Raw genomic sequence first — 55,982 nt, forward strand, 5'->3', positions numbered from 1 at the left:
GTCGAGGCGGGCCTGCGCTCGGGCAATATCCTGCATCCCTGGCCCGAGGAGGTGAACCGCAAGATCATTGGCGCCATGGCCAGCCTGCACTTCGCGCCGACCGAAACCGCGGCCGGCGCGTTGCTGGCCGAAAATGTCGATCCCGCCCGCGTCCACGTGACCGGCAACACCGTGATCGACGCGCTCAAATGGGTCACCGCCCGGATTGCCCGCGAGCCAGCCCTGGCCGGCGGCCTGGCCGAGGTGGAGCGCCGCTTCGCCGGTCGGCGGATCATCGGCGTCACCAGCCACCGGCGCGAGAATTTCGGTGACGGCATGGCCAGCATCGCCGGGGCCATACGCCGGATCGCCGCGCGGCCGGACGTGGCGGTGATCTTCCCGGTTCACCTCAATCCCAACGTGCGCCAGGTGATGAACGAAAAGCTCGCCGGGCTGGACAACGTGGCCCTGCTCGAACCGCTGGATTATCTGCACTTTGCCCGCCTGCTCGGCCTGGCCGAGATCATGCTCACCGATTCGGGCGGGGTGCAGGAGGAAGCTCCCGCGCTGGGCAAGCCGGTGCTGGTCATGCGCGAGACGACCGAGCGCCCCGAAGGCGTGGCCGCCGGCACCGCGCGCCTCGTCGGCACCGACGAGGACCGCATCGTTACCGAAATTTTCACCCTGCTCGACGATAAGGCCGCCTATGAGGCGATGGCCCGCGCGCACAATCCTTTCGGGGATGGCCGCTCCGCCGCCCGGATCGTGGAGCTGCTGGGTAATGAAATCGGACAAGCCTGAAGTCTGCGTTGTTGGCCTGGGTTACATCGGCCTGCCTACCGCCGCCATCGTCGCCCGTGCCGGGTGCCGGGTGCATGGGGTGGACGTGTCGGCCCGGGTGGTCGAAACGATCAATCGCGGCGAAATCCATATCGAGGAGGTCGACCTCGATGGCCTCGTGCAGGGCGTCGTCTCGCGCGGGCTGCTGACCGCGTCCACCCGGGTGGAGCCGGCCGACGTTTTCGTCATCGCCGTGCCGACCCCGTTCGACGAGGGCCATGCGCCTGATCTGTCCTATGTTATGGAAGCCGGCCGGGCCGTGGCCACGGTGCTCAAGCCCGGCGACACGGTGATCCTCGAATCGACCTCGCCCGTCGGCACGACCGAGCGCCTGCGCGACCTGGTGGCCGAGCTGCGGCCCGACCTGCGCCTGCCCGGCCTCACCGCCGAAACGCCCGATGTTGCCTTCTCCTATTGCCCCGAGCGCGTCCTGCCGGGGCGCATCCTGGAAGAGCTGACCAACAACGATCGCTCGATCGGCGGGGTCACCCCGCGTTGTGCGAGGAAGGCGCTGGCCTTCTACAAGCTGTTCGTGCGCGGCGCCTGCGTGACGACCGATGCCCGGTCGGCCGAGATGACCAAGCTGGTCGAGAACGCCTACCGCGACGTCAACATCGCGTTCGCCAACGAGCTTTCGGTCATCGCCGACCGGATGGATCTTGATGTGTGGGAGGTAATCCGGCTGGCCAACCGCCACCCGCGCGTGAACATCCTCTCGCCTGGCCCCGGCGTCGGCGGGCACTGCATCGCGGTCGATCCGTGGTTCATCGTCCACTCCGCGCCGCAGGACACGGCCCTCATCCGCACCGCGCGCGGCGTCAACGATGCCAAGATCCACCACGTGATCGAACGCGCCGATGCCTTGCTGGCGGAACACCCCGAGGCACGGGTTGCCTGCCTCGGCCTCGCCTTCAAGGCCAATATCGACGATTTCCGCGAAAGCCCGGCGCGGCTGGTCGCCTCGACCCTCACCCGCAAATATGCCGACCGGATCAGCGTGGTCGAACCCTTCATCACCGAACTGCCGCTGGAATACCGCGACACCCCGGTGGAGCTGATCGACATCGATACGGCGCTGGAAAGCTGCGAGATCCTGATCGTGCTGGTCGATCACGACCTGTTCAGGTCGATCCCCCTCACCGAACGCGCCAACAAGATCGTCTACGACACTCGCGGCATCTGGCCCGACCAGCCCCGCGCCGGCCGCAAGGCGGTGCCCAGGCTGCACGCGGTGGGCTAAGACGGTTCTCGCAGAGACGCAGAGGAAGCAAAGCGGCGCAGAGGCATGAGCCTGCCTACCGCGAAGCGGCCTCACCCCAGGGCGATGTCGGGCGCGTCTTCCTGCTTCATGCCCACGGTGTGGTAGCCGGCATCCACGTGGTGGATCTCGCCGGTCACGCCGCTCGACAGGTCGGACAGCAGGTAGAGCCCGGCCCCGCCCACGTCCTCGATCGTCACGTTGCGGCGTAGCGGGCTGTTCAGCTCGTTCCACTTCAGGATGTAGCGGAAATCGCCGATGCCGCTGGCGGCAAGCGTCTTGATCGGGCCGGCGGAAATGCCGTTGACCCGGATGCCCTGCGGCCCGCAATCGTTGGCGAGATAGCGCACGCTGGCTTCCAGCGCGGCCTTGGCCACGCCCATCACGTTGTAGTGGGGGACCACCTTTTCCGCGCCATAATAGGTCAGCGTGATGATCGAGCCGCCGGACTGCATCATCGGCATGGCCCGCTGGGTGACGGCGACCAGGCTGTAGGCCGAGATGTTCATCGTCATCAGGAAATTGTCGAGCGTGGTCTCGTAGAAGTGGCCGCGCAGCTGGGTCTTGTCGGAATAGCCGATGGCGTGGACGATGAAGTCGATCGTCGGCCAGCGTGCCGCCAGCGTTTCGAACGCCACGTCGAGCGCGGCCATGTCGGACACGTCGCAATCGATCAGGAAATCGCTGCCCAGGCTCGCCGCCAGCGGGCGTACACGCCTCTCCAGCGCCTCGCCCTGGTAGGAGAAGGCCAGTTCCGCGCCCTGTTCGTGCAGCTTCTGGGCGATGCCCCAGGCCAGCGACTTGTCATTCGCGAGGCCCATGATGAGCCCGCGCTTGCCGGCCATAAGTCCCGTCATTTCGATCTCCGCCGTTCCTCGTTGCGCGCCGGCCGGTGGCGGTTGTCCGCCTGGCCGACCATGTCGCGTTCTTCCGGTGTCTCGGCGAGAGCCGCATTGAGCTCCGCCCCGAAAACCATCCCTAAGCCCACCAGCCAGAAAAAGAAAAGCGTGATCATGATGCCGGCAAGGCTGCCGTAGGTCAGATCGTAGTTGAACAGGCCTCGCAGCACCCAGGGCAGGGCCATGGTCACCGCTACCCACCAGGCGGTCACGAACAGCGCGCCGGGCCACTTGGGATAGGCGCGGGCGCGATAGCGGCCGGGGGTGAGCGAGTAGAACAGCAGGTAGAGCGAGCCGAACAGGACCAGCGCCGGGATCAGCCGGGTCATCGCCAGTTCGCCGAGGGCGGGGTGGAGCCGCGGCACCCAGGCATGGATGGCCTGCTCGGCCGCGCCGATCGCCACCTGGGCCAGCAGCGAGAGCATCAGCAGGATCACGGCCGCGACGATGATCGCGGTGGAACTGAGGCGATAGCGCCAGAAGGCGTGGGTGGCCGTGGTGCCATAGGCGCGGCGCAGCACGTCGCGGATCGTCTCGATCAGGCTGCCGACGGTCCACAGGCCGACCAGCCCGCCGATCCACAGGAGATTGCCGGTGCGGGCATCGATCACGTCATGGGCGACCGGTTCGATCGCCCGGGCGACGGAGTGCGGCACGGCCAGCAGGACGGCGTTGATCGCGGCCTCGCGCTCGCCGCGTTCGCCCAGGGCCGAAAAGATGGCCGTGGCGGTGATGAAGAATGGGAACAGCGCGACCACCGCCATGTAGGCCAGGTTGCCGGCATGGATGAAGCCATCGTTCCACACGCCCGCAAGGGTGCGGCCCAGCACCTGGCGGGCGCGGGCGACGAGGTGGTGGTGGGCCTCGACCTCGCCCTCGGCCACGTCCTCGATGCCCTGGCGCCAGCGCAGGGCGTGCTGGCGCCGGGCCTCGGGCGAGAGGTCGGGAGCGGAGAGCGCCGGCCCGGTGTGGGGAGCGCCCGGCCCTTCGATCGGGCGCTCTTCCATGGCCTGGCCTAGACCCCGAATTTGGCGCGCGGGTTGCGCGCGTCGCGCCAGTCGCCGAGGCGCTCGAGAAGCTGGGCGCCGGCCTCGCTGTCGGCCGCCGGCAGGTCGACCTGGAGGGTGACGAGCTGATCGCCGCGGGTGCCGTCCTTGCGGGTCATGCCCTTGCCCTTGAGGCGCAGGGTCCGGCCCGAGCTGCTGCCCGGCGCCACGGCCAGCATGACCGCGCCTTCGGGCGTGGGCACCTTGACCCTGGCCCCGCCCAGCGCCTCGTCGAGAGTGATCGGCAGGTCGAGCCGCAGGTTGTCGCCGTCGCGGCGGAAATGGGGGTGGGGGGCGATGTCGATCACCACGATCGCGTCGCCGCGCCCGCCCGGGCCATGTTCGCCCTTGCCCGACAGGCGCATCTGCGTTCCATCCTCGACCCCGGCGGGAAGCTTGAGATCGATGGTCTTGCCGTCGGACAGGGTGATCCGCTGGGCGGCAAGGGTGGCCGCGTCGGTCAGCGAGACCTTGAGCCGGTATTGGACGTTGGCGCCCTTCTGGGCCGGGCGCCGGCCGCCCATCCCACCGAACCCGCCGCCGAAGGGACCACCGCCGCCCGGCGCCGCGCCGGCGCGCCCGCCGAACAGGCCTTCGAACAGGTCGGAAATGTCGACCCCTTCCTGCTGGCCGCCGAAATTCTCGAAGCCATCGTGGCGAAAGCCGCGCTGGCCCCCGCCGCCGAACCCGCCGCCGCCGAAGCCCGCGCCGAACGGGCTGGCCGGATTGCCCTCGGCATCGATCTCGCCGCGGTCGAAGCGGGCGCGCTTGTCCTTGTCGGACAGGAGGTCATAGGCCCGGGTCACCTCGCTGAAGCGCTCGGAGGCCTTGGGATTGTCCTTGTTCCGGTCGGGGTGAAGCTCTTTGGCGAGCTTGCGATAGGCGGACTTGATGTCCTTCTCGCTCGCGCCGCGAGCCACCCCCAGGGTCGCGTATGGATCTGCCATGCCCCCTAGCTAGTTGCCCCCCCGCCCCAGCACAAGGGACAGGTGGCCCTGGCCTGGGCCTGCGCGCCCTTTCCTCCCCGGCCCGGCGCCGCTATGGACGCAGGCAGGCCGCCGCCTCGCGGGTGGGGAGGGTTCCCTTGCCCTGGACTGTGTCAACCATGTCAACTTCGTCAGGAAACGGCTGTGCAAGCTGAACAGGCCGCCTCCACGCTCCCCGCCGGGGATCCCTTCGCCCTGTTCGACGCCTGGTATGCCGAAGCACGCGGAACCGAACCGAACGATTCCAACGCCATGGCGCTGGCCACGGCCACGCCCGATGGCGTGCCCTCGGTCCGCATGGTCCTGCTCAAGGGGCATGGGCCGGACGGCTTCGTGTTCTACACCAATTCCCGCAGCCGCAAGGGCGGCGAACTGCTGGCCAATCCCCGGGCCGCGCTGCTGTTCCACTGGAAAAGCCTGCGCCGCCAGATCCGCATCGAAGGCCCGGTCGAACAGGTGAGCGCGGCCGAGGCCGATGCCTATTTCGCCAGCCGCTCACGCGATAGCCAGATCGGTGCGGTCGCCTCCGACCAGTCGGCCCCGCTTGATCAGCGCGCGACCTTCCTCGCCCGCTACGAGGCGGCGAGCGCTCGTTTCGGCCATGGCCCGGTGGAACGCCCGGCCCACTGGTTCGGCTTTCGCCTGCGCCCGGTGGCGCTGGAATTCTGGCAGGACCGCGAACACCGCCTGCACGACCGCCGCCGCTTCGTGCGCGATGCCGCCGATCCCGGCGGCTGGTCCTCGACCCTGCTCTATCCCTGAGGCCGCGCCATGACCAATCCGCAGACCGGCAGCCTCAATCGCAGCGCTGCCCTTGCTTCCATCGCCGTCGCCACGCTGCTGCTTGCCCTCAAGGCCTTCGCCGCGCTGAGCACCGGCTCCACTGCCATGCTCGGCAGCCTTGCCGATACCGGACTTGATCTTGTCGCCAGCATCGCCACCCTGGCCGGCGTCTGGGTGGCGGCCCAGCCCGATGATGCCCAGCACCGCTTCGGCCACGGCAAGGCCGAGGCGCTGGCGGCCATGTTCCAGGTGGTGTTGATCTCGATCTCCGCGCTCGGCCTCGCGCTGCGCGCGGTCGGCCAGTTGATCGCCGGGGGCCGCACCGAGGCCGCGGGCGAGGGCATCGCGGTTTCGGCCATCGCCATGGCGGCGACCCTGGGCCTGCTGGCCTGGCAGCGCCACGTGATCCGCAAGACCGGCAGCCTCGCGATCTCCACCGATCACGTCCATTACCAGTCGGACCTGCTGCTCAACCTCGCGGTGATCGCGGCCCTGGCGCTGGACCAGTACCTGGGCGTGGCCGGGGCCGATCCGCTGTTCGGCCTGGCAATCGCGGCCTGGCTGGCCTGGGGCGCCTGGGGCGCCTCGCACCAGGCGATCGAGCAGTTGATGGACCGTGAGTGGCCGGCCGACAAGAAGCAGCGCTTCCTTGAGGTGCTGGCGCGCCATCCCGAGCTGCGCGGGGTCCACGACCTGCGGACGCGCACTTCGGGCAACCGCGATTTCGTCCAGTTCCACGTCTGGGTGGACCGGAACATGACCGTTTCGGCCGCGCACGACGTGATGGACCAGATCGAGGCCAAGATCCAGGCGGAGTTCCCTGGGGTCGAGATCCTGATCCATCCCGATCCCGAAGGCCATGTCGACGCCGGCCTTGCCGCGAATGCGGAACTGACCGCGGCCCAGATCACATCGGCGCGCGGCTAGATTCCTTTCCACTGACGCGGAATCGGCACCGGCCCCCTCCCCCTCCCGGCCACCCATCAAGTATACTTCTGTGGATGGCCGGGAGGGGGAGCGGGTTGGTGCCGCACCTGTTTCAGTGTAACTGAAACAGGCTCTAGTCGGCCTCGCGCTCGGGAAACAGCCGGAGGATTTCGGCCAGCCGGGCGCGCACAGTCCGGCGTTCCTCATCGGTGCTGTGGCCCAGCCGCACCAGCGTCACCCCCTGCCGGGGCGAGACGATCACGTACTGCCCCATGTGTCCGAGCGCGGCGAACACGCCCGGCGGGAGCGCGCCGGGCAGCAGCCGGTCGCCCCCGTCGCGGCGATCGTGATTGAGCCAGAGCTGCGCGCCGTAGCCGGGCTCGGCGGGCGAGGGGCGGGTCATGAACTCGACCCAGCCGTGCGGCAGGATCTGCGCGCCCTTCACCGCGCCGCCATTGCGGAGGAACTCGCCCAGCCGCCCCCAGTCGCGCGCCGTGGCATGGATCAGGCTCGAACCGGCCAGCGTGCCGGCATTGTCGAACTCGGCCACCGCCGAACCCATTCCGAGCGGCTGGAGCAGGCGGGTGTGCAGGTAGTCGCCCACCACCTGGCGGCGCACCAGCGGATCGGTGCTGTCGGTCAATACCCGCGCGGCAAGATCGCCCAGGATCACGCTGGTGGCGCTTGAATAGGCGAACCTGCGGCCCGGCTCGGCCACCAGCGGTTGCGCCTCGGCATAGGCGGCCATGTCGCTGCGTCCGTCGAGGAACAGCATCCGCACGGTGTCGGCCGCGTAGACCGGCGAGGCCTGCTCGACATGGCGCAGGCCCGAGCGCATCTGGAGGAGTTGGCGCAAGGTGATTTCCCCGCGCGGATCGCCGCTGCGCTGCCAGGCGGGAATCGGCACGCTCTCGTCGAGCCGCAGCCGGCCATCGGAGACCAGCAGCCCGATCATCAGCCCGGTCACGGTCTTGCTGAGCGACCAGCCTAGCTGCCGGGTGCCCTTGTCGAAGCCGGGTCCGTAGCGTTCGGCAACGACCCGTCCGTCGACCTCGACCAGCAGGGCGCGGGTCTCCCCGGCCGCGGCGTCAGTGAAGAGTGCGTCGATTGCCCGCGCCAGCTGCTCGCGCGGGACCCCGGGACGCGCGCTCACCACCGCCAGCGCCGAAGGATCGAGCGGGGCGGGGGTGCCGGCATCCCTGCCGCAGCCGGCGAGCAGGGCGAGCGAGGCCAGCGCAAGGCTGCGGATGAAGGGGCGGCGGCAGGTCGACATGGGCGGGCCGGTCATGCGAAGAACCGCGCGCGATGGCAACACCCCCTCCTGCTTCCTCCACCGCCGGTTCCCGCGCTACCCGCCGCGGCCTGCGCCGCCTCGGCTGGGCGATCGTGGCCGGCCTCGTCGCGCTGGCGCTGCTCTACGGTCCGGCCCTGGCGCGCTACGCACGCACCGGCACGAGCTATGGCGCGCGGATCGGCTGCTCGTGCCGCTTCGTGGAAGGTCGCCCGCTCGGTTCCTGCCGGGCCGACTTCGAGCCGGGCATGGCCCTCGTCACGCTCAGCGAGGATGCCGAGGCGCGCAGCGTCACCGCCCGCTTCGCGCTCGGCTTCGCCCAGACCGCCACCTTCCGTGAAGGCGCCGGCTGTCAAATGGACCCGTTGCCGAGGGATTAGGCGGCGGTTGCCGGCTCGGTGCCCTCGATCCAGCCGCCGCCAACCACGCGCTCGCCGGCATAGATTACCGCTGCCTGGCCTGGCGCCACGCCGTATTCGGGCGCGGCAAAGCGGATCCGGGTGGTCGCGCCATCGCCCAGCGGCCCTTCGAGCGTGACCGGCACCGGCCTCGCCAGCGAGCGGACCTTGGCCAGCAGCGGGCCCTGGGGCAGGGGGCCGATGCGGTTGGTCTCGACCATGGTGGCCGCGCCGACCGCCAGCAGTCGGCGCGGGCCGACCAGCACGCGCCGCGTGGCGGCGTCGATCGCGACGACGTAGAGCGGCTCGGGCTGGCCGCCGATCTCGAGGCCCCGGCGCTGGCCCACGGTATAGTGGATCACTCCGGGATGGGTCCCGAGCACGGTGCCGCTCTCGGCATGGACGATCTCGCCTGCCGCCACGCCTTCGGGCCGTACCGCTCGAACCACCCGGGCATAGTCGCCATCGGGGACGAAACAGATGTCCTGGCTGTCGGGCTTGGCCGCCACCTTCAGTCCGGCGGCGGCGGCAAGGTCGCGCACCGCGGTTTTGGGCAGGCTGCCCAGTGGGAAGCGCAGGAAGGCAAGCTGCTCCTCGGTGGTGGCATAGAGGAAATAGGACTGGTCGCGCGCGGGATCGGCGGCCCGGTGGAGTTCAGGCCCGGCCGGCCCTTCCACCCGCCGCACGTAGTGGCCGGTGGCCAGGCAATCGGCGCCGAGTTCGCGGGCCATCTGCAGCAGGTCGGTGAACTTGGGTCCCATGTTGCAGCGGATGCAGGGGATCGGGGTGCGGCCGGCGAGATAATCATCGGCGAAGCGTTCGACCACCTCCTCGCGGAAGCTGGTCTCATGATCGAACACGTAGTGGGCGATGCCCAGCCGGTCCGCCACGGCGCGAGCGTCGCGGATGTCGTCGCCGGCGCAGCAGGCGCCCTTGCGGCCGCTGGCCGCGCCATGGTCATAGAGCTGGAGGGTGATGCCGATGGTTTCGGCGCCACTGCGCGCGGCGAGCGCGGCCACCACCGAACTGTCGACCCCGCCCGACATGGCGACCACGATCCGGCGCCCGGCCAGGGTGCCATCGGCGGCGGCGGGCAACTGGAACAGTCCGGCCAGGGACTGACCGAGGACGGGGCTGGGGAGGGGGCTGGCGGAAGCGGAAATCGGGGCGTCCATGAACCGCCCCATACACGCGGCCGGCGGAATCGGCAAAATCCTTGACCGGGCAAGGCGTTAATCATTCTCTCCGGGGAGTAAAACCCGTGTTTACCGTCCCTTGAGGAAGCCGCGCGTAAGACTGTCGTCATGCAGATGGGATTCGACTTTCCGGACGGGCCGCAAGGCCTGGTCCCGCCGGGGGAAACCGGCGCACTCGCCGGGTGGTGGCCCGGCCGCGACGGGGTGTCCGGCGACGGGCTTGCGCCCGGCCACCCGGACTGGGCCGGGCTGAGGGCGCGATTCGCCGCGCTCCACGCCTTCCGTGGAAGCCTTGATTCGGTCGGCGGGGCGACGATTCCGGCGGGCGGCTTCAGGGCGGCGGCCGAAGCAGTGCTCGCCTCGACGCGAGGCGACCACGGGGTCGTTAACCGTATTTGTTCGGGCAATGGCAAAGCTGGTGCCGGCATGATTGCCGCGCTGTCGCCAACAGTCCCACGCGAGGCGACCGAGGATACCCATGATTGAGAACCAGAACATTCGCCCCGCCATGGTCATTGGCCCGCTCGGTGAGCCGCTGACGCTTGATTCGCTGCCGCCGCCGTCGACCACGCGGTGGGTCGTGCGGCGCAAGGCCGAAGTCGTCGCCGCCGTGAACGGCGGGCTGCTGACGATCGAGGAGGCCTGCCAGCGCTACAACCTCACGCTCGAGGAATTCGCCTCGTGGCAGCGCGCGGTCGATCGCTCGGGGATGCAGGGGCTGCGGGTCACCCGCATCCAGCATTACCGCGATCTCTACGAGCGCCAGCTCAAGTATTGACCGGCGCGACGCCGGCCCGGCGGGGCCAATCGTGCCGCCGGCACCTGTAACCAATTGTCACGCCCGGGCCGCGCCGATTGCGCCCGGGCGTTTGCACATCTAGGGTCGGTGCCCTGGAGTTCCCCCTGGGGGAATGCCGCGTCTTGCCGCCGGCGATCCAGATCATTAAACGATCTTCCCCGTGCCATCCGGCGCGGACAAGGCGACCGCGATGAATTATGAAGCGAGGATCGGAACCGAGGACGGCGAAATGACGCCGGAGCTCGCACGGGAGAACCTCGCGCAGGCTCCCCTGGCGAACCGCCGCACCTGGCTGATCGTCGCCGGCGTCGCCCTGTTGCTGGTGGCCACCTGGTTCCTGGTCCATCGCAACGACGTGCCCAGCACCGCCAATGTGTCCGCCCAGGCCGCGACGGTGAGCGTGATCGCGCCGGGCCGCGCGGCCGTGGCCGGCGCGATCAATGCCACCGGCACGATCGCGGCCCGCTACGACGAGCCGGTCGGCTCAGTCGGCGAGGGCGGGCAGGTCGTCGAGATCCGCGCCGAGGCGGGTGACTGGGTGCACAAGGGCCAGGTCCTGGCGGTGATCGATCGCTCGGTCCAGCAACAGGCCCAGGCGAGCCAGGCCGCGCAGATCCGCGTGGCCGAGGCCGATGCCCGGCTGGCCCAGGCCAATCTCGATCGCGGCCTCAAGCTGGTCGGTCGCGGCTTCATCTCGCGCGCTGACGTCGACCGCCTGACCGCGACCCGCGATGCCGCCACCGCGCGGGTCGGCGTGGCGCGGGCCGGCCTTGGCCAGCTCCAGGCCCAGGCCGCGCGGCTGACCATCACCGCCCCCTCCGATGGCCTCGTGCTCGAACGCAAGGTCGAGAAGGGCCAGGTCGTCACCGGCGGCACCGGCACCCTGTTCCGCATCGCGCGGGGCGGCGACCTGGAAGTGCTGGCCCGGCTTTCGGAAACCGATCTCGCCGCGATCGCCCCGGGGGTTCCCGCCGAGGTGACCCCGGTCGGCGCGCAGCAGGGCTTTTCCGGCCGGGTTTGGCAGGTTTCGCCGGTGATCGATCCGCAGACCCGCCAGGGCACGGTTCGCATCGCGCTGGCCTATGCTCCGCAATTGCGGCCGGGCGGCTTTGCCGCGGTGGTGATCCGGGCCGGGACCGTGGTGGCCCCGCGCCTGCCCGAATCGGCGATCCTGTCGGACCAGGGCGGCAGCTATGTCTACATCGTCGGCGCCGGCAACAGGGTGGAGCGGCGCCCGGTTCGCACCGGCATGGTATCGGACGGCGGGATCGCGGTGATCGAAGGCCTGTCGGGCGCCGAGCGCGTGGTGCTGCGGGCCGGCGGCTTCCTCCAGCCAGGCGAGACGGTGAACCCCAAGCTCGTGCCCGCGGCCCGCTAGGCTGGCCTGGATGAACTTCCGCAACATCTCCGCCTGGTCGATCCGCAATCCGGTCGTCCCGATCGTGCTGTTCGCCGGCCTCCTGCTGGCGGGGGTCATCAGCTTCACGCGGATGGAGGTGCAGCAGCAGCCCGACGTGGAGTTCCCGGTGGTCATCGTCAGCGTGGTCCAGCCGGGCGCCGCGCCGACCGAGATCGAGACCCAGATCACCCAGCGCATCGAATCGGCGGTGCGCTCGATCACCGGGGTCAATTCGATCAGCTCGACCGCGAGCGAAGGCTCTAGCATGACCCTGATCGAGTTCCAGATCGGGGCGAACATCAACGAAGCGGTCAACGAGGTGAAGAACGCGGTCGACCAGGCCCGCGGCGACCTGCCCGATGGCATTCTCGAACCCAACGTGTTCAAGGCCCAGACCTCGTCCGATCCGATCGGCTACTTCGCGGTTTCGGCTCAGGACATGACGATCGAGCAATTGTCGTGGTTCATCGACGATACCGTGTCGAAGCGCCTGCTGGCCATTCCCGGCATGGCCACCGTCACCCGCAGCGGCGGGGTCAGCCGCGAGATCCTCGTCACGCTCGATCCGGCGCGGATGCAGGCGGCCGGGATCACCGCCGGCCAGGTCAACCAGGCCCTGCGCCAGGCCAACACCAATGCCGCCGGCGGGCGCGCCGAGATCGCCGGTTCGCGCCAGTCGGTGCGGGTGCTGGGCAATGCCGCCGATGCCTATGCCCTGTCGCAGACGCTGGTGCCGCTGGGGGGCGGGCGCTCGGTCAAGCTGGCCGACATTGCCTCGGTCAGCGACAGCCACGGCGAGGTGACCACGCTGGCCAAGCTCAATGACCGCGCGGTCATCACCTTCGGCATCACCCGCGCGCGGGGCGCCTCGGACGTCACCGTCTATGACGGCACGATCAAGGCTCTTGCCCAGATCGCCGCCGAGAACCCGGGGGTGCGCTTCACCCCGCTGATGACCAGCACCAACTATACCAAGAAGCAGTACGAAAGCTCGATGTCGTCGATGGTGGAAGGCGCGATCCTGGCGGTGATCGTGGTGTTCTTCTTCCTGCGCGACTGGCGGGCCACGATCATCGCGGCGCTGGCCATCCCACTTTCAGCCATTCCCACCTTCTGGTTCATGAACCTGCTCGGCTTCACCCTCAACCAGCTGTCGCTGCTGGCGCTGGGGCTGGTGGCGGGGGTGCTGGTCGACGATGCGATCGTCGAGATCGAGAACATCGTGCGCCATATGCGGATGGGCAAGACCGCCTGGCAGGCCTCGATCGACGCTGCCGACGAGATCGGGCTGGCGGTGGTCGCCACCACCTTCTCGATCGTCGCGGTGTTCCTGCCGGTGGGCCTGATGCCGGGCCTGTCGGGGCAGTTCTTCAAGAACTTCGGGCTCACCGTGGTCGCCTCGGTGCTGATGAGCCTGGCCGTCGCGCGGATGATCACGCCGATGGTCGCGGCCTATTTCCTCAAGGCGCACGGCACCGAGGACCATGCCGGCGGGCGCTGGATGGATCGCTACCTCAAGGTGCTCCACTGGTCGCTCGATACCGGCAAGGCCGTGGCCCTGCGCGCGGCGCGGCGCGATGCGGACGGCAAGTTGGCCTGGCGCGACCGGATCGCGGCGCGGCTGGTCGATCACCGGGTGTGGATGATCGGGGTGGCGGCGGGCGCCCTGGTGCTGACCGGGGTGCTGTTCCGCGTGGTGCCAACCCAGTTCATGCCCGATTTCAACAGCGATTTCGTCCAGGTGAAGGTCGAGATGGTGCCCGGGACGACCCTGGCCCAGACCGACGCGGTGTCCCATCAGGTCGCCGCGATCCTCAAGGCCCATCCGGAAACCGAGATGGTGCTGGAGCAGACCCAGGAAGGCGGCGCCCGCATCTTCGCCGGCCTGCGGATCGACCGGAAGATCAGCAGCGCTCAGTATTCCCGCGAGCTGACCCCGAAGCTCCAGGACATCCCCGATGCGCGCATCACCTTTCAGGCGCTGAGCCGCGGCAGCGTGGGCGGCAGCGGCCGGCCGGTCTCGATCATGCTGGCCGGGTCTGATCCGGCCCTGCTCGAACGGACCGCGGGGGCGTTGGTCGAACAGATGAAGGGCCTGCCCCAGGTCGTCGCCCCGCGCGTCAGCGCCGACCTGCGGCGGCCCGAGGTGGAGATCCGCCCGCGGCTTGATCTCGCGGCCAGCCTTGGCGTCTCCACCCAGGCGCTCAGCCAGGCGATCCGCATCGCCACGATCGGCGAGATCGACCAGAACACGGCCAAGTTCTCGCTCTCCGATCGGCAGGTGCCGATCCGCGTGCGGATGCCCGAGGGGGCGCGGCGCGACCTGGCCAATATCGCCAACCTGCCGGTGCCCACCGCCGCTGGCGGCACCGTGCCGCTTTCGCGGGTGGCCGAGATCGGGTTCGGTTCGGGGCCGACCAGCGTCCAGCGCTACAACCAGCAGCGCCGCGTGTTCATCGGCGCCGATCTCGCCGCCGGCGTGGTCCAGGGCCAGGCCATGGCGGCGATCAATGCCCTGCCGATCATGAAGAACCTGCCCAAGGGGGTATCCAACAAGCCCTTCGGCGAAGACCAGTGGCAGGCCGAGATGCTCACCAACGTGATCAACGCGGTGGCGGCCGGGGTCATCCTCGTGTTCTCGGTGCTGGTGCTGCTTTACCACCGCTTCGTTTCGCCGCTGGTGAACATGGGCTCGCTGTTCCTCGCGCCGTTCGGTGGCCTGCTGGCCCTGGCCTTCCTTGGCCGGCCGATCTCGATGCCGGTGCTGATCGGGGTTCTGATGCTGTTCGGCATCGTCGCCAAGAACTCGATCCTGCTGATCGACTTCGCGATCGAGGAGATGGCGCTGGGGCGCAGCAAGTTCGAGGCGGTGATCGAGGCCGGGCACAAGCGGGCCGTGCCGATCGTGATGACCACCGTGGCGATGACCGCGGGCATGGTTCCCACCGCCGTCTCGATTTCGGGCGATTCGGCCTGGCGTGCGCCGATGGGCATTGTGGTGATTGGCGGGCTGCTCATGTCGACCGTGCTGACCCTGCTGATCGTGCCGGCGGCCTTCAGCCTGGCCGACGGCGTGGAGAAGCGCCTTGGCCCGGCCCTGCGCCGCAAGTTCCTGACCTATGAACCGCACCACTGGCGGGACGAGGGGATGCGTGGTCCGCCGGCGGGCGAAGCGTACCCGGCGGAGTGAGGCGCGGGCGGCTGACCCCTCCCGCGGCTGACCGCGCCCGGCGGATGCGCCTTGTCGCCACGGTGCTGCTGGCCGCCATGGCCGCCCTGTTCCTGCTGGCCCATGCGGTGCGGGGAACGCATCCCTTCTGGGGCTGGGTGCTGGCCTTCGCCGAGGCGGCAATGGTCGGCGGGCTGGCCGACTGGTTTGCCGTGACCGCGCTGTTCCGCCGCCCGCTGGGCCTGCCAATCCCGCACACCGCGATCATTCCCGAGAACAAGGATCGCATCGCCGATACCATGGCGGGCTTCCTCCAGGACAACTTCCTCACCCCCGAGGTCGTTGCCCGGCGGATGCGGGGGATGAACCTCGCCGCCGCCGCAGGCGCCTGGCTGGCCGATCCCACGCTGGGTCGGGGCGAGCGCCTGCGGTCGGGCCTGGGCGAACTGGTGGCCCAGGTGCTCGAATCGCTCGATCCCGACAGGCTTGGCGGGCAGGTGCGCGGCGGACTGGTGCGCCAGTTCGACAAGCTGGACATTGCGCCGCTGCTGGGCGGCGCACTGGCCGCGGCCATTGCCGACCGGCGGCACATGGTCGTGGTCGACAGTCTGGTGCGCTGGGCCGGGCTGACGCTGGAGGCCAACGAAGACCTCGTGCGCGAGCTGATCCACCGCCGCGCCAATGCGATCCTGCGCTGGACCGGGCTGGACGAGCGCCTGGCCAATTCGGTGATCGACGGGCTCTACAAGCTGCTCGCCGAAGTGATCGTGGAGCCTGGCCATCCCCTGCGCGCCAAGATCGACGAAGGCCTCTCCAGCCTCGCCTGGAACCTGGCCCACGACGCCGAGACGCAAGCCAAGGTCGCGCGGATCAAGCGCGAGCTGCTGGCCAACCCGGCGCTGGCCGAATGGTGGCAGGGGGTATGGGAGCGCCTGCGAACCGGTCTGATCGCCCGCCTGCGCGATCCCGAGGGCGGTCTGAACGCCTCCTTGCGCGAAAGCCTGGGCGATCTTGGCCGCACCTTGCAGGACGATCCCGCCTTGCAGGTCCAGATCAACCGTCTGGCCCGCCGCATGGCCGTGGGCCTGGCCACGCGCCATGGCAGCCAGATCGTCCGGCTGGTGTCGGAAACGGTCAAGCGCTGGGACGCCACCACGGTCACCCGCCGGATCGAGGGCGCGGTGGGCCGCGACCTCCAGTTTATCCGCATCAACGGCACGCTGGTCGGCGGCCTGTTCGGCCTGGCGATCCACGCGGTGGAGGTATGGCTTTAGGCCGGCGGCTCAGGGAATGACCCAGAGCACCCGGTTCACGTAGTAGGAGGCAACCGCCTTGCCGGCGGGCGTGCGGGCCGGTTCGAACTGTGCCCGCTTTTTCAGCAGCTCGCAGGTGGTTTTCGCGAAGGCGTCGTCGCTGGCGATCGAGGACTGGATCGCGCAGGCGGTGGTCTGTCCGGTGGCATCGACCGCGAGGCGGAAGGAGATGATCGCCTGCTGTCCGCTGGCCAGCGGCCCCCACGGGTAGTCGCCCGCGCGCACCCAGGTGCCCGGATTGGTCCGGGGGCGGGGATGCGTGGCGAGGCTGGCCTGCTCGGTGGGATCCAGCCCCCATTCCTTCACCAGGTCGCTCGTGCACTGGCGCATGGCGGCCATCGGCGGCCCCATCGAGCCGAGCGCGAGGACGATGGCGCGCCCCGGAATCCGCAAGGTCAGGGTAGTTGCCGCAGCCTCGGTTTCGGGCGACACGTGTAGGCGGGCTTCCACCTCGCCATAGGGATCCTGGTGGGCCAGCGCCTTCACACCGGGAGACAGGGGATCGAGGTTGTCGAGCCGGCCGGTGAGAAACAAGGCCGGCGTCTGCTTGCCGCTGGTCGATCCGGTCATGGCCGGGCGCCGCACGAAAGCCCCGGTTTCGCCGAAGCGCAACTGCACCGGGGCGTGATCGACGGTGCCGGCCAGGGGCTTTCCGGTCAGGATCAGGCTGAAGTGGTCGCTCGGCTCGTAGCGGATGAACTGGGCGACGATCTGGCCGTCGCCCTCGCCGAAGGCGCGGACCAGGCGGCAACTGTCGGCGGCATAGTCCAGCCACCACTTGGTAACCGGCGTGAGCGGCGCGGTGCCGGCGGCGGCCGTACCGGGCGCGGCGAGGGCCATGGCCACGAAGGCGCTCAACAAATCACGGTATTTCAAGGCAAACTCCCCCCTGTCGCCCCGCCTGCTTATGCGGCGGGCGGGCGGGAAGGGCAACCGGATCGGTCACGTCCAACGAAAAAGACCCCGCTTGCGCGGGGTCTTTTCCTCTATCGTTGGGCGGGGCCGGAAAGCTTCAGAGCTTGCCGGTCAGCTCCGGCACCAGGTTGAACAGGTCGCCCACCAGGCCGATATCGGCGACCTGGAAGATCGGGGCGTCCTCGTCCTTGTTGATGGCGATGATGGTCTTGGAGTCCTTCATGCCGGCAAGGTGCTGGATCGCGCCGGAGATGCCGACCGCGATGTAGATTTCGGGGGCGACGATCTTGCCGGTCTGGCCGACCTGGTAGTCGTTCGGCACGTAGCCCGCGTCGACCGCGGCGCGGCTGGCGCCGACGCCAGCGCCGAGCTTGTCGGCCAGCGGGAAGATGACCTGCTGGAAGGTGTCCGCGTCCTTGAGGGCGCGGCCGCCCGAGACGATGATCTTGGCGCTGGTCAGCTCAGGCCGCTCGCTCTTGGCGATTTCGGCGCCGACGAAGCTCGAGAGGCCGGCATCGCCGGTGCCCGCGGCTGCTTCGATCGGGGCCGAACCGCCGGTGGCGGCCGCCTTGGCGAAGGCGGTGCCGCGCACGGTGATCACCAGCTTGGCATCGCTCGATTCGACCGTGGCGATGGCGTTGCCGGCATAGATCGGCCGGGTGAAGGTCTTGGGGCCTTCGACCGAGAGGATGTCGGACACCTGCGCCACGTCGAGCAGCGCGGCGACGCGCGGCGCGATGTTCTTGGCATTGCTGGTGGCCGGCGCGACGAAGGCATCGTAGCCGGCCATCAGGCCCGCGATCAGCGGGGCGACGTTTTCGGCCAGCGCGTTGGCATAGGCGGCATCGTCGGCCTTGAGCACCTTGGCGACGCCGGTGATCTGTGCGGCGGCGGCAGCGGCGCCATCGCAGGCGGAACCGGCGACGAGGGCGGTCACTTCACCGAGCTGGGCGGCGGCGGTAACGGCGGCGAGGGTCGCATCCTTGACGGAGGCGTTGTCGTGTTCGACCCAGAGGAGAACGTTCGGCATCAGGCGACTCCCAGTTCCTTGAGCTTGGCAACCAGCGCGTCGACGTCGGCAACCTTGATGCCGGCCACGCGGACCGGCGGTTCGGAGACCTTGAGGGTCTTGAGCCGGGCGGCGATGTCCACGCCGTAATCGGCCGGGGTCTTGGTCGCCAGCGGCTTCGACTTGGCCTTCATGATGTTGGGCAGCGAGGCATAGCGCGGCTCGTTCAGGCGCAGGTCGGTGGTGACGATCGCCGGCAGCTTGAGGCTGACCGTTTCGAGGCCGCCATCGACTTCGCGGGTGACCGCGACGCTGTCGCCGGACACTTCGACCTTGGAGGCGAAGGTGCCCTGGGGGCGGCCGGTGAGGGCGGCGAGCATCTGGCCGACCTGGTTCGAATCGTCGTCGATCGCCTGCTTGCCGGCGATGACCAGGCCCGGCTGTTCCTCGTCGACGATGGCCTTGAGGATCTTGGCGACGGCCAGCGGTTCAACCTCGACGCCATCGTCCACCTGGACGAGGATCGCGCGGTCGGCGCCCATGGCAAGCGCGGTACGCAGGGTTTCCTGGGCCTTGGCCGGCCCGACGGACACGGCGACCAGCTCGGTTGCGACGCCCTTTTCCTTGAGGCGGATACCCTCTTCGACGGCGATTTCGTCGAACGGGTTCATGCTCATCTTGACGTTGGCGAGATCAACACCCGTTCCGTCCGCCTTGACGCGCGGCTTCACGTTGTAGTCGATCACCCGCTTGACGGGGACGATAATCTTCATCGTGGACTGCCCTTCATGCGTGACCGGCGGCTCTCCACCTCGCTTGCCCGCTGTCAGGCGGATTCGCTTTTAGCCGATCGATTAATATGGCCAGCCGCCCATTGCGCCCCGCGCGCGGAACGTCAAGTCCCCCTTGGGGCACGCCGATGTTGCAGATGCGAAAAAGGGGTCCCGGACTGGCCGGAACCCCTTTTGCACGGATGGGGCCGACGAATCGGCCCGCCTGATCAGGCGGCCTTCTTGACCTCGGCAACGATCTTGGCGGCGGCATCGCCCAGGTTGTCGGCCGAGACGATCGGCAGGCCCGACTTGGCCATCAGTTCCTTGCCCAGTTCGACGTTGGTGCCTTCAAGGCGCACGACCAGCGGCACCGAGAGGTTCACTTCCTTGGCCGCGGCGATGATGCCTTCGGCGATCACGTCGCACTTCATGATCCCGCCGAAGATGTTGACGAGAATGCCCTTCACCGCCGGATCGGACAGGATGATCTTGAATGCCGCGGTCACCTTCTCGGTGGTGGCGCCGCCGCCCACGTCGAGGAAGTTGGCCGGGAACATCCCGTTCAGCTTGATGATGTCCATCGTCGCCATGGCGAGGCCGGCGCCGTTGACCATGCAGCCGATGTCGCCATCGAGCTTGATATAGGCGAGGTCATACTTGGAGGCTTCGATCTCGGCCGGGTCTTCCTCGGTCTCGTCGCGCAGGGCGACAACATCGGGGTGGCGATAGAGCGCGTTGGAATCGAAGCTCATCTTGGTGTCGAGCACCAGCAGGTTGCCGTCGGCCGTTTCCACCAGCGGGTTGATTTCCAGCATCGCGCAGTCGAGCGCCACGAAGGCTTCATAGAGCTGCTTCGAGATGACCTGGGCCTGCTTGTTGAGATCGCCCTTGAGCTTGAGGGCGAAGGCGACCGCGCGGCCGTGGTGCGGCATGAAGCCCTCGGCCGGGTCGATCACGATGGTGGTGATCTTTTCCGGGGTGGAGTGGGCCACTTCCTCGATGTCCATGCCGCCCTCGGTCGAGACGATCAGGGCGACTCGGCCGGTGGCGCGATCAACCACCATCGAGAGGTAGTATTCCTTGGCGATATCAACGCCGTCGGTCACGTAGAGGCGGTTGACCTGCTTGCCGGCTTCGCCCGTCTGGATGGTGACGAGGGTGTTGCCGAGCATTTCCTTGGCGAAGGCTTCAACCTCGTCGATCGACTTGGCGAGGCGGACACCGCCCTTGGCGTCGGGGCCAAGTTCCTTGAACTTGCCCTTGCCGCGGCCGCCGGCGTGGATCTGGGCCTTGACCACATAGAGCGGCCCGGGCAGCCGCTTCGCCGCGGCGACGGCTTCTTCAACGGTCAGCGCGGGAATACCCGCCGGGATGCCGACACCGAATTTCGCGAGCAGTTCCTTGGCCTGGTATTCGTGGATGTTCATCGCGTGGGTTCTTTCCGCTGCTATGAACCCCGGAGCGGTTTTCCCCGGGGGAGAATGGCGTTAACCGATCGGTTGAATCGCCGGTTTGCGCTGGCGCATAGGCCATGAATCGGGGCTTGAAAAGGCCCGTATGACTTTGGAGGCAGATATGCCGCTCGTATTGAGAAGCATTATCAATAAATCAGAGCGACGCTCCGCGTGATCGATCGCGCGCGCCTTGAAACGATCGTCCGCGAGGCCGGGCGGATCGCGCTGGCCAGCTGGCCGGGCAATGGCCATTCGCCGCAGGTCTGGGAAAAGAGCCCGGGCAACCCGGTGTGCGAGGCCGACCTCCTGGTTGACCGCTACCTGCGCCGCGAACTCACCCAGTTGCTGCCCGCCGCCGGCTGGCTTTCCGAAGAAACCACCGATGCGCCCGAGCGGCTGGCCGGCGGGCTGATCTGGCTGGTCGATCCGATCGACGGCACGCGTGACTATATCCACGGGCGCGAGGGCTGGTGCGTTTCGGTGGCGCTGATCAGCAGTGGGCGCCCGCTGTTCGGCCTGCTCTGCGCGCCGGCGCGGGGCGAATTCTGGCATGGCGAGGCCGGGCAGGGCGCCTGGCGCAATGGCCGCCAGCTGGTGGCTTCCACCCGTCGGCAACTGCCCGGGGCGCGGGTTCCGGCCGATGTCCTGGGGGATGAGGACCATGACCTGGTCCTGGTCGACAAGCCCAATTCGATCGCGCTGAGGATCGCCATGGTCGCCGCCGGCGAGGCCGACCTGCTCGCCACCCTGCGCTGGGGCTGGGAATGGGACATCGGCGCCGCCGCGCTGATCGCCCGCGAGGCCGGGGCGGCGGTGACCGATGCCTTCGGCGAACCGCTGAACTACAACAAGCGCGATCCCCGCGCCTTCGGCGTGCTGGTCACGGCCGCGGCGATCCACGAGGCGGCCGTGGCGCGGCTCGCGGGGCGGGCGGCGGAGCTTTCGGTGCGAGGATAAGCACGCGTCGTCCCGGGTCGAGCCCGGGACGACGTTTGATCGAAAACGACGCCTACTGGCCGCTGCGCGCGCGGGCGACGTCTTCCTGGGTGACCGGCACGATCTTGATTTCTACGCGGCGGTTCTTGCGGCGGCCCTCGTCGGTGGCATTGTCGGCCACCTTGTCGAGCGTGGCGCGAAATTCCGGCTTGAGGCTGTAGGAGCCGACATCGAAGGTCACGCCTTCGGGCAGGTTGACGAGGATCGCCTGGCCATTGTCGACCGGGGTGACGTCGACGCCGCTCCCGGCGGTCTGTTCCTTCAGCTGCCTGATCTGCTTGTCGAGCGTGTAGCCATAGGCGCCGCCGGCGATGCCGCCGATGCCCGCGCCGATGATGCGGCCCGTGCCGCCGCCGATCAGGCCGCCCAGCAACATCCCGGCCAGCGCGCCGCCGCCGGCGCCCAGCGCCGTGCGCGAAACCTTCTGGTTCCCGGTGTTGGGATCGGTCACGCAGGCCGACAGGCTGAGCAGCGAAACCGCGCAGAGGCTGGAAATGATGATACGGGATTTGATCATGGCAGATGCCCTTTTCTGCAGGTCCGGTGCGACCCGGTGATCGGTTGTTCCTTGCCGGTTCTGCCCGGCGCAAGATGATCGCCACGTGAACGGCCTGCCCGCACGAGCGTTCCGGCCCTTCGCGTCTTGGCCCATATCTGCTAGCGCCATCGGCGTGACACCCTTTCCCTGGTCCGACGTCCTCATCATCGCGGGGCTGATCCTGCTCAATGGCCTGTTCTCCATGTCGGAGATGGCGATCGTCTCGGCGCGTCCGGCGCGGCTGAAAATCGCGGCCGATCGCGGCTCCACCGGCGCCCGCTGCGCGCTGGTTCTGGCGGAAAACCCCGGCAAGTTCCTCAGCACGGTGCAGATCGGGATTACCCTGATCGGGATCGTGGCCGGCGCCTATTCTGGCGCCAGCCTGGGCCATCCCACGGCCGAACGGCTGATCGGCTGGGGTCTGCCGCCCGCCCATGCCGAGGAGATCGGCTTCGCCGTGGTCATCGCGGCCACCACCTATTTCAGCCTGGTGGTGGGCGAACTGGTTCCCAAGCAGGTGGCCCTGCGCCTGGCCGAGCCCATCGCGATCTACGCCGCCGTGCCGATGCGCCTGCTCTCGCGCGTCACCGCGCCGCTGGTCTGGCTGCTGGACCATTCGTCCATCCTGCTGATGCGCCTGATCGGCCTCAAGTCGGCCTCCGAGCAGGAGGTGACCGAGGAAGAACTGCACATGATGTTCGCCGAGGCCACCCGTTCCGGCGTGCTCGAGGAGGAAGAGCGGGCGATCATGACCGGGATCATGCGCCTGGCTGACCGGCCGGTGCGCGAAGTGATGACCCCGCGCACCGTGCTCGACACGATCGACCGCCGGGCGACCGAGGCCGACGTGCGCGCCCTGCTCAAGCAATCGCCCCATTCGCTCTGGCCGGTGACCGATGGCGAGCCGGACCGGATCGTGGGCGTGGTCAAGGCCAAGGACGTGCTTTCGGTGCTGCTGGCCGGCAAGCGGCTCCAGATCGCGCGGCTGATGTCCAAGGCCGAGATCGTGCCCGACCAGCTCGATGCGATGGATGCCTTGCGGATTCTCCAGGGCGCCGACGTGGCCATGGCCATGGTCCACGACGAATATGGCCACCTGGAAGGCGTGGTCACCCCGGCCGATCTCCTCGCCGCGATCGTCGGCGATTTCGCCTCTTACCAGGACGAGGGCGCCGACCCGATGGTGGTGACCCGCGAGGATGGCTCCTTGCTGATTTCGGGCGCACTGCCGGCCGATGCCCTGGCCTCGCGGCTCGATATCGACCTGCCTGATGACCGCGACTATGCCACGGCCGCCGGCTTCGTCCTGTCGGTGATCAAGCGCCTCCCGGTCGAGGGCGAGCATTTCCACGAGCAGGACTGGCGCTTCGAGGTGGTCGACATGGACGGGCGCAAGATCGACAAGCTGCTGGTCAGCCGGGCAGAGCCAGGCGAGGGTTAGGCGCGCGGCCGATCAGGCAAGCGCATCCATCGTCAGCATCAGCGAACGATGGTGGGCCTCGGGATCGTGGACCGCGCCGGTCACGATCACCTCGTCCGCCCCGGTGCGCTCGACAAAGGCCGTGATCGCGCGGCGCACGGTCTCCGGGCTGCCGATGGCCGAGGCGGCGCGGCGGTGGTCCAGCCCGGCGAGGAGGTGCGGCGGCAGGCTTTCGCGGAAACCCGCGATCGGCGGCTTCATCTTCCCCGGCGTTCCGTTCCGCAGGGCGATGAACCCCTGTTCCTGCGACGAGGCGAGGAACCGCGCTTCCTCGTCGGTCTCGGCGCAGATCACGGTCATCCCGACCATGGCATGGGGCTTGGCCAGCCGCGCCGAGGGCTGGAAGCCTTCGCGGTAGAGCCTGAGCGCGGCATCCACCTGTTCGGGCGAGAAGTGCGAGGCGAAGGCATGGGGCAGGCCGAGCCGGGCGGCGAGCGAGGCGCCGAACAGGCTGGAGCCGAGCACCCACATCTCCACTGCCGCGCCCTGGCCCGGGGTCGCCTGCAAGGGCAGGCGCGGATCGCCGTCGAACAGCGCGGCCAGTTCGACCACGTCCTGCGGGAAGTATTGCGAGGCCTGGGCAATGTCCTTGTGGAGCATTTGCGCCACCCTTGCATCGGCGCCGGGCGCGCGGCCGAGGCCGAGGTCGATCCGCCCCGGGAACAGCGCGTCCAGTGCGCCGAACTGTTCGGCGATCACGAAGGGGTTGTGGTTGGGCAGCATGATCCCGCCCGCGCCCAGCCGGATGCGGCTGGTGGCATTGCCGACATGGGCCAGCACCACCGAAGTCGCCGCGCCGGCGATGCCGGGCATCCCGTGATGCTCGGCCACCCAGTAGCGCCGGTAGCCGGCCTCCTCGGCCACCCTGGCCACGCGCGGGGCTTCGGCCAGTGCCTGGCCCAGGCTCCAGCCCTCGCGCACCGAGACGAGGTCGAGGACGGAAAGCGGGATCACCGCCCGCCGCCAGTCGGACTGGCCGTCTGGGGACTGCCTGCCGGCGCCGGGCCAAGCTGGGCGAGGTAGCCCCTGGCGGTTTCGGCCTCCGGGCTTTCCGGCGCGGCGGCGATCACCGATTGCCACGATTTGCGCGCGGCCGCCTCGTGCCCGGAAAACACCGCGATCACCCCGGCCTCCAGCCCGATCGCCGGATCGATCGGGCGCAGTTCGGCGGCGCGCAGGATCTGCTCCTGCGCGCCGGCGAGCTGGCCCTGCCGGCGCGAGAGGGTGGCCGAAAGCAGCCAGGCCTCGGCATTGCCGGGGCTGGCGCTGCGGGCTTCGGCAAGCGCCGCGCCGGCCTCGTCCAGCCGCTTCAGGCCAACCAGCGCCCGCGCCCGGTCGAGCGCGATATCGGTGGCGAGGGCCGGATCGGCGAGGGCGGCGGCATCGCTCCTGGCGCCGTCGAGCGCGGCCAGCGCCTGGTCGGCGGCGCCGCTCGCCAGCGCGGCATTGCCGGCCATGGCGCCCAGCCGCGCGCGCAGGAGCCGGTCGGCCCCAGCGGCATCGCGGCCCGCGAGGAAGGCTTTCGCCGCCTCGGTCCAATCGCCCAGCCGGCTTTGCGCGAGGCCAAGGCACAGGTTCGCCTCGGCCGCTTCGCCGGCGCCTTTCGCGCCGCTGGTGAGCCAGGCCTGGGCGAGATCGACCGCCGCATCGGCGTCCTCGTCCACCTCGGCCAGGCAGGCCTTGCCGCGGCTCGTGCCGGCGGCGGGCGGGCTTGCCTGTGCGGCAGCGGGCGCGGGGGGCTGCACGGTCCATGTTGGCCGCCGCTGCACGCCCTGTTCGACCGGGGTGCTGCGCGCCGCGCCGGGCGTGGTGGAGAAGGGGCCGACCTGGGCGAGGAGCGGCAGAAGCGCGAGCAGGACCGACATGATGGCTCCTATGCGGCCGGGATGGCCGGCGGGGCGAGGGACTGGGCGAAGGACTGGGCAAGGGCGGCGAACAGGCGCTCGACCGTGTCCACCAGCAGGGCAATGTCCGTCTCGCGGCTGAGGCGGTGATCGCCGTCCTTGATCAGCGTGACCTGCACGTCGGCTGAACGCAGCGCCTCGGCCAGCCGCAGGGAAATGGCCCAGGGCACGTCGGGATCGGCCTGGCCGTGGAGCAGGCGCACCGGGCAATCGAGCGCGATTGGCCTGCCGAGCAGCCGTTGGCCCTGCCCGTCGGCCCAGAAGCCGGGGTGGGTCGGCGTGGGCTCGGGGCCATAGGGATTGGCTTCGTAAAGCACCTCGCCGGTGGCGAGCAGCGCCTGCTGGGCATCATCGAAGCCCCATTCGGTGAAATCGGGGGCCGGGGCCACGCCGACCAGTCCGGCGACCTGCGCCGGGATTGCCAGGGCGACCAGCAGCATCAGCCAGCCGCCCATCGAACTGCCGCACAGGACCAGCTCCCGCCCCGGGCACAGGGCCGCGACCAGCGCCAGAATCTCATCGCGCCAGCGCGCAAGGGTGCCTTGCGCGAAGTCTCCGCCCGAGAGGCCGCAGCCGGAATAATCCAGCAGCAGCGCGGCGCGGCCCATTTCGCGCGCGCGGTCGAACAGGGCGCAGGCCTTGCTGCCGGCCATGTCGGACTTGTAGCCGGGGAGAAAGACCAGCACCGGGCCGGTCCCTTGCGCGAAGCGATAGGCCAGGCGCGGGCCGCCGGGCAGGTCGTGAAAGGCAATATCGGTCATGGCCGCGTTCATCCGCGCCCGGGGCCGCCTTGGCAAGAGCGCGGCCCTGTGGACGCGCCCGGTCGCCGCCGCTATGGGCGTGGCCCATGTCCGAGATGCTCAAGATCAGCCTGCCCGATGGTTCCACGCGCGAAATGCCCGCGGGCTCCACTCCCGCCGATGTCGCCGCCGTAATCGGGCCGGGCTTGGCCAAGGCCGCGCTGGCGGCCCGGGTGAACGGCGAACTGGTTGATCTGTCACGCCCGTTCACCGGCGATTGCACCCTGGCCCTGGTCACCAGCCGCGATGAGGCCGAGGCGCTCGATCTGGCCCGGCATGACTATGCCCACGTGCTGGCCGAAGCGGTCCAGGCGCTGTTTCCGGGCACGCAGATCACCTTCGGCCCCTCCACGGACGATGGCTTCTATTATGACTTCGCGCCCAGCGATCGCCCCTTCACGGACGAGGACCTGCCGGCCATCGAGGCCGAGATGCGCCGCATCATTGCCGCCAACAAGCCGCTGCGCCGCGAGGTGTGGAGCCGCGAACAACTGATCAGCCGGTGGAAGCAGCAGGGCGAGAGCTTCAAGGCCGAATGGGCCGCCGAACTTCCCGGCGACGATGATCTGACCGTCTATTGGAGCGGCGACGACTGGCTCGATATGTGCCGCGGGCCGCACCTGCCCAGCACCGGCAAGCTCGCGCCCGATGGCTTCAAGCTGACCCGCGTTTCGGGCGCCTATTGGCGCGGCGACCAGAAGAACGCGATGCTCAGCCGCATCTATGGCACCGGCTGGCTCAACAAGAAGCAGCTCGATGCCCACCTGACCCGGCTGGAGGAAGCGGCCAAGCGCGATCACCGCAAGCTGGGCCAGGAGATGGACCTGTTCCACCTCCAGCAGGAGGCGCATGGTTCGGTGTTCTGGCACCCCAACGGCTTCAAGATCTGGCGCGAGCTGGAGGCCTATATGCGCCGCGCGATCGATGGCGCGGGCTACCGCGAGGTCAAGACCCCGCAGGTGATGGATGCGCGCCAGTGGGAGCAAAGTGGTCACTGGGGCAAGTACCGCGAGAATATGTTCGTCATCCCCGACGAGGTGCCGAACGTCGATGACGAAGGCCCGGTGATCTCCGGCGAGGCCGACTGGATGGCCCTCAAGCCGATGAACTGCCCGGCCCACGTGCTGATCTTCCGCCAGGGGATCAAGAGCTATCGCGACCTGCCCTTGCGGATCTACGAGAACGGTTGCTGCCACCGCAACGAGCCGCACGGCGCGCTGCACGGGCTGATGCGGGTGCGCCAGTTTACCCAGGACGATGCCCACATCTTCTGCCGCGAAGACCAGATCGTGGCCGAAGTGCGCGCTTTCTGCGAGCTGGCCGACCGGGTCTATCGCCATTTCGGCTTCACCTATTCGATCAAGCTCGCGCTGCGCCCGGATAAGCGGTTCGGCTCGGACGCCGATTGGGACCAGGCCGAGACCGAACTCAGGAACGCGGTGGCCGAGGCCGGCCTCGCCACGCCGGAATACGGCTGGGAGGAACTGCCGGGCGAAGGTGCGTTCTATGCGCCAAAGCTGGAATGGCACCTGACCGACGCGATCGGGCGGACCTGGCAGGTCGGCACGATCCAGTCGGACCGGGTCCTGCCCGAGCGGCTCGATGCCGGCTACATCGCCGAGGATGGCGAGAAGCACCGCCCGGTCATGCTGCACCGCGCGATCTTCGGCTCCTACGAGCGCTTCATCGGCATCCTGATCGAGCATTTCGCCGGCAAGCTGCCGGTCTGGCTGGCGCCGGTGCAGGCGGTGGTGGCGACCATCGTTTCGGACGCCGACGGCTATGCGGGCGAAGTTGCAACGGCGCTGCAAGCAGCCGGCATCCGGGTTGAAACCGACCTCAGGAACGAGAAGATCAACTACAAGGTGCGCGAGCATTCGCTTGCCAAGGTTCCGCACCTGCTGGTGGTCGGCAAGCGCGAGGCCGAGGAGGGCACGGTGGCCATCCGCACCCTGGGCGAGGAGCGCCAGCGGTTCATGCCGCTGGCCGAGGCGATCGCCATGCTGAAGGACGAGGCGACGGCGCCGGACCTGCGCGGCTGACATGGCCACCGACCCGCGCACGGCAGAGTTCCTTGGCGAACAGCTGGCCGCGCTCGGCGGCCTGTCCATCGCCAAGATGTTTGGCGAATATGGCGTCTGGCTGGACGGCAAGACCGTTGCCCTGATCTGCGGGGATCAGCTGTTCGTCAAACCGACCGAGCCGGGGCGCGCGTTCATCGGCGAAGTGGTGGAAGCGCCGCCCTATCGCGGGGCCAAGCCCAGCCTGCTGATCGACGATGGGCGCTGGGACGAGGCGGAATGGCTTTGCGACCTGTTGCAGATCACCGCGGATGCCCTGCCGGCACGCAGGCCAAAGCGGCGTAAATCCGTTTGATCCGCTTTGCCGGCCGGATCAGAAAGCCGGCAGCGCGCGTTCCGCGAGGATCAGCGCCAGGGCGCAACCGATGACAATCGCCATCCGCAGCCAGTCGGCGGGGATGGCGCGAATCGGGGCGGCGGCGAGGGTGAGCGCATGGGCCATGAAGCCAGTCTGCGCCTGAAATTGCTACCGCGGGGTTAACGGCCGGCCCGCGCTGTCAGCCCAAGGCCCGCGGCATCTGCTGGCTGGCGCAGTGGAACGAGCCGCCGCCCATCAGCACGGCATCGGCCATCAGCCCGATGGTGCCGCGATCGGGGAACAGTTCGGCGATGGCGGCGACGCCGTCGGCATCGTGGATCGTGCCATAGGTGGGGACGACGACGAGCTGCGTGGTGACGGCGAAGTTCATGTAGGAGGCCGGCTCCACCCGGTCCCCGCTGGTGACGAGGCCGGGCGAGGGGACTTCGACGACCTTGACGCCGAAGGCTTCGGCGCGGGCCTTGGCATCGGCATAGATCGCGGCATTGGGATCGTCCGGCCCGGTGGCGCGGGGCAGGGCGAGGGTGTTCGGGGCGACGAAGCGGGCGAGATTGTCGACATGGCCGTCGGTGTGATCGTTGATCAGCCCCTCGCCCAGCCACAGCACCCGGTCGAAGCCGAGATCGGCGGCGAGGCGGGCCTCGATGTCGGCCTGCGACAGGTGGGGGTTGCGGTTGGGGTTGAGCAGGCATTGCTCGGTGGTGGCGACAAGGCCGGTGCCATCGCAATCAAGCGCGCCGCCTTCGAGGATCCAGTCCGCCGGCGTCATGGCCAGCCCGGCATCGCGGGCGAGATCGGCGCCGATGGTCTGGTCGCCGTCCATCAGGTATTTCTCGCCCCAGCCGTTGAAGGCGAAGCGGCGCGCCGCGCGGGCGCCATGCGGGCCGCACAGCACCAGCGGCCCGGTATCGCGCAGCCACACGTCGCCATAGACCCGTTCGACCAGCTCGACCCCGGCGCCGACCAGGCTGGCCGCCCGCGCCCGGTTGGCCGCATCGCGCACGACCAGCTTCACCGCCTGCCCGCTTTCGGCCACCGCGCTGGCGAAGGCGGCGATCTGTTCCTGGGCCTGGAGCAGGAAGCCCGGCCATTCCTCGGCATTGTGGGGGAAGCCGATCCAGATCCAGTCCTGGGGGTGCCATTCGGGCGGCATATGCAAGGCGGTGCTCATGGCCCGGCTCCTGCCAGCCGGGAAGGGGCGGGGCAAGCCGCGCAATTTGATCGCACCGCTTGATCGCCCCGGCTCAACCGGGCATCGCCGGGGATGGAGGAGACCGGAGTGCCGCACGTTTCATCGTCCACGCCCGACTGGACCGGCGCGCTGGATCGCGCCCGTGCCCATGCGCCGTTCCTGGCCGGGTTGATCGACCGCCAGCCGGAACTGGTTGCCCTGCTGGCCGACGGTGACGGCGAGGGGGCCATGGCCCATGCCCGCGCGGCGGGCGCGGACGCGCCCACGGTTGGCGCGGCCCTGCGGCGCGAGCGGCGCGCCCTGGCCCTGGCCTTGGCCGTGGGTGACCTGGCCGGCGCCTTCCCGCTGGCCAGGGTGATGGGTGAGCTTTCCGCCTTTGCCGACCGCGCGCTCGATACCGCCATCGCCGAGGCCATCCGCGAGCGGGTGCCCGACGAGGCGCCGGCCGGGTTCCTTGCCCTCGCCTTGGGCAAGCATGGCGCGCAGGAGCTGAACTACTCCTCCGACATCGATCCGATCCTGCTCTACGATCCCGCGCTGCTGCCCCACATCGCGCGCGACGAGCCGGGCGAGGCGGCGGCGCGTTATGCCCGGCGGGTGATCCAGCTGCTCTCGCACATCGACGAGGAGGGCTATGTCTTCCGGGTTGACCTGCGCCTGCGCCCGGCCTCGGAAGTTTCGCCCCCGGCGCTCTCGATCGATGCCGCGCTGACCCATTATGAAAGCTCGGCGCTGGCCTGGGAGCGTGCGGCCTTCATCCGCGCCCGCGCCTGTTCGGGTGACGTGGCGGCGGGCGAGGGGTTCCTGGCCGCGATCCGGCCGTTCGTGTGGCGCAAGAGCCTGGATTTCGGCGCGATCGCCGAGATCGGGCGGCTGACCGCGCGCATCCGCCAGGCCAAGGAAGGGCCAAATGGCATCGGGGCGCGCCCGGGGCCGGGCTTCAACCTCAAGTCGGGCCGGGGCGGCATCCGCGAGGTGGAATTCCATGCCCAGACCCACCAGTTGATCCACGGCGGCCGCCACCCGGGCCTGCGCCAGCGCGGCACCCGCGCCGCGCTGGATGCCCTGGCCGGGGCGGGGATCATCGATCCGGCCGATGCCAGGGTGCTGGGCGACAGCTATGACCGCCTGCGGACCCTGGAGCACCGCCTGCAGATGGTGCTCGACCAGCAGACCCACGCCCTGCCCAGCGATCCCGCCGCGATCGACAATGTCGCCCGGCTGGAAGGGCTGGCCGATGGCGCGGCGCTGGTGGCCGAGCTGGAGGCGATCACCGAGGCGGTGGGCACGCGCTACGATGCGCTGATCGCGGCCCATGGCAGCCCATCGGGCACGGCGGTGGCGGTTCCCGAACAGGGCCAGCCGCGCGCCCTGGCCGACGAACTGGCCCACCTGGGCTTTGCCGAAGCCGAGCAACTGGCCGAGCGGATCGAGGCCTGGCGCGGCGGCGGGATCCGCGCGTTGCGTTCCGATGCGGCGCGCCTTGCGCTGGATGCGATCCAGCCGCAATTGCTGGCCGCGCTTGCCCGCTCGCCCGAACCGACCCGCGCCTTCAACCGCTGGGACGAATTGCTGGCCCGGTTGCCCAGCGCGCTCAACCTGTTCCACCTGCTGGAGGCGCGCCCGGCCCTGCTGGAGCTGCTGGCCAAGGTGCTGGGCCTGGCCCCGCCGCTGGCCGATGCCCTGGCCCGGCGGGCCGACCTGCTCGACCCGCTGATCGATGCCTCGGCCTTCGACCTGCCGCCCGATGCCGCCGCGCTGGCCGCCGAATTCGCCGATGGCGAAGCGGACGACGACTATGAGCGCCTGCTCGACCGGGTGCGCCGCAAGGTTTCGGAGCGGCGCTTCACCCTGGGGGTCCAGCTGATCGAGGGGACGACCGATCCACTCGCCGTGGCCGCGGCCAATTCGCGCATCGCCGAGGCCGCCCTGCAGGTGCTGACCGAGGCGACCACGCGCGAGTTCGAGGCGGTTCATGGCCGGGTTCCGGGGGGCGAACTGGTGGTGCTGGGCCTGGGCCGGCTGGGCGGGGGCGCACTGACCCATGCCTCCGACCTTGACCTCGTTTACCTGTTCACCGGCGGGCACGAGACCGAATCGGACGGGCGCCGGCCGCTGGGCGCGACGCTCTACTTCAACCGGCTGGCCCAGCGGATCACCGCCGCGCTTTCGGTGCCCACCGCCGAGGGCGCGCTCTACGAGGTGGATACCCGGCTGCGGCCCTCGGGCACCCAGGGGCCGCTGGCGGTGAGCCTCGACAGTTTCGCCCGCTATCAGCGCGAGCAGGCCTGGACCTGGGAACACATGGCCCTGTGCCGGGCGCGGCCGTTGTGCGGCCCGGCCGAGGGGCAGGCCGCGCTGGCCGCGATCATGGCCGAGGTGCTGCGCGCGCCGCGCGATTCGGCCCGGTTGAAGGCCGAAGTGCTGGAAATGCGCGCGCGCATGGCCGAGCACAAGCCCGGCAAGGGCGCGCTCGATGCCAAGCTGAAGCGCGGCGGGCTGGTCGACCTGGAGTTCATCGTCCATTTCCGCCAGCTCGAAACCGGGGAGGGGCTTGCTCCCGATCTGGGCACAGCGATCGACGCGCTGGCGGCCAAAGGCCTGCTGCCGGCCGACCTGCGCCGCGCGCACGATCGGCTCTCCCGCCTGCTCGTTGCCGCCCGCCTGCTTGCCCCCGATGGCGAGGAGCCGCCGCCGGGGCCGCGCTCAGCGCTTGCGGCGGCCTGCGGATATGCCAATTGGGACAGCGTGACCGCCGGATTCGCGGCTGGCAGGGCGGTTGTCGCCCATGCCTGGCGCGAGGTCTTTGGCGAAGAGCTGGAGCTTGATTGAGATGAGCGCACTGCACCTGGGCGAAAGCCTGCCCGATATCGCCCTGGCCCTGCCCGATGGCAGCGCCGTGCGCCCGTCCGATTTTGCCGGGCGCAAGCTGGTGCTGTTCTTCTATCCCAAGGACGATACCCCCGGCTGCACCACGGAAAACCTCGATTTCACGGCCCTGGCCGATGAATTTGCCAAGGCCGGGACCGCCCTGCTGGGCATTTCCAAGGACAGCGCCGAGCGGCACCGCAAATTTGCCGCCAAGCACGCCCTGACCGTGCCGCTGGCGACCGATGCGGCGGAAGGCGGCCTGTCGGACGCGCTTGGCGTGTGGACCGAGAAGGTGAATTACGGGCGCACCTACATGGGCATGGTCCGCACCACGGTGCTGGTCGATGCCGCGGGCAAGGTGGCCCGGGTGTGGAGCAAGGTGAAGGTCAAGGGCCACGCCGCCGAGGTCCTGGAGGCCGCGAAGGCGCTTTGACCGGCGGCGAACCGACTGTTGGCGCGGCGATCCGCGCGGCCCTGCTGACCGCCGATCCCCAGGCCAAGGCCATGGCCGCGCGCAAGGTGGCGCGTGACTGGCGGCTGGGGCGGCTGGCCTTCGCCTTTGGCGAGGCCATGCCCGAGCGCCCGGCCCGTCCGCCGGCGCCCGAATTGCTGCCGCCAAGCCGGATGCCCCGGCGCGGGCGCGGTCAATCGGAGCGGGGGCGGATCGCCCTGTGGCACGCGCTGGGACATATCGAGTTCGTGGCGATCGACCTCGCGCTCGATATCGCCGGGCGCTTCGGCGCGGAAATGGGCCGGGGTTTCGTGACCGATTTCCTTGGCGTGGCGGCCGACGAGGCGATGCATTTCGGCCTGATCGACCGGCACTTGCGGGCGATGGGCAGCCACTATGGCGCCCTGCCCGCCCATGACGGACTGTGGGAGGCGGCGCACGACACCCGCCACGACGTGGCTGCGCGGCTGGCCGTGGTGCCGATGGTGCTGGAGGCGCGCGGGCTTGATGTTACCCCGGCCACGCTGGACCGGGTGCGGGCGGGCGGAGACGAGCGCGGCGCGCGCATCCTCGAACGAATCCTTGACGATGAAATCCGCCACGTTCGGTTCGGCGCAACCCATTTCGATTCTTGCGCCCAGTTGCGCCAGGTCAATGCGGCCGACCTGTGGAAAAGCTTGGTTTCGCGCCACTTCCGCGGGGCCATTAAGCCACCGTTCAACGACTCGGCGCGCCTCGCTGCCGGTTTGTCGCGCGATCTCTATGGTGAGGTTGCCATGCCCCAGGGGGCCGGGTAGCCCCCACTCACCGAGACGGCGGGGGGTTCCGACCATCTCAGAAACGCTAAGGTTGGGCAGGTCCGCAATGGTTCGCTCGGCTGGATAGACAGGGGTCGCACGGCCCGTCTGCCCCAGGCAGGCGTGCCGCAAGACAAGGTGCTGCTGAGTGGTCGTATTTTCCATCGTGTCGAAGTTCCGGGCCTTGGCGGGCATTGCCGCCGGCCTCGCTTCGCTCGTCACCGCGAACCCCGCTTTCGCCAATGCCAGCGCGAATGCCGATATCCTCGCTCCGCTGCGCGCCGCCCAGGCTGCCAAGCACCAGTCGGGTGATGAGGAATTTCGCCAGCTGTTCTCCTCCTGGCAGTCGATGGACAAGCCGGCCGCCCGCCAGAACCTGGTGGCGATCGCCCGTCCGAACACGGCCGCCGGCGCCGCCATCCCGGGCTTCGCCCCGCAGAAGGTTGCCATTCCCTCGCTCGTGCCGGTTGATGGCGTGAAGCTGACCAGCGATTTCGGGATGCGCTGGCATCCGGTTCTCGGTGGCCGCCGCGCCCACAAGGGCGTCGATCTCGCCGCCCCGATCGGCACCCCGATCCACGCCGCCGCAGACGGCATGGTTGGTCGGGCCGACTGGTTCTCGGGCTATGGCCTCTATGTCGCGATCGAGCACGGTGGCCAGATCGAAACCCGCTACGGCCATATGTCGCGTCTGAATGTCGCCGCTGGTCAGATGGTCCACAAGGGCGACATCATCGGCTACGTCGGCACCACCGGCCGCTCCACCGGGCCGCACCTGCACTATGAAGTGCGCGTCGCCGGCGAGGCGGTGAACCCGATGCCCTACCTCCAGTCGGGCCAGATCCAGCGCGCCGCGCCCTCCACCGCCCTGGCGATGGGTTCGGGCGAAGGCGAATAAGCACCAGTTTCAGGGGGCTTTCGAGGGCTTACCTAGCCGGACTGCGCGGCAAGACGCAGACGGCGTGACGCATCTGGAGAGGGTGCATCGGAAGGGGGCGGCCACGAGCCGCCCTTTTCTTGGGTGGGAGGCAAGCCCCTGCCTTGGCGATGGGATGCCCGGGGCACTGGCCGGCTCCCGACTCTGGCCTTCGACTTCACTCTCAGCTCCGTCCCGGTCCTGCCGCCTCGCGCTAGCGCACGGGCCAGACCAGCAGGATCAGCGGGGTTCCCACCAGCAGCACCAGAGCCGAGAGCGGCGCGCCGAGGCGCGCGTAGTCGGAAAAGCGGTAGCCGCCGGGGCCGAAGACCAGAGTGTTGCACTGGTGGCCGATAGGGGTGAGGAAATCGCAGCCCGCGCCCACGGCGGTGGCGATGAGGAAGGCTTCGGGCCGGTAGCCGAGATCGTGGGCGAAAACCGCTGAGATCGGCGCCACCACCAGCACGGTCGCGGCATTGTTGAGAAACGGTGTCACCGCCATGGCCGCCACCAGGATCAGGCCGACCGCCGCCCAGGGCGGCAGCAGCGCGCCTAGCTGGGCAAGGCCCGAGGCCAGGACTTGCGAGGCGCCGCTGGTCCGCAGGCTGTCGCTGACCGGGATCAGGGCGCCCAGCATGATCAGGATCGACCAGTCGATCGCCTCGTAGGCGGCGCGCACCGGCAGGGTGCCGGCCACCACCACCGCGCCGGCCGCGGCGAAGAAGGCGATGGCCACCGGCACGGTCCCGCTGGCCGTGGCCGCCATGGCCGCGGCCAGGATCGCCAGCGGCAGCCAGCCGCGGCTGCGCTGGCCGAGCCGGATCGGGCGTTCGGCGAGCGGCAGGGTGCCCAGGTCCTTGAGCCGCTGGGGCAGGATCCCGCCCGGCCCCTGCAACACCACCACGTCGCCCGCGCGCAGGACGATCTCGGCCAGCTTGCGGTCCAGCCGTTCGCCCGCGCGCGAGATCGCGATCAGGTTCACCCCGTAGCGCTGGTGGAGGAAATAGCGGCCGGCAGCCTTGCCCACCAGCACCGAGCCGCGGGTGACGACCGCTTCGACCACCACGATCTCGTCGCGCTCGCTGCCTTCGGGCACGCGGCGGTCCTTGCCCTTCAGTGTCAGCCGATCGCGCGCGATGGCCTGGTGGAGCACGTCGGGTGGGCCTTCGAGGATCAGCGCGTCGCCCTCGCGCAGGCGGGCAAATGGGTGGACCGCGCCGCGCGTGCCGTTGCGAACGAGGCCGACGATGGCCAGTTCGCCCCCGTGGCGGCGGGCGAAGGCGCGGGTGGTTTCCCCGGCGGCGGCCGAGCCGGCCGGAATGCTGGCCTCGGTGATATAGGCGCCGACGTCCAGCGCTTCGGCAACCTGCGGCGCGGCGGCGCGCCCGGCGGGGATGAACCGGGCGGAAAAGCGCAGGAACACCAGGCCGACCAGCAGCAGGCCAAGCCCGGTCGGCAGGTAGTCGAACATCCCGAAGGGCTTGCCGGTCATTTCCATCCGCACCCGGCTGACGATGATGTTGGGCGAGGTACCGACCAGGGTCATCAGCCCGCCGAGCAGCGAGGCGAAGCTCATCGGCATGAGGAACAGCGACGGGCTGGCCCCGCGCCGCCGCGCCATCTGGACCGCGGCCGGCATCAGCATCGAGAGCGCGCCGACGTTCTTCACCAGCGCGGAGGCGAAACCGACCGTGCCGGTGAGCAGGACCAGTTCGGACTGGGCCGAGCGCACCCGCCCCGCCAGCAGGCTGAGCAGCAGTTCGACCTTGCCCGAGCGCTGGACCGCCGCCGAGATCACCAGGGCCGAGCCGACAATGACCACGATATCGTCGGAAAAGCCCGAGAAGGCATCGGCGGGCTTGACCACGCCAAGGGCGACTGCGGCGAGCAGGGCAATCCCGGCGCTGACATCGTAGCGGAAGCGATCCCACACGAAGAGCGCCATCATCCCGGCCAGGGTCAGGATCGAGAGCCACTGGGGGCCGGTCATCGCGCGCGGGCCTGCGCCGCTGCCGGCCGGTTCGGGAGGTTGGCTGCCTTTGCCATCCCGGTGCAACGCGCGAGGCGGGCAATCGGGTGCAGCGGGGGTGCTTATTCCGGCCGCGGCGGTGCGGCGGGGCTTCCCCTCCTCCAGCCTTCCCCGATGGCGAGGGGCATCATGCGCGGGCGGTCAGGCGAGCAGGCGCTGCATGATCGCGCGCACGTCGCTGGCCATGTCGGGGCGTTCGAGGGCGAGGGCGAGGGTGGCCTCGACGAAGCCGGTCTTGCTGCCGCAATCATAGCGCTTGCCGGCGAAGGTGACCGCGTGGAACGGCTGGGTGCCGATCATCCGGGCCATGGCGTCGGTGAGCTGGATTTCACCGCCGGCGCCCTTTTCCTGGCTTTCCAGGGTCCGCATGACCTCGGGCTGGAGAATGTAGCGGCCCGAGATGATCAGGTTGGAGGGCGCTTCTTCGCGCTTGGGCTTTTCCACCAGGCCGAGCACTTCGGTGAGCGCGCCGCCGAAGCCTTCAAGCCTCGCCCCGGGCGCGATCACGCCATAGCTGGAAACCTCGTCCTCCGGCACTTCCAGCACCGAGATCAGGTTGCCACCGACCTGGTCATAGGCCTCGACCATCTGCTTCATGCAGCCGGGCTGGCCGATCATCAGTTCATCGGGAAGGAAGATCGCGAAGGGTTCGTCGCCGACGATGGCCCGCGCACACCAGATCGCGTGGCCCAGCCCCTGGGGCACCTGCTGGCGCACGGTGACCAGGTTGCCCGGCTGGACCCGGGTGGGTTCGAGGATCTCCAGTTCCTTGCCGCGCCCGGTCATCGTGGTTTCGAGCTCGTAGGCCATGTCGAAATGCTCGACGATCGCGGTCTTGCCGCGGCCGGTCACGAAGATGAGCTGCTCGATCCCGGCCTCGCGCGCCTCGTCGACCGCGTACTGGATCAGCGGCCGGTCGATGATCGGCAGCATTTCCTTGGGGATGGCCTTGGTGGCGGGAAGAAAACGGGTGCCAAGGCCGGCAACGGGGAACACGGCCTTGCGGATCGGCTTGCGCGCCATGAGGGGATCAATTCCTGGGTTGTTTCGACAGGTATCGGCAAACGGGAGCGGCGACGCCGCCGCGCAGATAAACAGAAGTGATTTGCCGGCGCAATCGTCAACACCCGCCCATTGCGCGCCTTTCGCCGTGGCCCTAAACGTCGCCGATGGACAAGATCATCATCGAGGGGGGCAAGCGCCTGTCGGGGGCGCTGCCGATTTCCGGGGCCAAGAATTCGGCGCTCACGCTGCTGCCATGCGCCTTGCTGACCGACGAGCCGCTGACCCTGCGGAACCTGCCGCGCCTGGCCGATATCGACGGGTTCCAGCACCTGCTCAACCAGTTCGGCATTTCCACCACGATCGCGGGATCGCGCCCCGAGGATTTCGGCCGGGTGATGACCCTTGAGGCCACCCGGATCACCTCGTCGGTCGCGCCCTATGAACTGGTCCGCAAGATGCGCGCCTCGATCCTGGTGCTGGGGCCGATGCTGGCGCGCATGGGCGAGGCGACCGTTTCGCTCCCCGGCGGCTGCGCGATCGGCAACCGCCCGATCGACCTGCACTTGAAGGCGCTCGAAGCCCTGGGCGCCCAGATCGAGCTGGCCGCCGGCTATGTCCGCGCGATCGCGCCCGATGGCGGCCTGCCGGGCGGGCGCTATTCGTTCCCGGTGGTGTCGGTGGGGGCGACCGAGAACGCGCTGATGGCGGCCGTGCTGTGCCGGGGCAAGTCCACCCTCCACAATGCCGCGCGCGAGCCGGAAATCGTCGACCTGTGCCGGATGCTGGTGGCGATGGGCGCGCAGATCGAGGGGATCGGCACCTCCGATCTCACCATCCACGGCGTGCCGCGCCTGCACGGGGCGACCTACCGGGTAATGTCCGACCGGATCGAGGCCGGCTCCTATGCCTGCGCGGCGGCGATCACCGGGGGCGAGGTGACGCTCAAGCACGCCGTGGTCGAGGAGATGGAGGCCACGGTGCAGGCCTTGCGCGATGCCGGCGCCATCGTGGAACCGCGCGAGGACGGGCTTTATGTTGCCGCCGATGGCCCCTTGCGCGCGGTTACCCTCTCGACCGCGCCCTACCCCGGCTTTGCCACCGATATGCAGGCGCAATTGATGGCCATGTTGTGCCTGGCCGAAGGCTCCTCGGTGCTGACCGAGACGATATTCGAGAACCGCTATATGCACGTGCCCGAGCTGAACCGCATGGGCGCGCATATCGAGACCAAGGGGCGCACGGCGGTGGTCCATGGCGTCAAGCGGCTGACCGGGGCGGAAGTGATGGCGACCGACCTGCGCGCCTCGATGAGCCTGGTGATCGCTGGCCTCGCCGCCGAAGGGGAGACCCAGGTCCACCGGCTCTATCACCTCGATCGCGGCTATGAGCGGCTGGAGGAAAAGCTGGCGCTGATCGGCGCGCAGGTGGAGCGCGTCGGCGGGGATTGAGCCTTCGGGGGCGCTGGCCGGGAACCAGGGCGGCGGTTTCGCGTGTTGGGGATGAAGCGTTCATTCCCGACCAGGAGATATCCCGATGGCTCTGCTCAAGCTCGCGTTCGTCGGCGTGGCGGCCTATGGCCTTTATCGCTATGCCTGCAAGGAGAAGGCCGTTTCCGGCCATGCCGCCTTTGCCAGCGGCGAAACCTCGGGCGAGAATTTTTCCCAGGTCCGCAATGCCGGGCCGGAGGGCATGAAGAGCGATCCGCCCAGGTGGGACAAGGCTGACGAGGCCAGCGACGAAAGCTTCCCGGCCAGCGACCCGCCTTCGACCTATTGAGGCGCCTCGTCCTGCCCCGCGACCAGCCAGACGCGGATCGCGCTGGCGAGGCCGGGGGGATGTTTGGCCTCCAGCCGCGCGGCGTCGATCCGGGCGACGAGCGCGTTGAGCGGGACGCCATGCGCGGCGGCGGCGGCCTTGAGCCGGTCCCAGAACACCGGCTCAAGGCTGATCGAGGTCTTGTGCCCGGCGATCTCGACCGAGCGTTTCACGGGTGGGTGGAAGATTGCCGAGGGGTGGCCCATCAATACATATGCTGCCCGCCGTTGATCGACATGGTCGACCCGGTCATGAAGCCGGCCTCCTCCGAGGCGAGGAAGGTGACGCCGCGGGCGATTTCCTCGGCGTGGCCGAGCCGGCCGACCGGGATCTTCGCCACGATCTTTTCCAGCACCGGCGCGGGCACGGCGGCGACCATGTCGGTATCGACATAGCCCGGGGCGATGGCATTGACCGTGACGCCGAACTTGGCGCCTTCCTGGGCGAGAGCCTTGGTGAAGCCGTGGATGCCCGATTTCGCGGCGGCATAGTTGACCTGGCCATATTGCCCGGACTGGCCATTGACCGAGCCGATGTTGATGATCCGGCCCCAGCCGCGTTCGCGCATCCCGGGGAAGGTGGCCTTGGCCATGTTGAAGCAGCCGCCCAGGTTGATCCGCATGACCTCGTTCCAGTCCTCGAAGCTCATCCGGTGGAGGACCGCATCGCGGGTGATGCCGGCATTGTTGACGACAATGTCGATCGGCCCATGCTCGGCGGCGATGTCGTTGCAGTTGTGGATGCAGAATTCATGGTCGCCCACGTCCCAGCGATAGGCGGGGATGCCGGTTTCGGCGGTGAACTGGCGGGCGGATTCGATATTGCCGGCATAGTTGGCGACGACGGTCACGCCCTTGGCCTGCAAGGCGAGGCAGATGGCCTTGCCGATGCCGCGCGTTCCGCCGGTAACCACTGCGACCCGTCCCATATCCTGCCCCTTCGGTATGATTTCCGATTGGCGCCGAGGCTAGGAAACCGGCAGGGGGCTGACAAGCCGGCCAGCCGCAATCCATACGAATTTACTGGCAGTGGGACGCTGGATCAGAAGCGGAACTGGGTGCCGACGTAGACCGCCTGGCCATCCTTCTGGCCATCGATCACCGGGACCATGCGATCGCGCTCCTGCGAATAGCGGACGCCGGCGGTGACGTTGAGATTGCCGGTGACCCGGTAGGAGCCGCCGACATCCACGGTCTGCTCGCCATTGCCTTCCAGGGTGCGCGGCGCCCGCCCGGTCTTCTCGCGTTCGTCGAAGGCGATGCGGGCGTTGAGGCGCGAGGGTTCGTCGGCATCGGCGACGGCCGCCGCGGCGGCCGTCGAGCGCAGCTTGAAGCTGGAGAAGTCGGGCAGGTCTCCCCGGCGCTGTTCGCCCGCCAGGCTGAAGTTCTGGAAGCCGCGCGCCACGCCCAGGCTGTAGGCGGTGGGCGCGATCCGCAGCGCGGCGAGGCTTGCCGCGCTGTCGCGCGGCGCACGCACCAGGATGGCCTGGGCGCCGACCGCATCGACGCGCACCGCCACGGTGACCGAGCGATCCGGCCGCGTGGCGCTGCCGGCGGGGGTGAAGTGGAAGATCTGCCCCCCGGTTAGCCCGGGCACGGTGATCGAGCGGGCGAGGCGCGGATCGACGCGCGCCGGCAGGAAATTGGCCATGCTGGCATGGGCATCGAGCCCCCCGCTGTCGGCGGCGCCGAAATCGCTGGCAAAGGCGAGCACGGCGCTGGGCAGCGCGAGCAGGCACACGGCGCCGGCCAGCAGCATGGCGGGGCTTGCGGCCCCCGATTGTCCCTTCATGGCTGCCATCAGCGTGAAAATCCGCGCTCCATCATCGGCCCGATGATGCCATGCCGGGGCTGGACGATGACCGAACAGCGCGGGCCGGGAATCTCGGGGCAGGCGGAGTCGTAGCACATTGCGTGGCCGATTTCTGCACTTCGTTGCCGACCGGCGGCGGGGGAGCAGGTGGCGGGCCGGCCGGCCCGGGCGTTCATGACCGGTTCAAGGCGGGTGGCGGCACAGGCAGGGGCCAAGTCAACGCCCCTTGTCGCCCCCGGTTCGGCGGCTATAGAGGCTCGACAGCATCTGGCCAGCGGCCAAGCGACGACAGGAATGTAGCGACGATGACTTCCTTCAGCACTTCCGGCATCAGCACTTCCGGCCGGTCCATGCCCAGCCGCATCTTCGCCCGCCGCCTGGCGCGCACGGTCGGCACCCTTGGCTTGGCCGTTGCCCTGTCGGCCAGCCTGGGCGGTTGCGGCAAGAAGGAGCGGCCCAGGGCCGATCTCGCCGCCTCGAAGGTGACCACGATCGGGGTCAATTCCTATCTGTGGCGCGCCTCGCTCGATGCGCTCTCGTTCATGCCGCTGCTTCAGACCGACAGCGCGGGCGGGGTGATCGTGACCGACTGGTACGCCAATCCCAGCAATCCGGGCGAGCGGGTGAAGGTCACCGTGACCATCCTCGACCAGGACCTGCGGGCCGATGCCCTGCGCGTGGCGGCCAGCCGCCAGGTCGCGCAGAACGGGGCGTGGATCGATGCACCGGTCCAGGCCGCGACCGTGCAGCGGCTCGAAGACATCATCCTCACCAAGGCGCGCGACCTGCGCCGCCAGGCGATCTCGGGCTGATCCGCCCGAACCGGGCGGCCGGGGCTGATCGCGCCGGCCTCTCGACAAGCGGAGCGGACAGGCTAGAGGGACGGCCATGACTGGCACTTCCTCAGACCTGCGGCCTTCCGACGCCCGTTTCGATTCCGCCTCCGCCGACCTGCGCTGGCAGCGCGTCTGGGATGAGCGGCAGACCTTCCGCGCCGACGACGGCAGCGCCAAGCCGCGCTCCTACGTGCTCGAGATGTTTCCCTATCCTTCGGGGCGCATCCACATCGGCCACGTCCGCAACTACACCATGGGCGACGTGCTGGCCCGGGCCAAGCGGATGCAGGGCTTCGAGGTGCTCCACCCGATGGGCTGGGACGCCTTCGGGATGCCGGCCGAAAACGCCGCGATGGAAAAGGGCGTCCACCCCGGCGGCTGGACCCGTGACAATATCGCCAACATGAAGGCGCAGCTGAAGCGCCTGGGCTTCGCGCTCGACTGGAGCCGCGAGATCGCCACCTGCGAGCCGGAATACTACGGCCACGAGCAGGCGCTGTTCCTTGATCTCTATGCCTCGGACCTTGTCTATCGCAAGGAATCGGCGGTGAACTGGGACCCGGTCGACATGACCGTGCTGGCCAACGAGCAGGTGATCGACGGGCGCGGCTGGCGGTCTGGCGCCCTGGTCGAACGGCGCAAGCTGTCCCAGTGGTTCCTCAGGATTACCGACTTCGCCGACGAATTGCTCGAAGGGCTGGGCACCCTCGACAAGTGGCCCGAAAAGGTCCGGGTCATGCAGGAGAACTGGATCGGCAAGAGCCAGGGGCTGCAGTTCCGCTTCGATCTTTCCACCGGCGAGGGGCTGGAGGTCTATACCACCCGGCCCGACACGATCTTCGGCGCGAGCTTCGTGGCCGTGGCCGCCGATCACCCGGTGGCCCAGGCGGTGGCGGCGGGCAATCCGGCCGCGCAGGACTTCATCGCCCTGTGCAAGCAGGGCGGGACCACGGCGGCCGAACTGGAAACCGCCGAGAAGCTGGGCTTCGATACCGGCATCACCGCGCGCCATCCCTTCACCGGCGCGGCCTTGCCGGTCTACATCGCCAACTTCGTGCTGATGGACTATGGCACCGGGGCGATCATGGCCGTGCCCGGGCACGACCAGCGCGATTTCGATTTCGCCACCAAGTATGGCCTCCCCATCACCCGCGTGATCGCCGCCAGCGCCGCGGAGGCCGACCGGCCCTTTGGCAATGAGGCCGAGGCAGGCGACGGGATCTGCGTCCATTCCGGGTTCCTCGATGGCATGGCCGTGGTCGACGCCAAGGCGGCGGTGATCGCGCGGGCCGAAAGCGAAGGCTGGGGCGAGGGCAAGACGGTGTGGCGCCTGCGCGACTGGGGGGTGAGCCGCCAGCGCTACTGGGGCACGCCGATCCCCTTCATCCATTGCGAGATCTGCGGCGTGGTGCCGGTGCCCAAGAAGCACCTGCCGGTGACCCTGCCCGAGGATGTGAGCTTCGACGTGCCCGGCAACCCGCTGGACCGCCACCCCACCTGGAAGCACGTGGACTGCCCGCAGTGCGGCAAGCCCGCGCGGCGCGAGACCGATACGCTCGACACCTTCGTCGACAGCTCGTGGTATTTCCTGCGCTTCGCCAGCCAGCCGGCGGACCGGCCGTTCGATCCCGAAGAGATCAAGCGCTGGCTGCCGGTGGAGCAATATATCGGCGGGATCGAGCACGCGATCCTCCACCTGCTCTACGCCCGCTTCTGGACCCGCGCCCTGGCGCGGATCGGCAAGCTGGAGGTGACCGAGCCCTTCGCCAGCCTGTTCACGCAAGGCATGGTCACGCATGAGACCTACGAGCGGCGCAACCCGGAGAACGGCCAGCCGCTGTTCTTCTCGCCCGCCGAGGTGGAGCGCAGCGGCGATGGCGCGACGCTCAGGGCCGATGGCCAGCCGGTGGAGGTCGGCCGGGTCATCAAGATGTCGAAGTCGAAGAAGAACGTGGTCGATCCCGACGAGATCGTGGCCCGCCATGGCGCCGACGCGATTCGCTGGTTCATGCTGTCGGACAGCCCGCCCGAGCGCGACCTGCCGTGGTCGGAAGCCGGGATCGAGGGCTGCGCGCGGTTCGTCCAGCGCTTGTGGCGTCTGTTCGGTCAGGAAGGCGCGGGCGGTGCCGGCGCCGATGCGCATGAGGACAAGGCGCTCGACCGGAAGGTGCACCAGACCGTCGACGGTGTCGCAAAGGACATTGAGGCGCTCTCCTTTAACAAGGCAGTGGCGCGAATCTACGAGCTTGCTGCCGTGATCGAGAAGGCTGGTTATTCGGCCAGTCGCACCAATGCGATCCGCACACTACTCAAGATCGTGTCTCCGATGATGCCGCACCTCGCCGAAGAGGCATGGGCGAAAAACACCTTCGGCAGTTTGGGCCTCGTAGCCGACGCGTCGTGGCCGGCCGTCGATCCGGCCTTGCTGGTGGATGACGAGGTGACCATCGCGGTCCAGGTGAACGGCAAGCTGCGCGATACGCTGGTGGTCGCCAAGGGCAGCGACAAGGCTGCGCTGGAGGCGCTGGCGCTCGCCAGCGCCAAGGTCCAGGCCGCACTTGGCGGCGGCGCGGCGAAGAAGGTGATTGTCGTTCCGGACCGGCTCGTTAACGTGGTCGCATGAAGCATCTTGCCGCCGCCCTCCTGCTTGGCCTGGCCGCCACGTCTCTTGGCGGCTGCGGCCTCCAGCCGCTCTATGCCGGCGGGGGCAGCGGCGCGGTGGCGCAGGGGCTGGCGGCGGTCGAGGTGCCGGCGATCGAGGGCAAGGCCGGCTGGCTCGTCCGCAATGCCCTGAACGATCGGCTTTCCGCCGCCGGCCGCGGCGGTACGCCGCGCTACCGGCTCGACGTCCGCCTCGATGACCGCCTCGAAGGCTTCGGCCTGCTCGCCGACGATACCGTCGGGCGGGAGCGGCGCACGCTGCGGGCGCGCTACCAGTTGGTCAATCTCGCCGATGGCCGGATCGTCTACGATGCGACCGCCGGGGCCGATGCGGGGATCGACGTGGTCAGTTCCGAATATGCGACTATCGCGGCCGAGCAGACCGCGCTCGAAAACCTCTCGCGCGAGGTGGCCGACCGGATCGTGACCGCGCTCGCGCTGCAGCTGCGCGCCGGCGCCGCGCAGCCCCAGCCCCAGACCCAGCGCCCCTAGGGCCCGGCGGGTGAAGGCGAACCAGCGGGATTTCGCGCGCACGGCGGACCAGGCGGTGCGCAAGGCCCGCTACTTCTTCTTCTGCGGGCCGGACGAGGCCGGCGTGCAGGATGCGGTTGACCTGATCGCCGGCCTCCTGCCCGATCCGGGCGAGCGGATCGATTTCACCGGGGCCGAACTGAAGCGCGATCCGGTGCGGCTGGGCGACGAGGCGCGGTCGGTCTCGCTGTTCGGCGGCCCACGGCATATCGTGGTGCGCGCGGCCGGCGACGAGGTGGCCGAGGCGGTGGAGATTCTGGTCGGCGGCACGGCCCCGGCCTGCCCGGTGCTGATCGCCGCGCCCGGCGCGACCGACAAGGCGAAGGCGGCCAAGCTGCTGGCCGACCGCGACGATGGCCTGGTCGTGGTGTTCTGGCCGCCGGACGCGCGCAGCGTGGCGGCGACCGTGCGTGAGCTGGCCGATCGGGCGGGCCTGCGGCTCGATACCGCGCTGGCCGAGCGGATCGCCCGTGCCGCCAATCTCGATACGCGCATCGCCGCGTCCGAGGTGGCCAAGCTGGCGGTCTATCTCGACGCCAGCCCGCAAAGCCCTCGAACGGCCGATGCCGCCGCCTTCGAGGCGATCGGCGCGAGCACGGCGGAGGATGGCATGATGGCCATCGTCAATGCCGTGCTGGGCGGGGAGGCGGCGCGCCTCGGCCCGGAGCTCGATCGGCTGCGCCAGATCGGGCTGAACCCGGTGGCGGTCCTGCTGGCCTTCGAGCGGCGGGTGGCGCAACTGGCCGGCCTTTCGGCCAGGCTGGGCGCGGGCGGCAACGTGCGCGCCCTGATCGAGGCGGAGAAGGCGGCGCGCCGGATCAACTGGAAGGACGAGGGCGATCTCAAGGCGCAACTGGCGATCTGGCGCGGCCGGCGGCTGGAGCGGCTGGTCGCCAAGATCGCCGGGCTGCACCGCCAGTTGCTGAGCCACAGCCAGGATGCCGAACTCCTCCTGGCCCAAGGCCTGGCCGAAATCGCCCGTGCATCTTCGTCCCGAAATTGATCCATTTCGGAACTAGGTAAACCTACGGGACTGCAGTAAGGCTTATTCCGGCCATACGCAGGACTTGCCGCCGGTGACAGGGTGTCGCGGCGCAAGTTCGGCGCGGCAGAGGGGCCATGCGGGTTCCTGGACTTGCCGTTTCGGAGGGATCTCGGCGAGAACTGATGTGAACGTCCTGCTTCGCACCCCAGCCCAGCGGCCAGCGCATCTGCATCAGCAGCCCCTCGGCGCGATTCGTTCGCTCGAACGCCGCCGCCTGCAATGCTACCTTGGCGTGATGTGCGCCGACATCGCGCTGCTGTTCGGCGCCTTCTGCCTCGCGGGCTGGCTCTATCTCGGGCAGTCGGGGGTCGCGGCCAGCCTGCTGCTGGCGCAATTGATCCTGCCGGCCTTCCTGACGATCGCGCTCTACAATGGCGCCTATGGCCTGCGCGCCCTGCAGGACTGGGAGTGGGCCGCCGTCCGCAGCGCCATGGCCCTGTGCCTGTCGTGGGCGGTGGTGCTGTTCATCGCCTTCTACACCCGTTCGGCGAACGAATTCTCGCGCGTGGCCTTCACGCTGGGCGTGCTTTTCGCGGCCCTGGCCCTGGCCTGGGGGCGGGCGCAGATGCGCGCCTTCGTCCGCTGGCGTTGCGGGGCCAGCGTGATCAACGAGTTGGTCATCGACGATGGCGGCCCGGCGCTCGACCTTCCCGGGGTGACCACGCTCGACGCGGCACGCCATGGTCTGGCTCCCGAACTGTCCGACCCGGTCGCGCTGGACCGGATCGGGTTCGTGTTGCGCCATGTCGACCGGGTTCTGGTGACCTGCCCGCCCCAGCGTCGGCGCGCCTGGGCCTTGTTGCTCAAGGGCGCCAACATCGAGGGCGAGGTCATCGACGATGCAGTGATCGAGCTGGGCGCCCGGGGCGCGCGCCAGGCCGGCGGGCGGGGATTGCTGCTGGTTTCGCTGGGGCCGCTTGAACTGCGCGCACGGGCGATGAAGCGCGCGTTCGACCTGGCCGTGGCCCTGGGCGCGCTGATCGCGCTGGCGCCGCTGCTGGTTCTCGTCGCATTGGCGGTGGTGCTGGAGGATGGCGGGCCGGCCCTGTTCGTGCAGCGCCGGATGGGGCGGGGCAATATGTTCTTCCCGATGTACAAGTTCCGCTCGATGGCCGTGTCCGGCGGGGACCGCGACGGCGCCCGGTCGACCGGGCGCGACGATGGCCGGGTGACCCGGGTCGGGCGGCTGATCCGCCGCACCAGCATCGACGAGCTGCCCCAGCTCATCAATGTCCTGCTGGGCGACATGAGCATCGTTGGTCCGCGTCCGCACGCGATCGGCTCGCAGGCTGGCGAGAAGCTGTTCTGGGAGGTCGACGACCGCTACTGGCTGCGCCACGCGCTGAAGCCGGGGCTGACCGGCCTCGCCCAGGTGCGGGGCTTGCGCGGCACGACCGAGCACGAATCGGACCTGGCCAACCGGCTCGATGCCGATCTCGAATACCTCCACGGCTGGTCGCTGTGGCGCGATCTGCGGATCCTGTTCGCCACGGCCAAGGTGCTGGTGCACGAACGCGCCTATTGAGCGGGCCTGCCGGGCAGGCCATGTACCGCGCCGCGGGGTGCCCGGAGGCAGGGTCAATCGGTAGCCGTGAGTCGCTTCACTGTCCGGGCATGAAACATCATTGAAGCCCTGGCCGCGAATACTAGAAATCTGTTGCCTTGGTCGTTGGTGGCGTGATATCCGTCTCGATCAAGGTTCAAGGGGAAAGTTAATGGCCAAGAAAGTCTTGATCGGTCTGGCGGTGGTCGGGCTCATGGCCGGTGGCTTGGCTTCGGGCGCGATCCGGTCCGGTGTGCTGACCACGCCTCCCGATTGCTCCGATCCCGCCAATGCCACGAAGCCCGCTTGCGCGACGAACTACACCAATTCCAGCAGGGGTTGAGAGCCCGATTTCACCCCGTCTGGCGGTGTTCGAGAAGCCCCCGTTCGGGGGCTTTTTTCTGTTAGGGGGCTGGTCGTTCTTGAGGGGCGGATCGTTTTGGGGGGAACCGGCATGACGATCTTGCCGGCAGGAAAGGCCGGGCGCGAGGGGGAGCGGGCGATGGCGGTCGTGGCCCTGGCCAGCGCCATGTTTCTGGGCGGCGGCGGAACGCCATCGCCGTTGACCGAACTGGCGCTGCAACTGCTCTTCGCGGCGATATTCGGCCTGTGGCTGGTCGTGGCCGGCAAGGTTCCGGGGGTGGCCTTGCGCCCGGTGCTGGGGCTGTGTGGTCTGCTCCTGGTCCTGCCGCTGGTCCAGTTGGTGCCGCTCCCCCCGGTCCTGTGGCACGCGTTGCCCGGCCGTTCGCTCGAACGGGCCGCATTGGACCTGGTGGGGGCCGCCGAAACCTGGCGTCCGTGGAGCCTGGCTCCCGCCCGCACGACCAATGCGGCGCTCGCACTCGTCCCGCCGGCGATGATGCTGCTGATGACCGCGACCCTCGATCGGCGGGGGCGGTCGGCCCTGGTGCTGGTGATCGCCGGGGGCGCCTTCCTGACCATTCTGGTCGGCGCGGCGCAGGCGGCGGGCGGGCCGGCCAACCCGCTGCGCTTTTACGCGCCCGAAGCCGCTTACCTCAGCGGCTTCCAGGCGAACCACAACAGCACGGCCGATGTCCTGCTGATCGGCATGGTGGCCTTTTCCGCGGTCGTGCGGGACTGGCGGGAAGTGACCGCGCGCAAGCGGACGGGGCATCTCCCGGCGGCGATCCTCGCGGTGGGGGTGGGCCTGCTGTCGCTCGGGGTGTTCCTGACCGCTTCGCGCGCCGGGACAGCCCTGCTCCCGGTCGCCTGGATCGCGGTGCTTGCCCTGACCCGGCCGCTTTGGCCGGCATCGCTGCCGCGCATCGCGGCGGTTGCCGGGGGCTGCGCGGTGGCCGCGGCGGTGGCCGTTTTCGTGCTGCGGGACAATGCCGTGGTCGGCCAGGTCCTGGCGCGCTATGATTTCAGCGGTGAAGTGCGGCCGCGTCTGTGGGGCGACAGCCTGGCGGTGGCACAAACCTATTTCCCCCTTGGTGCGGGCATGGGGGCCTTCATCCCGGTCTACATGGCCGGTGAACGGCTGGAGGCGGTTGGCCTGGCCCTGCCCAACCGCGCCCACAACGACCTCCTCGAACTGGTGATCGAAGCCGGGGTTCCTGGCCTGGTGGTGCTTGCCGCGATCGTCGCGATCCTGGGGCGGTTGGCCCGCGAGCGCCTGCGCGATCCCGATCCCGTGGTTCGGCGCCAAGCTATTTTCGCCCTTGCCGGATTTACTATTGTTGCGCTGCACTCGCAAGTTGACTACCCTTTGCGCTCGATATCATTGGCGTGCATGGCTGCCGCATTGGCGGGGCTGCTCGTGCCGGGGGTGAGGGGTGCGCGAGGCGCTGATGGCCCGGGCAAAATCTGAGGATTGGTGCATGATACGATGCCGCGCTGCGTTGTCGGTGAGGGCCGGCGCCGTTCTGGCTCCGGCTGCCATGGGTGCCCTCCTGGTGGCGACCCTGTCGGGCTGCGCCACGTCGGGGCCAAGCCCTTTCCCGACGGGGGGCGCCGCCTATGGCGTGGTGCCCGAGAAGGCAGTGCCCGATGCCGCCGCCGATACGATCCGGCCGGGCGACCGGCTGGCGATCCGGGTATTTGGCGAGCCGGAGCTGTCGGCTGACAACTATGTGGTCGATGCGCGCGGCTACATCCAGGTTCCGCTGCTGGGTGAAGTCATCGCCATGCAGCAGAGCCCGCGGGCGCTGGCCGTAGAGATCGAGCGCCGGCTCCAGGCGCGCTATGTGAAGGATGCCAGCGTCACGGTCAGCCTCATGGACCGCACGCAGGCAACCTTCGCGGTCGAGGGTGACGTGAACCAGCCGGGTGTCTATCCGGCCCATCCCGGTTCGACCCTGCTCTCCGCCATGGCCATGGCCAGGAGCCCGACCAAGTCGGCCCAGCTCAGCGAGGTGATCGTGCTGCGCCGGATCAACGGCGAGCGCGCTGGAGCGCGGTTCAACCTGGTCGACATTCGCCGCGGCCGGGCGGCAGATCCGCAGATCCTGGCGGGTGACACGGTGGTCGTGACCAATGCCGCGATCAAGTCGGCCTGGCGCGATTTCCTGCAGTCGACGCCGGTCTTCAACATCTTCTATCTCATCAAGTAGAGGCGGGAACCGCAGTCGTGGCCACACTCCACCATACCGAAGAGCCCCTGCCTCGCCGCATGGCGATCGTCGCGGCCGATGAGCCGCTGCTGCCGGCCCTGGTTTCCACCGGGTTCGACCTGCGCCACCTGCTGGCGACCGTCCGGGCCAACCTGGTCCTGATCGCCGGCATCGTGGCCATGGCGGTCGCCTTCGCGGTGGTGGCCACCCTGTTGCAGACCCCGCGCTATACCGCGACCGCCACGCTCCAGATCAACGATGCCTCGGGCCGTGTGTTCAAGGACGAGGGCAGTGATCCGTCCGCCGAAATGCCCGGCTGGGATATCGACCGCAATCTCAAGACCCAGGTCGACATCCTCAAGAGCCGGGCGCTCGCCCAGCGCGTGGTGCAGAAGCTCAAGTTGGCCGACAACCCGCAGTTCTTCCTGTCGCAGGAGGTGCCGGTGCCCGAGCGTGGACGGCCCGCCGCCGCGGTCAATGCGTTGGCGATCGGGCTGTTGCAGCAGGGCCTCGCGGTTACGCCGCCGCGCGATTCGCGCATCGTCTCGATCGCCTGGGAGAGCACCGATCCGCGAATGTCGGCGCTGATCGCCAGCACCTATGCCTCCGAATTCATCCAGGCGAACCTCCAGCGCAAGTTCGAGAGTTCCGCTTACGCCCGCAATTTCATCGGCGAACAATTGGCCGAGACCAAGAAGCGGCTTGCGGCCTCGGAGCGGGCGGTCAACGACTATGCCCGCGGCAACGGCCTCATCCAGTTGAGGAACTCCGGCGGCGGCGACGGGAAGGGCAGCGAGGGCGGCGCCAGTTTGGTGACCACCAGCAGCCTGTTGCAGATCAACCAGGCGGCCAACGAGGCCACCTCGCGGCGGATCAGCGCCGAATCCCGCCTGCGCGCGATTTCCGACAAGGCCCTCTTGAGTACACCCGAGGTGCTCAACAACGGGACCGTGGCGGCACTGCTCCAGCAGCGCTCGACCGCGCGGGCCGAGCTCCAGCAGGAGCGGGCGCGCCATCTGGACGGTTATCCCACGGTGGTCGCCAAGGCCGCGCAGGTGGCTGCGCTGGATCGCCAGATCAGCGAGGCCGCCATGGCGGTTAAGCAGTCGATCCTGGCCGACTACCAGGCGGCCCAGTCCGCGGAGGAGCGGCTGACCGCGCAGGTCAACACGCTCAAGAGCGACACCCTGGGCGAACAGGACCGCACCGTGCAGTACAGCCTGCTCGCGCGCGAGGCCGACACCAACCGCCAGCTCTACGATGGCCTGCTCCAGCGCTACAAGGAGCTGAACGCCTCGGCCGGCATCAGCCTGAGCAACATCGCGATCATCGATACCGCCGAGGTGCCGAATTCGCCCTCTTCGCCGAACCTGTTCCGCAACCTCCTGATCGCCATCGCGGTGGGCTCGGTTTTGGCCGCGGGCACGGTCTTCCTCAAGACTCAGTTCGACGATTCGATCCGCGCCCCCGACGATGTCGAGAGCAAGTGCGACCTGCCCCTGCTCGGCGTGGTTCCCCGTGCGGTCGACAAGGATCCGGCAGCGGCGATGGAAGATCCCAAGTCGCCAATTTCCGAGGCCTACAATTCGCTGCGTGGTTCGTTGCTCTATTCCACTTCGGAAGGCCTGCCCCAGGTCGTCCTGGTGACCAGCGCCCAGCCGGCGGAGGGCAAGACCACAACGAGCCTGGCCGTTGCCGCCAGCTTCGCGCGGATGGGCAAGTCGGTCCTGTTGATCGACGCCGACCTGCGCCGTCCCACGCTGCATCGGCAGGTGGGGTCGCGCAACGAGCGGGGCCTGAGCTCACTGCTGACCTCGAAGGATCCGCTCGATTCGGCCATCGTGCCCTCGGGCCAGGCCAACCTCATGCTGCTGACCTCGGGCGCGATCCCGCCGAGCCCGACCGAGCTGGTGTCAGGCGTCCGTCTGGAGCAGGTCGTGCAGGAGGCGGCCCAGCGCTTCGACCTGGTCATCATCGACAGCCCGCCGGTTCTCGGGCTGGCCGATGCGCCGATCATGGCGCCACTGGTCGATGGGGTCATCTTCGTGATCGAGGCAGGCCGCAGCCGGCGCGGTTCGCTGAAGGCGGCCTTGCGCCGTCTGCGCGCGATGCGCCCGATCATCCTGGGCGCCGTTCTGACCAAGTTCGATCCGGCCAAGTCCGGCAACGGCTATTCCGAATACTACGGCTACGAATACTTCCAGTACGGCACCGCCGCAGCGAAGGACTGATCGGTGGCGGCGCGGCTCCTGGCCCGCCCCCTGCCGTCCGGTTTCGCGGCGCGGCTGGCCGGGATCCTGGGCACGGTGCTGTTCGCCGCGGCCGCGGTGGCGGGCGGGGCGGATCGGTTGTCGGTCAACCGGCCGCCATGGGAACGGTTGGTCCCCGATCTCTTCGCCGATAACGCCTGGCGCATTCGTGGCCTGGTGGCCTTGCAGGTGGGCGACAGCGGGACGGCGCTGGTCGCGGCCCGGGCGGCCATGCGGTCTGGCCCGGTCGAGCCGGGTAGCGCGGAGTTGCTGGGCGCGGCGTGGCGTCTCGCCGGCCAGCCCGATGCGGCCGAGCGCGCCTATCGCGTGGCCGGGCAGACCGGCTGGCGCCGCCCGGAGACCCAGGCCTACTGGATCGACCGTTCGATCGACCGGGGCGACTACCGGGCGGCGGCGCGGTGGCTCGACGCCCGGCTTCGCCTGCGCGCCCAGGCGGCGGGCGATCCCGCGCTGATGGCGCCGTTCGAGCTGGACCCCAGGGCGCGGGCCGCCTTTGTCGAGCGGCTCGCCGCCCGCCCACCCTGGTTCGAGGCCTATCCCGGCGCCTATGCGGCGCTGCCGGTGGCCCAGCTTCGCGCGCGCGCGCAGATCCTGCGCGACCTGTCCCGGCGGGCGGGTCCGATCGGTTGCGGGGCGGTCGGTGGGCTGGCCTCGGCCCTCGTCGACCATGGCCTGGCTGGCGAGGGTGATGCGCTCTGGCGCGCCGGCTGTATTGGCCGGGGCGGCGAACGGGGCGGCGATCAGCTTGGCGACGGCACGTTCGCGGCGGTCGACCTGGCGCGGCGCGACAGTGTGTTTTCGTGGTGGGCGCCGGCCGATAGCGCGGTCGGTACATTCGTGGACAATCACGCCCCGCCGGGCGCGCCGCGGCTGGTGGTGTCCAACGCGGCGCCCTTCGTGCGCGAGGTATTGACCCGGATGGTCTATCTGCCGGCCGGCGCCTATCGCCTCCAGTGGCAGGCGATCGGCGCGGATGGCCGGGGGAGCGAGCGGGTGTCCGCCGTTCTCGACTGCCGCGCGGGAGCCGGTGAGCCGCTGGTGGCGCGCATCGACCCCCGCACCGGCCTGGCGATGGCCGAGGTGGCGGTGGACGGCGAATGCCCCACGCGGTGGCTGAGTTTTCGCATGGCCCCCGGCGACGGTGAGCTGCGCTTCGGCAATGTCCGGATGACCCCGGTCGGCCCGGGCACCGTCGGCCGGTTCAGTCCGGGTCGCGGGTCTTGAGGAGTTGCGCGGGGTTGCCGGTATAAATGCCGCCTTGCTGCGCGTCGGTGAACAGGGCCGCGCGCGCGCCGAGCACCGACCGGTCGCCCATGGTCACCCCGGGGCCGACGAACGCTTCGGCGGCAACCCAGCAGCCCTGGCCGATGACGATCGGGCGCAGCACCAGCTGGAAGTGGGGATCGCGGATGTCGTGGCTGCTGGCGCACAGGTGGGCGCGCTGCGAGATCACCGTCCGGGCGCCGATCGTGATGTGCCCCTGATTGTAGAGCCGGGTGCCGGGGCCGACGAGCACCTGTTCGCCCAGGGTGAGGTTGCGTGGGTTCCAGATCACGACGCTGGCGTGGACGCGCGCGCCCTTGCCGATCCGTGCACCGAAGACGGCGAGGACCAGCCGGCGCCAGGGGTGGAGCGGCGGCGGGGTGAAGCGCGCCAGCACCAGCCAGGTGGCCATCCAGGCGGCGCGGAACAGGCGATTGCCGAGCGAAAAGCTGGCGCCGCCTTCGAGGGGGCGGGTGTCGCGGGCATCGAGCAGGCTCATCAGACCGCGCTCCGTGGGGTGGCGGCCGCCGGCCGGGCCTGGGCATAGATCCGGGTCCAGGCCGCCGCGACCGCCTCGCGCGAGAAGTGCTGGCGGGCGCAGGCGCTGGCGGATGCGGCCATGGCGCGCCACGGGCCATCGTCGAGCGCCAGGGCGCGCTCGATGGCCTCGGCCAGGGCCGGGGCGCCGGTGCCGCATTCCAGCGCCGCTCCCGTGGCGAAGCCGGCCGGTAGATTGCACTGCGCGGTCATGATCGTGGGCGCCGCGCTGGCCCAGGCTTCAAGCATCGCCATCGGCAGGCCTTCGCTGAGCGAGGGGAGGATCACGAAGCGGGCCTGTTCGATCAGGGCCTGCTTGGTTTCGCCGAACACCGGGCCGAGGAACTCGACCGACCCGTCGGCGTGCGCGATTGCACGGCGCAGCGCATCGACCGCCGGTTGTTCGCCCCAGCCGGCAATGGCCAGCCGGGCGCCGGCGGGCTTGCGCGCGTGCGCCCAACCGTCGACCAGCGCGGCGAGGTTTTTCTTGGCGTGGATCCGCCCGATATAGACGATGACCGGGCCAGGCGCGGGGCCGGCGGCGCGAGGGCGCGGGTCCGGCCCGGCATTGGGCACGACCTGGCTGTCGGTCCGGCCAGTTTCCCGGGCGATGTCGTGGGCTTCGCGCTCGGTCAGGGCGTGGAAGGCCGTGGCCCGGCGCCAGTTGCGCCGCTCGTAGCCAAGGCGCGCCAGGGCCTTCTTGTGCGTGCCGCGCGCGGTGATCCAGGGATCGAGCATCCCGTGGGGTGAAATGAAATAGGGCCGGCCGGTCCGCGCGGCCCAGGCGCTGGCGGCGGCCGACGGATACATCCAGATGCCATGCAGGTGGAGGCAATCGAGCTGGCCCTGCGCCAGGGCGCGGCCCAGCCCCGGCGCGAAGCCGACCAGCCGCGGCCCGACCACCGCGCAGGTCGTCACCGGGGTGGGGCCGAACCGGCCGCGATCCGTTTCGGCATGGGCATCGTCGAGGGCGAAGACCTGCGGTTCGGCCCCCATCGCGCGCAGCATGGCGGCGTGGGTGACCACGGCCTCGAACACGCCGCCGCCCAGGCGCGATGCGGAGGCAGTGACCAGGCCGATCCGCAAGCCTGCCACCGACACGGTCATCCGCCGGAATCGGCGGCGCCGGCCCGGGCCAGCGCCAGGCGGCGGCGGCGCACGGCGGGCGGCAGTCCGGCCAGCAGGTCGGCCCGGCGGGCAGGACGAGTATCCGCCCCGGGCGCCCCGGCGGCATCGCGCACGTCGGATGCATTGGCGGCGGCCACCCCCCGGACCGCCGATGC

At 69.3% G+C, this 55,982-nt stretch carries 53 protein-coding genes (2 of these 53 cut by a window edge); 30 read left to right on the plus strand and 23 right to left on the minus strand.

The genetic code is table 11. The annotated features are described in order from the left end of the window. Positions 1-780: the 3' portion of a non-hydrolyzing UDP-N-acetylglucosamine 2-epimerase gene (gene wecB / locus ACFOD9_RS12800; RefSeq protein ID WP_379510503.1), read on the plus strand. Its footprint begins 375 nt before the window's first position; 780 of the gene's 1,155 nt are visible here — the last part of the coding sequence; the start codon falls outside the window, past its left edge; it ends in the stop codon at positions 778-780. Further along, entirely contained in the window at positions 761-2,059 is a 1,299-nt protein-coding gene (wecC, locus tag ACFOD9_RS12805) for a UDP-N-acetyl-D-mannosamine dehydrogenase (RefSeq protein ID WP_379510504.1), read from the plus strand. The genes wecB and wecC overlap by 20 nt, the downstream gene beginning before the upstream one ends. Positions 2,060-2,130: 71 nt before the next feature. On the opposite strand, the gene fabI is transcribed toward wecC, so the two are convergent. From fabI to ACFOD9_RS12820, 3 genes are read right to left on the minus strand one after another with little or no spacing between them, the layout of a single operon-like run. Then, positions 2,131-2,934: an enoyl-ACP reductase FabI gene (gene fabI / locus ACFOD9_RS12810; protein WP_379510505.1), complete on the minus strand. Its 804-nt coding sequence runs from the start codon at positions 2,932-2,934 to the stop codon at positions 2,131-2,133. Beyond that, a complete protein-coding gene (locus ACFOD9_RS12815; protein WP_379510506.1) occupies positions 2,931-3,983 on the minus strand; it encodes a YihY/virulence factor BrkB family protein in 1,053 nt (350 codons plus the stop codon). The genes fabI and ACFOD9_RS12815 overlap by 4 nt, the downstream gene beginning before the upstream one ends. An 8-nt stretch (positions 3,984-3,991) precedes the next feature. After that, entirely contained in the window at positions 3,992-4,969 is a 978-nt protein-coding gene (locus ACFOD9_RS12820) for a DnaJ C-terminal domain-containing protein (RefSeq protein ID WP_379510507.1), read from the minus strand. Between the two features lie 183 nt (positions 4,970-5,152). Here ACFOD9_RS12820 and pdxH point away from each other — a divergent pair, with 183 nt between their 5' ends. Further along, positions 5,153-5,770 (plus strand): pyridoxamine 5'-phosphate oxidase, encoded by a 618-nt coding sequence (gene pdxH / locus ACFOD9_RS12825; protein WP_379510508.1) that lies wholly within the window; start codon positions 5,153-5,155, stop codon positions 5,768-5,770. A gap of 9 nt (positions 5,771-5,779) precedes the next feature. Next, on the plus strand, positions 5,780-6,718 hold the full coding sequence (locus ACFOD9_RS12830) for a cation diffusion facilitator family transporter (RefSeq protein ID WP_379510509.1): 939 nt from the start codon (positions 5,780-5,782) through the stop codon (positions 6,716-6,718). 133 nt (positions 6,719-6,851) lie between these two features. Here ACFOD9_RS12830 and ACFOD9_RS12835 read toward each other — a convergent pair whose 3' ends face one another. After that, positions 6,852-8,006, minus strand: a complete 1,155-nt coding sequence (locus ACFOD9_RS12835) for a serine hydrolase domain-containing protein (protein WP_379510510.1) — start codon at positions 8,004-8,006, stop codon at positions 6,852-6,854. 17 nt (positions 8,007-8,023) lie between these two features. Between ACFOD9_RS12835 and ACFOD9_RS12840 the strand changes: the two genes are divergently transcribed. Further along, complete coding sequence (locus tag ACFOD9_RS12840; protein ID WP_379510511.1) at positions 8,024-8,389, plus strand: hypothetical protein; 366 nt, start codon at positions 8,024-8,026, stop codon at positions 8,387-8,389. Here the strand turns inward: ACFOD9_RS12840 and mnmA are convergent. Next, positions 8,386-9,582: a tRNA 2-thiouridine(34) synthase MnmA gene (mnmA, locus tag ACFOD9_RS12845; protein ID WP_379510512.1), complete on the minus strand. Its 1,197-nt coding sequence runs from the start codon at positions 9,580-9,582 to the stop codon at positions 8,386-8,388. The two genes, ACFOD9_RS12840 and mnmA, sit on opposite strands and share 4 nt — an antisense overlap. A 135-nt stretch (positions 9,583-9,717) precedes the next feature. On the opposite strand from mnmA, the gene ACFOD9_RS12850 reads away from it, so the two are divergent. The 5 genes from ACFOD9_RS12850 to ACFOD9_RS12870 all read left to right on the plus strand — a co-directional run bounded on the left by ACFOD9_RS12850 (position 9,718) and on the right by ACFOD9_RS12870 (position 16,244). Continuing rightward, on the plus strand, positions 9,718-10,089 hold the full coding sequence (locus ACFOD9_RS12850; RefSeq protein WP_379510513.1) for a hypothetical protein: 372 nt from the start codon (positions 9,718-9,720) through the stop codon (positions 10,087-10,089). Then, positions 10,082-10,381 carry a CtrA inhibitor SciP gene (gene sciP, locus ACFOD9_RS12855; protein ID WP_379510514.1) on the plus strand — a complete coding sequence of 100 codons (300 nt, stop codon included), beginning with the start codon at positions 10,082-10,084 and terminating at the stop codon, positions 10,379-10,381. Before ACFOD9_RS12850 ends, sciP begins: the two co-directional genes overlap by 8 nt. A gap of 211 nt (positions 10,382-10,592) precedes the next feature. Continuing rightward, a complete protein-coding gene (locus tag ACFOD9_RS12860) occupies positions 10,593-11,780 on the plus strand; it encodes an efflux RND transporter periplasmic adaptor subunit (RefSeq protein ID WP_379510515.1) in 1,188 nt (395 codons plus the stop codon). 10 nt (positions 11,781-11,790) lie between these two features. Further along, positions 11,791-14,991 (plus strand): efflux RND transporter permease subunit, encoded by a 3,201-nt coding sequence (locus ACFOD9_RS12865; RefSeq protein WP_379510516.1) that lies wholly within the window; start codon positions 11,791-11,793, stop codon positions 14,989-14,991. 44 nt (positions 14,992-15,035) lie between these two features. Beyond that, a complete protein-coding gene (locus ACFOD9_RS12870) occupies positions 15,036-16,244 on the plus strand; it encodes a DUF445 domain-containing protein (protein ID WP_379510517.1) in 1,209 nt (402 codons plus the stop codon). Positions 16,245-16,253: 9 nt separating this feature from the next. Here ACFOD9_RS12870 and ACFOD9_RS12875 read toward each other — a convergent pair whose 3' ends face one another. The 4 genes from ACFOD9_RS12875 to sucC all read right to left on the minus strand — a co-directional run bounded on the left by ACFOD9_RS12875 (position 16,254) and on the right by sucC (position 20,407). Next, positions 16,254-17,141 carry a hypothetical protein gene (locus ACFOD9_RS12875; protein WP_379510518.1) on the minus strand — a complete coding sequence of 296 codons (888 nt, stop codon included), beginning with the start codon at positions 17,139-17,141 and terminating at the stop codon, positions 16,254-16,256. Positions 17,142-17,295: 154 nt separating this feature from the next. Continuing rightward, positions 17,296-18,228: an electron transfer flavoprotein subunit alpha/FixB family protein gene (locus tag ACFOD9_RS12880; RefSeq protein WP_379510519.1), complete on the minus strand. Its 933-nt coding sequence runs from the start codon at positions 18,226-18,228 to the stop codon at positions 17,296-17,298. After that, positions 18,228-18,980: an electron transfer flavoprotein subunit beta/FixA family protein gene (locus tag ACFOD9_RS12885; RefSeq protein ID WP_379510520.1), complete on the minus strand. Its 753-nt coding sequence runs from the start codon at positions 18,978-18,980 to the stop codon at positions 18,228-18,230. The genes ACFOD9_RS12880 and ACFOD9_RS12885 overlap by 1 nt, the downstream gene beginning before the upstream one ends. Before the next feature lie 227 nt (positions 18,981-19,207). Next, positions 19,208-20,407, minus strand: a complete 1,200-nt coding sequence (sucC, locus tag ACFOD9_RS12890; RefSeq protein ID WP_379510521.1) for an ADP-forming succinate--CoA ligase subunit beta — start codon at positions 20,405-20,407, stop codon at positions 19,208-19,210. A gap of 198 nt (positions 20,408-20,605) precedes the next feature. On the opposite strand from sucC, the gene ACFOD9_RS12895 reads away from it, so the two are divergent. Beyond that, on the plus strand, positions 20,606-21,391 hold the full coding sequence (locus tag ACFOD9_RS12895) for a 3'(2'),5'-bisphosphate nucleotidase CysQ (protein WP_379510522.1): 786 nt from the start codon (positions 20,606-20,608) through the stop codon (positions 21,389-21,391). Positions 21,392-21,443: 52 nt separating this feature from the next. On the opposite strand, the gene ACFOD9_RS12900 is transcribed toward ACFOD9_RS12895, so the two are convergent. Beyond that, positions 21,444-21,947: a glycine zipper domain-containing protein gene (locus ACFOD9_RS12900; protein WP_379510523.1), complete on the minus strand. Its 504-nt coding sequence runs from the start codon at positions 21,945-21,947 to the stop codon at positions 21,444-21,446. Positions 21,948-22,101: 154 nt separating this feature from the next. On the opposite strand from ACFOD9_RS12900, the gene ACFOD9_RS12905 reads away from it, so the two are divergent. Next, positions 22,102-23,409: a hemolysin family protein gene (locus tag ACFOD9_RS12905; protein WP_379510524.1), complete on the plus strand. Its 1,308-nt coding sequence runs from the start codon at positions 22,102-22,104 to the stop codon at positions 23,407-23,409. Positions 23,410-23,421: 12 nt separating this feature from the next. Here the strand turns inward: ACFOD9_RS12905 and ACFOD9_RS12910 are convergent, their stop codons facing one another. The 3 genes from ACFOD9_RS12910 to ACFOD9_RS12920 are packed head-to-tail and all read right to left on the minus strand — an operon-like array spanning position 23,422 to position 26,113. Beyond that, a complete protein-coding gene (locus ACFOD9_RS12910; protein WP_379510525.1) occupies positions 23,422-24,402 on the minus strand; it encodes an LLM class flavin-dependent oxidoreductase in 981 nt (326 codons plus the stop codon). Then, positions 24,399-25,313: a hypothetical protein gene (locus ACFOD9_RS12915; RefSeq protein ID WP_379510526.1), complete on the minus strand. Its 915-nt coding sequence runs from the start codon at positions 25,311-25,313 to the stop codon at positions 24,399-24,401. Before ACFOD9_RS12915 ends, ACFOD9_RS12910 begins: the two co-directional genes overlap by 4 nt. Before the next feature lie 8 nt (positions 25,314-25,321). Beyond that, on the minus strand, positions 25,322-26,113 hold the full coding sequence (locus ACFOD9_RS12920) for an alpha/beta hydrolase (RefSeq protein ID WP_379510527.1): 792 nt from the start codon (positions 26,111-26,113) through the stop codon (positions 25,322-25,324). Between the two features lie 86 nt (positions 26,114-26,199). Here ACFOD9_RS12920 and thrS point away from each other — a divergent pair, with 86 nt between their 5' ends. Then, positions 26,200-28,194: a threonine--tRNA ligase gene (gene thrS / locus ACFOD9_RS12925; protein WP_379510528.1), complete on the plus strand. Its 1,995-nt coding sequence runs from the start codon at positions 26,200-26,202 to the stop codon at positions 28,192-28,194. A 1-nt stretch (position 28,195) separates the two neighbouring features. Next, positions 28,196-28,528 (plus strand): TfoX/Sxy family protein, encoded by a 333-nt coding sequence (locus ACFOD9_RS12930; protein WP_379510529.1) that lies wholly within the window; start codon positions 28,196-28,198, stop codon positions 28,526-28,528. Positions 28,529-28,546: 18 nt separating this feature from the next. On the opposite strand, the gene ACFOD9_RS12935 is transcribed toward ACFOD9_RS12930, so the two are convergent. Together ACFOD9_RS12935 and ACFOD9_RS12940 are read right to left on the minus strand one after the other, a co-directional pair. Continuing rightward, positions 28,547-28,675 carry a hypothetical protein gene (locus ACFOD9_RS12935; RefSeq protein ID WP_379510530.1) on the minus strand — a complete coding sequence of 43 codons (129 nt, stop codon included), beginning with the start codon at positions 28,673-28,675 and terminating at the stop codon, positions 28,547-28,549. Positions 28,676-28,730: 55 nt separating this feature from the next. Continuing rightward, complete coding sequence (locus ACFOD9_RS12940) at positions 28,731-29,723, minus strand: agmatine deiminase family protein (RefSeq protein ID WP_379510531.1); 993 nt, start codon at positions 29,721-29,723, stop codon at positions 28,731-28,733. A gap of 108 nt (positions 29,724-29,831) precedes the next feature. Here ACFOD9_RS12940 and ACFOD9_RS12945 point away from each other — a divergent pair, with 108 nt between their 5' ends. From ACFOD9_RS12945 to ACFOD9_RS12960, 4 genes are all read left to right on the plus strand, one after another. After that, positions 29,832-32,576, plus strand: coding sequence for a bifunctional [glutamine synthetase] adenylyltransferase/[glutamine synthetase]-adenylyl-L-tyrosine phosphorylase (locus ACFOD9_RS12945; protein ID WP_379510532.1), 2,745 nt, complete (start codon positions 29,832-29,834; stop codon positions 32,574-32,576). A 1-nt stretch (position 32,577) separates the two neighbouring features. Beyond that, positions 32,578-33,048, plus strand: coding sequence for a peroxiredoxin (locus ACFOD9_RS12950; RefSeq protein WP_379510533.1), 471 nt, complete (start codon positions 32,578-32,580; stop codon positions 33,046-33,048). After that, complete coding sequence (locus tag ACFOD9_RS12955; RefSeq protein ID WP_379510534.1) at positions 33,045-33,863, plus strand: ferritin-like domain-containing protein; 819 nt, start codon at positions 33,045-33,047, stop codon at positions 33,861-33,863. Before ACFOD9_RS12950 ends, ACFOD9_RS12955 begins: the two co-directional genes overlap by 4 nt. 148 nt (positions 33,864-34,011) lie before the next feature. Further along, positions 34,012-34,761 carry a M23 family metallopeptidase gene (locus ACFOD9_RS12960; protein WP_379510535.1) on the plus strand — a complete coding sequence of 250 codons (750 nt, stop codon included), beginning with the start codon at positions 34,012-34,014 and terminating at the stop codon, positions 34,759-34,761. Positions 34,762-34,993: 232 nt separating this feature from the next. Here the strand turns inward: ACFOD9_RS12960 and ACFOD9_RS12965 are convergent, their stop codons facing one another. Both ACFOD9_RS12965 and galU read right to left on the minus strand, forming a co-directional pair. Continuing rightward, complete coding sequence (locus ACFOD9_RS12965) at positions 34,994-36,769, minus strand: SLC13 family permease (protein WP_379510536.1); 1,776 nt, start codon at positions 36,767-36,769, stop codon at positions 34,994-34,996. A gap of 180 nt (positions 36,770-36,949) precedes the next feature. Then, a complete protein-coding gene (gene galU, locus ACFOD9_RS12970) occupies positions 36,950-37,831 on the minus strand; it encodes a UTP--glucose-1-phosphate uridylyltransferase GalU (protein ID WP_379510537.1) in 882 nt (293 codons plus the stop codon). A 146-nt stretch (positions 37,832-37,977) separates the two neighbouring features. Between galU and murA the strand changes: the two genes are divergently transcribed. Then, a complete protein-coding gene (murA, locus tag ACFOD9_RS12975; protein ID WP_379510538.1) occupies positions 37,978-39,261 on the plus strand; it encodes a UDP-N-acetylglucosamine 1-carboxyvinyltransferase in 1,284 nt (427 codons plus the stop codon). Positions 39,262-39,346: 85 nt separating this feature from the next. Next, entirely contained in the window at positions 39,347-39,589 is a 243-nt protein-coding gene (locus tag ACFOD9_RS12980) for a hypothetical protein (protein WP_379510539.1), read from the plus strand. On the opposite strand, the gene ACFOD9_RS12985 is transcribed toward ACFOD9_RS12980, so the two are convergent. The 3 genes from ACFOD9_RS12985 to ACFOD9_RS12995 all read right to left on the minus strand — a co-directional run bounded on the left by ACFOD9_RS12985 (position 39,583) and on the right by ACFOD9_RS12995 (position 41,419). Continuing rightward, the gene (locus ACFOD9_RS12985) at positions 39,583-39,834 is read right to left on the minus strand and encodes a ribbon-helix-helix domain-containing protein (RefSeq protein WP_379510540.1); all 252 of its coding nucleotides are present in this window, start codon (positions 39,832-39,834) and stop codon (positions 39,583-39,585) included. The genes ACFOD9_RS12980 and ACFOD9_RS12985 overlap by 7 nt on opposite strands. Beyond that, complete coding sequence (gene phbB, locus ACFOD9_RS12990; protein WP_379510541.1) at positions 39,834-40,556, minus strand: acetoacetyl-CoA reductase; 723 nt, start codon at positions 40,554-40,556, stop codon at positions 39,834-39,836. The genes ACFOD9_RS12985 and phbB overlap by 1 nt, the downstream gene beginning before the upstream one ends. Before the next feature lie 113 nt (positions 40,557-40,669). Continuing rightward, positions 40,670-41,419 (minus strand): hypothetical protein, encoded by a 750-nt coding sequence (locus ACFOD9_RS12995; RefSeq protein WP_379510542.1) that lies wholly within the window; start codon positions 41,417-41,419, stop codon positions 40,670-40,672. 371 nt (positions 41,420-41,790) lie between these two features. On the opposite strand from ACFOD9_RS12995, the gene ACFOD9_RS13000 reads away from it, so the two are divergent. From ACFOD9_RS13000 to ACFOD9_RS13045, 10 genes are all read left to right on the plus strand, one after another. Then, complete coding sequence (locus tag ACFOD9_RS13000) at positions 41,791-42,252, plus strand: DUF3576 domain-containing protein (protein WP_379510571.1); 462 nt, start codon at positions 41,791-41,793, stop codon at positions 42,250-42,252. 76 nt (positions 42,253-42,328) lie between these two features. Beyond that, positions 42,329-44,899: a leucine--tRNA ligase gene (gene leuS, locus ACFOD9_RS13005; protein WP_379510543.1), complete on the plus strand. Its 2,571-nt coding sequence runs from the start codon at positions 42,329-42,331 to the stop codon at positions 44,897-44,899. After that, positions 44,896-45,429, plus strand: coding sequence for an LPS assembly lipoprotein LptE (gene lptE, locus ACFOD9_RS13010; protein WP_379510544.1), 534 nt, complete (start codon positions 44,896-44,898; stop codon positions 45,427-45,429). The genes leuS and lptE overlap by 4 nt, the downstream gene beginning before the upstream one ends. Positions 45,430-45,439: 10 nt before the next feature. Beyond that, positions 45,440-46,471, plus strand: coding sequence for a DNA polymerase III subunit delta (gene holA, locus ACFOD9_RS13015; protein ID WP_379510545.1), 1,032 nt, complete (start codon positions 45,440-45,442; stop codon positions 46,469-46,471). A 277-nt stretch (positions 46,472-46,748) separates the two neighbouring features. Then, positions 46,749-48,038: a sugar transferase gene (locus ACFOD9_RS13020; RefSeq protein WP_379510546.1), complete on the plus strand. Its 1,290-nt coding sequence runs from the start codon at positions 46,749-46,751 to the stop codon at positions 48,036-48,038. A 190-nt stretch (positions 48,039-48,228) separates the two neighbouring features. After that, a complete protein-coding gene (locus ACFOD9_RS13025; protein ID WP_379510547.1) occupies positions 48,229-48,399 on the plus strand; it encodes a hypothetical protein in 171 nt (56 codons plus the stop codon). A 111-nt stretch (positions 48,400-48,510) separates the two neighbouring features. Continuing rightward, entirely contained in the window at positions 48,511-49,887 is a 1,377-nt protein-coding gene (locus tag ACFOD9_RS13030; RefSeq protein WP_379510548.1) for an O-antigen ligase family protein, read from the plus strand. 70 nt (positions 49,888-49,957) lie between these two features. Beyond that, complete coding sequence (locus ACFOD9_RS13035; RefSeq protein ID WP_379510549.1) at positions 49,958-50,629, plus strand: polysaccharide biosynthesis/export family protein; 672 nt, start codon at positions 49,958-49,960, stop codon at positions 50,627-50,629. A gap of 59 nt (positions 50,630-50,688) precedes the next feature. Beyond that, complete coding sequence (locus ACFOD9_RS13040) at positions 50,689-52,860, plus strand: GumC family protein (protein WP_379510550.1); 2,172 nt, start codon at positions 50,689-50,691, stop codon at positions 52,858-52,860. A 3-nt stretch (positions 52,861-52,863) separates the two neighbouring features. Continuing rightward, complete coding sequence (locus ACFOD9_RS13045) at positions 52,864-54,123, plus strand: tetratricopeptide repeat protein (RefSeq protein ID WP_379510551.1); 1,260 nt, start codon at positions 52,864-52,866, stop codon at positions 54,121-54,123. Here ACFOD9_RS13045 and ACFOD9_RS13050 read toward each other — a convergent pair. The 3 genes in view from ACFOD9_RS13050 to ACFOD9_RS13060 are tightly spaced (each overlapping or abutting the next) and all read right to left on the minus strand, a layout consistent with a single transcriptional unit that may run on beyond the window. After that, complete coding sequence (locus tag ACFOD9_RS13050; RefSeq protein ID WP_379510552.1) at positions 54,101-54,661, minus strand: putative colanic acid biosynthesis acetyltransferase; 561 nt, start codon at positions 54,659-54,661, stop codon at positions 54,101-54,103. The two genes, ACFOD9_RS13045 and ACFOD9_RS13050, sit on opposite strands and share 23 nt — an antisense overlap. Continuing rightward, complete coding sequence (locus ACFOD9_RS13055) at positions 54,661-55,806, minus strand: glycosyltransferase (RefSeq protein WP_379510553.1); 1,146 nt, start codon at positions 55,804-55,806, stop codon at positions 54,661-54,663. Before ACFOD9_RS13055 ends, ACFOD9_RS13050 begins: the two co-directional genes overlap by 1 nt. Then, positions 55,803-55,982, minus strand: the 3' portion of a protein-coding gene (locus tag ACFOD9_RS13060) for an oligosaccharide repeat unit polymerase (RefSeq protein WP_379510554.1). 1,335 nt of this gene lie beyond the right edge of the window; the window shows 180 of its 1,515 coding nt (coding positions 1,336-1,515); the start codon falls outside the window, past its right edge; its stop codon occupies positions 55,803-55,805. The genes ACFOD9_RS13055 and ACFOD9_RS13060 overlap by 4 nt, the downstream gene beginning before the upstream one ends.

This window comes from Novosphingobium bradum (genome assembly GCF_042646485.1).
Classification (GTDB): Bacteria; Pseudomonadota; Alphaproteobacteria; order Sphingomonadales; family Sphingomonadaceae; genus Novosphingobium; species Novosphingobium bradum.

Coding starts and splice junctions, on each gene's coding strand:
- ACFOD9_RS12965 (WP_379510536.1), bottom strand. CDS start 36,769: ATGACCGGCCCCCAGTGGCTCTCGATCCTGACCCTGGCCGGGATGATG.
- ACFOD9_RS12870 (WP_379510517.1), top strand. CDS start 15,036: ATGCGCCTTGTCGCCACGGTGCTGCTGGCCGCCATGGCCGCCCTGTTC.
- phbB (WP_379510541.1), bottom strand. CDS start 40,556: ATGGGACGGGTCGCAGTGGTTACCGGCGGAACGCGCGGCATCGGCAAG.
- leuS (WP_379510543.1), top strand. CDS start 42,329: ATGACTGGCACTTCCTCAGACCTGCGGCCTTCCGACGCCCGTTTCGAT.
- ACFOD9_RS13050 (WP_379510552.1), bottom strand. CDS start 54,661: ATGAGCCTGCTCGATGCCCGCGACACCCGCCCCCTCGAAGGCGGCGCC.
- ACFOD9_RS13030 (WP_379510548.1), top strand. CDS start 48,511: ATGACGATCTTGCCGGCAGGAAAGGCCGGGCGCGAGGGGGAGCGGGCG.
- lptE (WP_379510544.1), top strand. CDS start 44,896: ATGAAGCATCTTGCCGCCGCCCTCCTGCTTGGCCTGGCCGCCACGTCT.
- ACFOD9_RS12920 (WP_379510527.1), bottom strand. CDS start 26,113: ATGACCGATATTGCCTTTCACGACCTGCCCGGCGGCCCGCGCCTGGCC.
- ACFOD9_RS12830 (WP_379510509.1), top strand. CDS start 5,780: ATGACCAATCCGCAGACCGGCAGCCTCAATCGCAGCGCTGCCCTTGCT.
- ACFOD9_RS13020 (WP_379510546.1), top strand. CDS start 46,749: ATGTGCGCCGACATCGCGCTGCTGTTCGGCGCCTTCTGCCTCGCGGGC.
- ACFOD9_RS12995 (WP_379510542.1), bottom strand. CDS start 41,419: ATGAAGGGACAATCGGGGGCCGCAAGCCCCGCCATGCTGCTGGCCGGC.
- ACFOD9_RS12930 (WP_379510529.1), top strand. CDS start 28,196: ATGGCCACCGACCCGCGCACGGCAGAGTTCCTTGGCGAACAGCTGGCC.
- ACFOD9_RS12900 (WP_379510523.1), bottom strand. CDS start 21,947: ATGATCAAATCCCGTATCATCATTTCCAGCCTCTGCGCGGTTTCGCTG.
- ACFOD9_RS12815 (WP_379510506.1), bottom strand. CDS start 3,983: ATGGAAGAGCGCCCGATCGAAGGGCCGGGCGCTCCCCACACCGGGCCG.
- fabI (WP_379510505.1), bottom strand. CDS start 2,934: ATGACGGGACTTATGGCCGGCAAGCGCGGGCTCATCATGGGCCTCGCG.
- sciP (WP_379510514.1), top strand. CDS start 10,082: ATGATTGAGAACCAGAACATTCGCCCCGCCATGGTCATTGGCCCGCTC.
- ACFOD9_RS12835 (WP_379510510.1), bottom strand. CDS start 8,006: ATGACCGGCCCGCCCATGTCGACCTGCCGCCGCCCCTTCATCCGCAGC.
- ACFOD9_RS12885 (WP_379510520.1), bottom strand. CDS start 18,980: ATGAAGATTATCGTCCCCGTCAAGCGGGTGATCGACTACAACGTGAAG.
- ACFOD9_RS12950 (WP_379510533.1), top strand. CDS start 32,578: ATGAGCGCACTGCACCTGGGCGAAAGCCTGCCCGATATCGCCCTGGCC.
- ACFOD9_RS13040 (WP_379510550.1), top strand. CDS start 50,689: ATGGCGATCGTCGCGGCCGATGAGCCGCTGCTGCCGGCCCTGGTTTCC.
- ACFOD9_RS12935 (WP_379510530.1), bottom strand. CDS start 28,675: ATGGCCCATGCGCTCACCCTCGCCGCCGCCCCGATTCGCGCCATCCCC.
- ACFOD9_RS12985 (WP_379510540.1), bottom strand. CDS start 39,834: ATGGGCCACCCCTCGGCAATCTTCCACCCACCCGTGAAACGCTCGGTC.
- ACFOD9_RS12940 (WP_379510531.1), bottom strand. CDS start 29,723: ATGAGCACCGCCTTGCATATGCCGCCCGAATGGCACCCCCAGGACTGG.
- ACFOD9_RS12860 (WP_379510515.1), top strand. CDS start 10,593: ATGAATTATGAAGCGAGGATCGGAACCGAGGACGGCGAAATGACGCCG.
- mnmA (WP_379510512.1), bottom strand. CDS start 9,582: ATGGACGCCCCGATTTCCGCTTCCGCCAGCCCCCTCCCCAGCCCCGTC.
- ACFOD9_RS12840 (WP_379510511.1), top strand. CDS start 8,024: ATGGCAACACCCCCTCCTGCTTCCTCCACCGCCGGTTCCCGCGCTACC.
- ACFOD9_RS12880 (WP_379510519.1), bottom strand. CDS start 18,228: ATGCCGAACGTTCTCCTCTGGGTCGAACACGACAACGCCTCCGTCAAG.
- ACFOD9_RS12980 (WP_379510539.1), top strand. CDS start 39,347: ATGGCTCTGCTCAAGCTCGCGTTCGTCGGCGTGGCGGCCTATGGCCTT.
- murA (WP_379510538.1), top strand. CDS start 37,978: ATGGACAAGATCATCATCGAGGGGGGCAAGCGCCTGTCGGGGGCGCTG.
- ACFOD9_RS13035 (WP_379510549.1), top strand. CDS start 49,958: ATGGGTGCCCTCCTGGTGGCGACCCTGTCGGGCTGCGCCACGTCGGGG.
- ACFOD9_RS12820 (WP_379510507.1), bottom strand. CDS start 4,969: ATGGCAGATCCATACGCGACCCTGGGGGTGGCTCGCGGCGCGAGCGAG.
- ACFOD9_RS12850 (WP_379510513.1), top strand. CDS start 9,718: ATGGGATTCGACTTTCCGGACGGGCCGCAAGGCCTGGTCCCGCCGGGG.
- ACFOD9_RS13055 (WP_379510553.1), bottom strand. CDS start 55,806: ATGACCGTGTCGGTGGCAGGCTTGCGGATCGGCCTGGTCACTGCCTCC.
- ACFOD9_RS12915 (WP_379510526.1), bottom strand. CDS start 25,313: ATGTCGGTCCTGCTCGCGCTTCTGCCGCTCCTCGCCCAGGTCGGCCCC.
- thrS (WP_379510528.1), top strand. CDS start 26,200: ATGTCCGAGATGCTCAAGATCAGCCTGCCCGATGGTTCCACGCGCGAA.
- sucC (WP_379510521.1), bottom strand. CDS start 20,407: ATGAACATCCACGAATACCAGGCCAAGGAACTGCTCGCGAAATTCGGT.
- ACFOD9_RS13000 (WP_379510571.1), top strand. CDS start 41,791: ATGCCCAGCCGCATCTTCGCCCGCCGCCTGGCGCGCACGGTCGGCACC.
- ACFOD9_RS12865 (WP_379510516.1), top strand. CDS start 11,791: ATGAACTTCCGCAACATCTCCGCCTGGTCGATCCGCAATCCGGTCGTC.
- ACFOD9_RS13025 (WP_379510547.1), top strand. CDS start 48,229: ATGGCCAAGAAAGTCTTGATCGGTCTGGCGGTGGTCGGGCTCATGGCC.
- galU (WP_379510537.1), bottom strand. CDS start 37,831: ATGGCGCGCAAGCCGATCCGCAAGGCCGTGTTCCCCGTTGCCGGCCTT.
- wecC (WP_379510504.1), top strand. CDS start 761: ATGAAATCGGACAAGCCTGAAGTCTGCGTTGTTGGCCTGGGTTACATC.